At 73.2% G+C, this 57,671-nt stretch carries 46 protein-coding genes (2 of these 46 running past the window's edge); 27 read left to right on the forward strand and 19 right to left on the reverse strand.

The window, feature by feature from the left end; genetic code table 11:
• Together JT721_RS03100 and JT721_RS03105 are read right to left on the reverse strand one after the other, a co-directional pair.
• A protein-coding gene (locus JT721_RS03100; RefSeq protein WP_205471432.1) for a response regulator transcription factor crosses the window boundary here: on the reverse strand, positions 1-642 show its 5' portion. Its footprint begins 12 nt before the window's first position; 642 of the gene's 654 nt are visible here — the first part of the coding sequence; the start codon lies at positions 640-642; the stop codon falls past the left edge of the window.
• Positions 635-1,927 carry an ATP-binding protein gene (locus tag JT721_RS03105; protein ID WP_205471433.1) on the reverse strand — a complete coding sequence of 431 codons (1,293 nt, stop codon included), beginning with the start codon at positions 1,925-1,927 and terminating at the stop codon, positions 635-637. Before JT721_RS03105 ends, JT721_RS03100 begins: the two co-directional genes overlap by 8 nt.
• A 144-nt stretch (positions 1,928-2,071) precedes the next feature.
• On the opposite strand from JT721_RS03105, the gene JT721_RS03110 reads away from it, so the two are divergent.
• Genes JT721_RS03110 through JT721_RS03120 form a run of 3 tightly spaced genes read left to right on the forward strand, consistent with a single transcriptional unit; the run spans position 2,072 to position 4,073 of the window.
• Complete coding sequence (locus JT721_RS03110; protein WP_205471434.1) at positions 2,072-3,412, forward strand: PspC domain-containing protein; 1,341 nt, start codon at positions 2,072-2,074, stop codon at positions 3,410-3,412.
• A complete protein-coding gene (locus tag JT721_RS03115) occupies positions 3,409-3,762 on the forward strand; it encodes a hypothetical protein (RefSeq protein ID WP_205471435.1) in 354 nt (117 codons plus the stop codon). Before JT721_RS03110 ends, JT721_RS03115 begins: the two co-directional genes overlap by 4 nt.
• Entirely contained in the window at positions 3,759-4,073 is a 315-nt protein-coding gene (locus JT721_RS03120) for a PspC domain-containing protein (RefSeq protein ID WP_205471436.1), read from the forward strand. The genes JT721_RS03115 and JT721_RS03120 overlap by 4 nt, the downstream gene beginning before the upstream one ends.
• On the opposite strand, the gene JT721_RS03125 is transcribed toward JT721_RS03120, so the two are convergent.
• Positions 4,070-5,113, reverse strand: coding sequence for a glycerophosphodiester phosphodiesterase family protein (locus JT721_RS03125; protein WP_307827862.1), 1,044 nt, complete (start codon positions 5,111-5,113; stop codon positions 4,070-4,072). The two genes, JT721_RS03120 and JT721_RS03125, sit on opposite strands and share 4 nt — an antisense overlap.
• A gap of 82 nt (positions 5,114-5,195) precedes the next feature.
• Between JT721_RS03125 and JT721_RS03130 the strand changes: the two genes are divergently transcribed.
• The gene (locus JT721_RS03130; protein ID WP_307827863.1) at positions 5,196-5,744 is read left to right on the forward strand and encodes a YbaK/EbsC family protein; all 549 of its coding nucleotides are present in this window, start codon (positions 5,196-5,198) and stop codon (positions 5,742-5,744) included.
• Positions 5,737-6,669, forward strand: coding sequence for a hypothetical protein (locus tag JT721_RS03135; protein WP_205471439.1), 933 nt, complete (start codon positions 5,737-5,739; stop codon positions 6,667-6,669). Before JT721_RS03130 ends, JT721_RS03135 begins: the two co-directional genes overlap by 8 nt.
• Positions 6,670-6,788: 119 nt before the next feature.
• Here JT721_RS03135 and JT721_RS03140 read toward each other — a convergent pair whose 3' ends face one another.
• A complete protein-coding gene (locus JT721_RS03140; protein WP_205471440.1) occupies positions 6,789-8,009 on the reverse strand; it encodes an HNH endonuclease signature motif containing protein in 1,221 nt (406 codons plus the stop codon).
• Positions 8,010-8,833: 824 nt separating this feature from the next.
• Here JT721_RS03140 and JT721_RS03145 point away from each other — a divergent pair.
• Positions 8,834-10,555, forward strand: coding sequence for an ABC transporter ATP-binding protein (locus JT721_RS03145; RefSeq protein WP_205471441.1), 1,722 nt, complete (start codon positions 8,834-8,836; stop codon positions 10,553-10,555).
• Entirely contained in the window at positions 10,552-12,294 is a 1,743-nt protein-coding gene (locus JT721_RS03150; RefSeq protein WP_205471442.1) for an ABC transporter ATP-binding protein, read from the forward strand. The genes JT721_RS03145 and JT721_RS03150 overlap by 4 nt, the downstream gene beginning before the upstream one ends.
• A 21-nt stretch (positions 12,295-12,315) precedes the next feature.
• Here the strand turns inward: JT721_RS03150 and npdG are convergent, their stop codons facing one another.
• Complete coding sequence (gene npdG, locus JT721_RS03155; RefSeq protein WP_205471443.1) at positions 12,316-12,993, reverse strand: NADPH-dependent F420 reductase; 678 nt, start codon at positions 12,991-12,993, stop codon at positions 12,316-12,318.
• 151 nt (positions 12,994-13,144) lie between these two features.
• On the opposite strand from npdG, the gene JT721_RS03160 reads away from it, so the two are divergent.
• The 16 genes from JT721_RS03160 to JT721_RS03235 all read left to right on the forward strand — a co-directional run bounded on the left by JT721_RS03160 (position 13,145) and on the right by JT721_RS03235 (position 35,450).
• Positions 13,145-15,226 carry an acyltransferase family protein gene (locus JT721_RS03160; protein WP_205471444.1) on the forward strand — a complete coding sequence of 694 codons (2,082 nt, stop codon included), beginning with the start codon at positions 13,145-13,147 and terminating at the stop codon, positions 15,224-15,226.
• 131 nt (positions 15,227-15,357) lie between these two features.
• Positions 15,358-16,392 carry an LLM class F420-dependent oxidoreductase gene (locus JT721_RS03165; protein WP_205471445.1) on the forward strand — a complete coding sequence of 345 codons (1,035 nt, stop codon included), beginning with the start codon at positions 15,358-15,360 and terminating at the stop codon, positions 16,390-16,392.
• 85 nt (positions 16,393-16,477) lie between these two features.
• Positions 16,478-17,626, forward strand: coding sequence for an acyl-CoA dehydrogenase family protein (locus JT721_RS03170; RefSeq protein WP_205471446.1), 1,149 nt, complete (start codon positions 16,478-16,480; stop codon positions 17,624-17,626).
• A 64-nt stretch (positions 17,627-17,690) separates the two neighbouring features.
• A complete protein-coding gene (locus tag JT721_RS03175; RefSeq protein ID WP_205471447.1) occupies positions 17,691-19,589 on the forward strand; it encodes a long-chain fatty acid--CoA ligase in 1,899 nt (632 codons plus the stop codon).
• Between the two features lie 308 nt (positions 19,590-19,897).
• On the forward strand, positions 19,898-20,707 hold the full coding sequence (locus JT721_RS03180; protein WP_205471448.1) for an ABC transporter permease: 810 nt from the start codon (positions 19,898-19,900) through the stop codon (positions 20,705-20,707).
• A 32-nt stretch (positions 20,708-20,739) separates the two neighbouring features.
• Complete coding sequence (locus JT721_RS03185; RefSeq protein ID WP_205471449.1) at positions 20,740-21,813, forward strand: ABC transporter substrate-binding protein; 1,074 nt, start codon at positions 20,740-20,742, stop codon at positions 21,811-21,813.
• Positions 21,810-22,619: an ABC transporter ATP-binding protein gene (locus JT721_RS03190; protein ID WP_205471450.1), complete on the forward strand. Its 810-nt coding sequence runs from the start codon at positions 21,810-21,812 to the stop codon at positions 22,617-22,619. Before JT721_RS03185 ends, JT721_RS03190 begins: the two co-directional genes overlap by 4 nt.
• Positions 22,620-23,102: 483 nt before the next feature.
• Positions 23,103-24,323, forward strand: coding sequence for a hypothetical protein (locus JT721_RS03195; RefSeq protein WP_205471451.1), 1,221 nt, complete (start codon positions 23,103-23,105; stop codon positions 24,321-24,323).
• A gap of 2 nt (positions 24,324-24,325) precedes the next feature.
• Complete coding sequence (locus tag JT721_RS21585) at positions 24,326-25,276, forward strand: phosphatase PAP2 family protein (protein WP_205471452.1); 951 nt, start codon at positions 24,326-24,328, stop codon at positions 25,274-25,276.
• 159 nt (positions 25,277-25,435) lie between these two features.
• Positions 25,436-27,607 carry an MMPL family transporter gene (locus JT721_RS03205; RefSeq protein ID WP_205471453.1) on the forward strand — a complete coding sequence of 724 codons (2,172 nt, stop codon included), beginning with the start codon at positions 25,436-25,438 and terminating at the stop codon, positions 27,605-27,607.
• Positions 27,608-27,666: 59 nt separating this feature from the next.
• Positions 27,667-30,177 (forward strand): bifunctional FO biosynthesis protein CofGH, encoded by a 2,511-nt coding sequence (locus tag JT721_RS03210; RefSeq protein WP_205471454.1) that lies wholly within the window; start codon positions 27,667-27,669, stop codon positions 30,175-30,177.
• A gap of 233 nt (positions 30,178-30,410) precedes the next feature.
• Positions 30,411-31,481: a sugar ABC transporter substrate-binding protein gene (locus tag JT721_RS03215; RefSeq protein ID WP_240340009.1), complete on the forward strand. Its 1,071-nt coding sequence runs from the start codon at positions 30,411-30,413 to the stop codon at positions 31,479-31,481.
• 117 nt (positions 31,482-31,598) lie between these two features.
• Positions 31,599-32,372 carry an ATP-binding cassette domain-containing protein gene (locus tag JT721_RS03220; RefSeq protein ID WP_205471456.1) on the forward strand — a complete coding sequence of 258 codons (774 nt, stop codon included), beginning with the start codon at positions 31,599-31,601 and terminating at the stop codon, positions 32,370-32,372.
• Between the two features lie 10 nt (positions 32,373-32,382).
• Positions 32,383-33,684, forward strand: coding sequence for a sugar ABC transporter permease (locus JT721_RS03225; RefSeq protein WP_205471457.1), 1,302 nt, complete (start codon positions 32,383-32,385; stop codon positions 33,682-33,684).
• 13 nt (positions 33,685-33,697) lie between these two features.
• On the forward strand, positions 33,698-34,936 hold the full coding sequence (locus JT721_RS03230; protein ID WP_205471458.1) for an ROK family protein: 1,239 nt from the start codon (positions 33,698-33,700) through the stop codon (positions 34,934-34,936).
• Between the two features lie 67 nt (positions 34,937-35,003).
• A complete protein-coding gene (locus JT721_RS03235; protein WP_205471459.1) occupies positions 35,004-35,450 on the forward strand; it encodes a DUF5709 domain-containing protein in 447 nt (148 codons plus the stop codon).
• A 35-nt stretch (positions 35,451-35,485) separates the two neighbouring features.
• On the opposite strand, the gene JT721_RS03240 is transcribed toward JT721_RS03235, so the two are convergent.
• Positions 35,486-36,142, reverse strand: a complete 657-nt coding sequence (locus JT721_RS03240) for a UdgX family uracil-DNA binding protein (protein WP_205471460.1) — start codon at positions 36,140-36,142, stop codon at positions 35,486-35,488.
• A gap of 94 nt (positions 36,143-36,236) precedes the next feature.
• Between JT721_RS03240 and JT721_RS03245 the strand changes: the two genes are divergently transcribed.
• Positions 36,237-37,112: a TIGR03619 family F420-dependent LLM class oxidoreductase gene (locus tag JT721_RS03245; protein ID WP_205471461.1), complete on the forward strand. Its 876-nt coding sequence runs from the start codon at positions 36,237-36,239 to the stop codon at positions 37,110-37,112.
• Here the strand turns inward: JT721_RS03245 and JT721_RS03250 are convergent.
• Positions 37,099-37,842, reverse strand: a complete 744-nt coding sequence (locus tag JT721_RS03250; protein ID WP_205471462.1) for a calcium-binding protein — start codon at positions 37,840-37,842, stop codon at positions 37,099-37,101. The two genes, JT721_RS03245 and JT721_RS03250, sit on opposite strands and share 14 nt — an antisense overlap.
• Positions 37,843-37,868: 26 nt before the next feature.
• The gene (locus tag JT721_RS03255) at positions 37,869-38,612 is read right to left on the reverse strand and encodes a calcium-binding protein (RefSeq protein ID WP_205471463.1); all 744 of its coding nucleotides are present in this window, start codon (positions 38,610-38,612) and stop codon (positions 37,869-37,871) included.
• 69 nt (positions 38,613-38,681) lie between these two features.
• Here JT721_RS03255 and JT721_RS03260 point away from each other — a divergent pair, with 69 nt between their 5' ends.
• The gene (locus tag JT721_RS03260) at positions 38,682-39,686 is read left to right on the forward strand and encodes a DUF563 domain-containing protein (RefSeq protein ID WP_205471464.1); all 1,005 of its coding nucleotides are present in this window, start codon (positions 38,682-38,684) and stop codon (positions 39,684-39,686) included.
• Positions 39,687-39,688: 2 nt separating this feature from the next.
• Here JT721_RS03260 and JT721_RS03265 read toward each other — a convergent pair whose 3' ends face one another.
• The 10 genes from JT721_RS03265 to JT721_RS03310 form a co-directional block, all read right to left on the reverse strand.
• Positions 39,689-39,886, reverse strand: a complete 198-nt coding sequence (locus tag JT721_RS03265) for a DUF2945 domain-containing protein (RefSeq protein WP_205471465.1) — start codon at positions 39,884-39,886, stop codon at positions 39,689-39,691.
• A 1-nt stretch (position 39,887) separates the two neighbouring features.
• The gene (locus JT721_RS03270) at positions 39,888-40,061 is read right to left on the reverse strand and encodes a hypothetical protein (RefSeq protein WP_205471466.1); all 174 of its coding nucleotides are present in this window, start codon (positions 40,059-40,061) and stop codon (positions 39,888-39,890) included.
• Positions 40,062-40,070: 9 nt separating this feature from the next.
• Positions 40,071-41,219 (reverse strand): glutamate--cysteine ligase, encoded by a 1,149-nt coding sequence (locus JT721_RS03275; protein WP_205471467.1) that lies wholly within the window; start codon positions 41,217-41,219, stop codon positions 40,071-40,073.
• A 28-nt stretch (positions 41,220-41,247) separates the two neighbouring features.
• Complete coding sequence (locus JT721_RS03280; protein WP_205471468.1) at positions 41,248-45,003, reverse strand: SpoIIE family protein phosphatase; 3,756 nt, start codon at positions 45,001-45,003, stop codon at positions 41,248-41,250.
• Between the two features lie 134 nt (positions 45,004-45,137).
• Positions 45,138-46,700 carry a glutamine-hydrolyzing GMP synthase gene (gene guaA, locus JT721_RS03285; protein WP_205471469.1) on the reverse strand — a complete coding sequence of 521 codons (1,563 nt, stop codon included), beginning with the start codon at positions 46,698-46,700 and terminating at the stop codon, positions 45,138-45,140.
• Between the two features lie 372 nt (positions 46,701-47,072).
• Positions 47,073-48,797 (reverse strand): GMC oxidoreductase, encoded by a 1,725-nt coding sequence (locus JT721_RS03290; protein ID WP_205471470.1) that lies wholly within the window; start codon positions 48,795-48,797, stop codon positions 47,073-47,075.
• Positions 48,798-48,799: 2 nt separating this feature from the next.
• Positions 48,800-50,422 (reverse strand): succinic semialdehyde dehydrogenase, encoded by a 1,623-nt coding sequence (locus tag JT721_RS03295; RefSeq protein ID WP_205471471.1) that lies wholly within the window; start codon positions 50,420-50,422, stop codon positions 48,800-48,802.
• Positions 50,423-50,664: 242 nt separating this feature from the next.
• Entirely contained in the window at positions 50,665-52,119 is a 1,455-nt protein-coding gene (locus JT721_RS03300) for an aldehyde dehydrogenase (protein WP_205471472.1), read from the reverse strand.
• Positions 52,120-52,153: 34 nt separating this feature from the next.
• Positions 52,154-53,254: a hypothetical protein gene (locus tag JT721_RS03305; RefSeq protein ID WP_205471473.1), complete on the reverse strand. Its 1,101-nt coding sequence runs from the start codon at positions 53,252-53,254 to the stop codon at positions 52,154-52,156.
• Positions 53,254-54,381 carry a phosphotransferase family protein gene (locus tag JT721_RS03310; RefSeq protein ID WP_205471474.1) on the reverse strand — a complete coding sequence of 376 codons (1,128 nt, stop codon included), beginning with the start codon at positions 54,379-54,381 and terminating at the stop codon, positions 53,254-53,256. Before JT721_RS03310 ends, JT721_RS03305 begins: the two co-directional genes overlap by 1 nt.
• 144 nt (positions 54,382-54,525) lie before the next feature.
• Here JT721_RS03310 and JT721_RS03315 point away from each other — a divergent pair, with 144 nt between their 5' ends.
• Both JT721_RS03315 and JT721_RS03320 read left to right on the forward strand, forming a co-directional pair.
• Positions 54,526-55,134 carry a TetR/AcrR family transcriptional regulator gene (locus JT721_RS03315; RefSeq protein WP_205471475.1) on the forward strand — a complete coding sequence of 203 codons (609 nt, stop codon included), beginning with the start codon at positions 54,526-54,528 and terminating at the stop codon, positions 55,132-55,134.
• The gene (locus JT721_RS03320; RefSeq protein WP_205471476.1) at positions 55,121-56,749 is read left to right on the forward strand and encodes an acyl-CoA dehydrogenase family protein; all 1,629 of its coding nucleotides are present in this window, start codon (positions 55,121-55,123) and stop codon (positions 56,747-56,749) included. The genes JT721_RS03315 and JT721_RS03320 overlap by 14 nt, the downstream gene beginning before the upstream one ends.
• Before the next feature lie 18 nt (positions 56,750-56,767).
• Here JT721_RS03320 and JT721_RS03325 read toward each other — a convergent pair whose 3' ends face one another.
• A protein-coding gene (locus JT721_RS03325) for a glycerol-3-phosphate dehydrogenase/oxidase (protein ID WP_205471477.1) crosses the window boundary here: on the reverse strand, positions 56,768-57,671 show its 3' portion. The gene runs 827 nt beyond the window's last position; 904 of the gene's 1,731 nt are visible here — the last part of the coding sequence; its start codon lies beyond the right edge, outside the window; it ends in the stop codon at positions 56,768-56,770.

Consider the following 57,671-nt stretch of genomic DNA (forward strand, 5'->3'; position numbering starts at 1 on the left):
ACGGTCCGTCGCCCAGCGCGTCAGCTCGTGGCGCGAGGAGAGCTGGAGCTTGCGCAGCACGTTGGACATGTGGGTCTCCACGGTCTTGATGGAGATGAACAGCTCCTTGGCCACCTCCTTGTAGGCGTAGCCGCGGGCGATCAGCCGCATCACCTCGCGCTCGCGCTCGGTGAGCCGGTCGAGGTCCTCGTCGACGGCGGCCACCTCGATCGAGCCGGCGAACGCGTCGAGCACGAAGCCCGCCAACCGCGGCGAGAACACCGCGTCGCCGTCGGCGACCCGCCGGATCGCCGAGACCAGCTCGGGGCCGGTGATGGTCTTGGTGACGTAGCCGCGGGCGCCGCCGCGGATGGTGCCGATGACGTCCTCGGCGGCGTCGCTGACCGACAGCGCCAGGAACCGGGTCTCGGTGGCGGCCAGCCGCCGCATCACCTCGACCCCGCCCCCGCCGGGCAGGTGCACGTCGAGCAGGACGACGTCCGGGCGGTGCGCCTGCACCGCGGCGACCGCCTCGTCGACGTCCGCGGCCTCGGCCAGCACGTCGACGACGCCCGCGCCGGCCGAGGCCAGCTCGGCGCGCACGCCGCTGCGGAACATCGCGTGGTCGTCGACGACCACCACTCGGACCGGTGCGTCAGCCATGGTTCTCCTCCTGGCGTGGGGACTGCTCGGGTCGGGAGAGGTGCAGCCGCACCTCGGTGCCCCCGCCGGGGGCGGAGCGGATCTCGGCGCGGCCGCCGTGGCGGGCCATCCGGTCGATGATCGAGCCGCGGACGCCCAGCCGGTCGACGGGCACGGCGTCGAGGTCGAAGCCGGGCCCGCGGTCGCGCACGAACACGTCGACCGCCCCCGGCGTGATCTCGGCGTAGACGTCGACCCGGCCGGTGCCGGCGTGCTTGGCGGCGTTGGTGACCGCCTCGCGGGTCGCGGCCACGACCGGACGGAGCAGCTCGTCGAAGTCGCAGTCGCCCACGCTCACGACGTCGACGGTGACGCCGTGGGCGTCCTCCACCTCGGCCGCGGCGCCGCGCAGCGCGCTGGCCAGCGTGCGCTCGTCGGTGGCCTCGCCGGAGTAGAGCCAGGCCCGCAGGTCGCGCTCCTGGGCGCGGGCCAGCCGGGCCACGGTGGCGGAGTCGCCGGCGTTGTTCTGGATCAGGGCGAGGGTCTGCAGCACGGAGTCGTGGAGGTGGGCGGCGACGTCGGCGCGCTCCTGGGTGCGCACCCGCTCCTCGCGCTCGGCCGACAGGTCGGCGGCGAGCCGGAACACCCACGGTCCCACCACGAAGGCAATCGCGAGCACCCCGAGCAGCGCAGCCACCAGCACGCCGCGGGCGTCGCCGGCGTTGCCGTTGTCGAAGCCCACGATGAAGGCGGCCGAGATCAGCAGCACGATGCCGCAGGCGATCCGGGCGTACGCCGCCCAGCCGCCGCTGCCCAGCACGATCCGCACCGGGTCGATCCGGCCCGTGGAGTCGACCCAGCGCTCGCGCTGCGCCTCGTCGGCCTGTCGCCACAGCAGGGCGACCCCGGCCAGCGCCACCAGCACCGGCCAGAGCACCGCGCCCCGCCCGAAGAGCGCCTCGACGAAGAGGATCGCGCCCAGGCCGAGCGCGGCGAGGGCGATCGCCGGGCCCACGTCGGAGAGCCGGCGCACCCGCCCTGGCCGGCGACCGCCCCGCGACGCCGACTCGGCGCCCGGGGTGGCGGTCTCGAACCGGCTGTCGGCCGGCAGCACCATCCAGAGCCCGGCGTAGAAGGCGACGCCGAGGCCGCCGAAGGCCGCCGTGACGACGAACGCCGCCCGCACCCAGACCACCGGGAGCGCCAGGTGGCGCGCCAGGCCGGCCGCGACCCCACCGACGACCGGGGCCTCGGTGTCGCGGGTGGCGCGGCGGACGGTCGGCGGTGACAGCGTCGGCGTGCTCATGGCCCCTCAATCGTCACACAGCGCGAGGGTGCGTCCCATGAGGTTCGACCCCGAGGGACCCCTGACCCGCACCCCGCGCCGGCTCCCCGGGATCAGGGGCGTCCCCGATGGTGCGCGATCCCGCGAGCGACCAGTCTGGTGGACATGAACACCACACCCGAGGCCCCCGGTGCCGGGCCCGAGCAGAGCCACCAGCACCCCACGCCTCCGCCCGGCCCGGACTCCGGACCTCGCGCCACCCGCGAGGAGGTCCGTGACCTCGGCCGCCTCCGCCGCAGCCGCGCCGACCGCAAGGTCGCGGGCGTCGCGGGCGGCCTCGGCCGCCACCTCGACATCGACCCCGTCGTGGTGCGGGTCGCCCTCGTCGTCCTCACCTTCTTCGGCGGCGCGGGCCTGATCATCTACGGCGCCTGCTGGCTGCTCGTGCCCGAGGAGGGGGCCGAGCGGGCCCCGTTGGGCCTCGACGAGCGCAACCGCACGATCGCGCTGGCCGTGATCGGCGGCATCGCGGTGCTGGCCCTCCTCGGCGACTCGGTCGGGCAGTTCGACTTCCCCTGGCCGCTCGCGGTGATCGGGGTGGTCGCGCTCGTCGTGCTCACCCAGCTCGACCGCCGCAGCGAGTCGTGGGGCTTCGCGCCGGCCGACCCGACGGCGCCGCCGGCACCGCCGGCCACCGCTGGGTCCGGCGGCACCACCACGGCACCACCCACCGCGCCGATGGCGCCGGCGCCCCCGGCCGCGTGGGGCCGGCCCCCCGCTCCGCCCCGTGAGCCCCGCAACCCGCGCAAGCGCGGCCCGGTGCTGTTCTGGTTCACCCTCGCCCTGTCCGCGGTCGCGGTCGGCCTGCTCGCCACCCTCGACCTGGCCGGCGTCGACGTCGCCGACTCGGCGTACCCCGCCCTGGTGCTGGGGGTCGTGGGCCTGATGCTGCTGGTCGGCTCCGTGTGGGGCCGCCCCGGCGGCCTGATCTTCGTGGGGCTCGTCGCGGCCCTGGCGACCGCCGCCACCACCGCCGCCGGCGAGTGGGACGGCACCACCATGCACCTCCGCCCGGCCACGGCGGCCGACGTCCGCTCCAGCTACGACATCGGCGGCGGTGAGATCCGGCTCGACCTCGGCGACGTCGCCGACCTCGAGGCGCTCGACGGCCGGCTGATCCGGCTCCGGGCCGATGTCGGCCACGTGGAGGTGATCGTGCCCGAGGCGCTCTCGGTCGTCGTCCGCAGCCGGGTGGACGCGATCGGCGGGTCACTGATCTTCGACGAGGAGCACGGCGGTTTCGACATCCGCGAGGAGGGTCGCCACGACGGTGGCCCCGGCGCTCCCGAGCTGACCATCGAGGCCCGGGTCGGCGTCGGCGAGGTCGAGGTGCACACCGTCTCCAGCCTCGACGACGAGGACCGGCCCACCCCCGACCGTGCTCCCCCGGCACCGGTCGCCCCGCCGGCGGCCCGCTCCGTCGCGACCGAGGAGGTCACCCGATGAACGACACCACCGCACCCGCCGACGCCCCCACCTCCGGGTGGCACCCCGTCAACGTCGGCGCCCTGGTCATGGGCCTCGCCTTCGTCGCGCTGGTCGGCGTCTGGGCCCTGGTCGAGGGCGACGTCGTCGACGACGGCGACGTCCGCTGGCTGCTGCCGGTGCCGTGGGTGCTCGCCGGCGCGGTCGGCCTGGCCGTGACCGCGTTCCACAGCACCCGGCGCCGGTCCGGGTCCCCCGAGCCGGTCGCACCTCCCGAGCCGATCGAGCCCATCGCGCCCACCGAGCCCACCGAGCCCATCCACGAGCAGACCACCGAGCCCACCGACGCCACTCCCGAGGAGGAGCGATGACCACCCCGAACCCCCAGCCCCCGTACCAGCCCTACCAGCCGCCCACGGGTCCGCAGATGCCGCGGCGGCTGGTCCGCCGCACCGACGACCGGGTGTTCGGCGGCATCTGCTCCGGGATCGCCGAGTACGTCGGCATGGACGTCACCCTGGTCCGCCTGCTGACCGTGGTGCTGGCCGTCGTCGGGTTCGGCAGCGTGGTGCTGGCCTACCTCGTCGGCTGGGTGCTGATCCCGTCGGTCGACAAGGTGTGGGCCCGGGCCGTGGCCCAGCACCAGGCTGCCGGCCCGGCTGCAGGCGGCCCGGTCGGCTAGACCGCGAGCGCGGCGTCGAGCAGCCAGTCCTCGCGCGCGCTGAGCGCCAGGTCGGGGTGGTCGCTGAAGACACCGTCCACCCCCGCCTCCAGGAACGCCCGGGCCTCGGCCCGGGCGTCGCCGTGCGCACCGGGGGCCGCGCCGTTGCGCAGCTCGGCGGGCAGGTGGCGGTTCTCGGCGCGCAGCGTCCAGACGAGCACCCGGAGCCCGGCCAGGTGGGCGTCGTCGACCAGCGTCGTGGTGTCCGCGGTGCGGCCGGTGGCGGGATCGCGCGGGCGCACCAGGTCGCGGTGCACGCCCACGAGGTCGGCGTAGCCCGCGACCATCCGCAGCCCGCGCGCGCTGGCGAGGTCGGCGTGCGTCGTGGGGTCACCGGTCGCCACGCAGTCGGCGGGCGCGCCCACCGAGTCGATCAGCTGCACCAGGGGCAGGGCGGTGTGCACCCGCAGCGACCGCAGCGCCGCGGTCTCGAAGCTCTGCACCACCGCCCCGGAGCCGGGCCGGTCGAGCCCGTGGTCGCGCAGCGCGGCGAGCACCGCCTCCTCGAGCGGGAGCCCGAGCCCGGCGAAGTACGACGGCGTCTTCAGCTCGACGTGCACGCCCACCGGGCGGCCGCGGCGCCGTCCCTCCTCGGCGACGAGCAGCAGGAGCTCGTCGAAGGTGGCCACCGGCCACCGGCCGTCGTAGCGACGGTTGCCGGGGCGCAGGTCGGGCAGCCGCTCCACGCAGCGCAGCGTCTTGAGCTCGGCGAGGGTGAGGTCCTCGGTGAACCAGCCGGTCACCTCGCGCCCCGCGACCACCTTGGTGGTGCGGCGGTCGGCGAGCTCGGGGTGCAGGGCGACGTCGGTCGTGGCGCTGATCTCGTTCTCGTGGCGCACCACCAGCACGCCGTCGCGCGTGACGACGAGGTCGGGCTCGACGGCGTCGACGCCGAGCGCGAGCGCGAGGCGGTAGGAGGCCAGGGTGTGCTCGGGCCGGTAGCCCGGGGCGCCCCGGTGGCCGATGACGATCGGGGCGGGAGGCCGCGCCAGCGTGGTCACCCCTCGAGTGGAGCCCCACGAGGTGACGGCGCGACCGCCTCGACGTGAACCGCACGCGACGGGCATGGGTCAGGATGGGGCCGTGAGCCTCCCGTCCCTCGGCACCCTGACCTCGGTGCCCGCGCTCGACCACCCCGGGTTGCTCGCGCCGCCCGTGGCCGCCGCGCTGGCCAGGTGGGCGGGCGCGGCCGAGGTGGCGGTGGTCGAGATCGACCCCATGGTCGCCGACACCGCCGCGATGGCCGAGGCCTACGACCTCGGCATGGACACCGGCGCCAACTGCGTCGTCGTCGGCGGCCGGCGCGACGGCGCGGAGCGGATCGCGGCGTGCGTGGTGCGGGCCGACACCCGCGCCGACGTCAACAACCTCGTCAAGCGCACCCTCGAGGTGCGCAAGGCGTCGTTCCTGCAGGTGGAGCGGGCGGTCGAGGAGTCGGGCATGGAGTACGGCGGCATCACGCCGGTCGGCCTGCCGGAGGGCTGGCGGCTGCTGGTCGACGCCCGGGTGGTGGCGATGCCGGTCGCCGTGATCGGCTCCGGCACCCGCCGGTCGAAGCTGCTGCTGCCGGGCCGGCTGGTCGGCGAGCTGCCGGGGGCCGAGGTGGTCGACGGGCTGGCCGTCGGTGCCTAGGCGGCGGACCCACCCGCTCCCCCTGCTGCTCGCCGGGGCGCTGCTGCTGGCCGGCTGCGGAGGCGGGGACGACGACCCGGCCGCCGGGGCGGACGCCGACGCCACCGCGCCCCCGACCGTGCGCACCCTGAGCCCGCTCCCCCGCCCCGAGGACCCCCCACCCACGGGCCGCCAGCTCGCCGACATGCGCCAGTCGTCGATCGACGCCTCGCTGGGCCGGATGCAGGTGTGGATCGACAACGACACCACCGCTCCGGTGACCCCCAGCCGGATCGTCTACCGCGACCCACACTTCCGGCGGCCGATCGACGCCGAGCGGCTGCGCACCAACCCGGCCGGCTCCGAGCGCGGCTTCCCGGTCCCGCTCCCGGCCCGGCCTCGCTGCGACGGCACGGCCCGGCCGGAGAGCGGCGTCGTCGAGATCACCCACGGCGGCCGCACCGAGCGGGTGCGGGTCACCGACCCCACCGACGTGGTGGGCCGCTACACGCGCTCGCGCTGCCAGGAGCTCGCCCTCGCCCGGGTGGCCGACGTCGGCTGGCTCGACGAGGTGACCGACGACGGCTCCGGCGCCGGCGCGGTCGGCACCCTGACGCTCCTCGTCCGCCCCACCGGCGGCGCGGAGGGCCACGACCTCGTCATCGACCGGGTCAGCGGCTCCCACCTGCTGGGCTCGGCCGAGGGACCAGGAGCCTGGGCGCCGGGCCGCCGGATCACCGGCACCGACCCCGTCCGGATCGACCTGCCCCTCAAGCCGGCGCGCTGCGACGACCACGCGTTCCTCGAGGGCGGCAACGCCACGGCGTTCCGCCTGCACTTCACCCTCGACGGCCGTCCCGGCGAGATCCTGCTCCGGATGACCCCGGCGGGCGGCGGCAACGCGGTCGCCTTCGCCCGTCGTTCGTGCGGGCTCGACGCTGGTTGAGGAAGGACGAAGTCCTGTCTCGTCACCCGGGTGAGACGCGCGCCCTCCGTTAGGAACGGGAGGGTTGTCGTCCTCCGGGGTTTCGAGACAGTTGCTAGCGCAACTTCCTCAACCAGCGATCAGTTGCGCCTGTGGAACTGGACTTTCCCGCTCGACAGGTAGGTCGTGTTGTACATCGGGTCGTGTGCCCTGTGGTGGTGCGACGGGCAGAGCAGGACGCCGTCCTTGAGGTCGGTCTTGCCGCCGTCGGTCCAGCGGGTCTTGTGGTGGGCCTCGCAGGTCGACGCGGGTCGGTCGCAGCCCTCGCTGCGGCAGGTCTTCTGCTGGAGACCGAGCGCGATCCGCTGACCGGTCGAGAAGAGACGTCGGGTGCGGCCGAGGTCGAGGACCTGCGACTGCCCGTCGAAGACCGCGGGGATGAGTCCGGCTTCGCAGGCGAGGCGTCGTGCGGCGCCGGGGCTGATCCGGGTGCCGGTGTCGAGCTCGCACGCCGCCAGGCGTCCTTCGAGCACGGCCAGGGGGATGGTCACGACGACGGTGGCGTTGACCCCTCCGCGCTGGGGCAGGCTGTCTGCGGGGTAACGGAGGATGTAGTCGCAGAACGCCTGGCCCAGCGACTGCGCGGTCACCTTCCCGTGGGTGAGCGCCGCGTGGGCGAACAACGCCTTCTTCAAAGCTTCGGCGTGCATGGTCGGGATGACGAACCTGCCGTGGGTCCGGCCCTCGCCGTCGTCGAGCATGGTGAGCTTGCAGGCCTTCTCGGCCTCCCGCTCCTCGCGAGCCAGCGCCTCGGCTTCTGCTGCTTCCCCGACCTCGGGGCAGACGATGTCGAGGATCCGGTTGCCGAAGATCGTGAGGTCCCTGGCGTCGTGGTGCCGGGCCAGCTCGACCAGCTTGGCCTGCGCCTGCTCGCGGACCGCGGCGTCGACGTCGTCGGGGAGCTTGTCGATCGCGCGGGCGATGACCTCGGCCTGCTCCAGCAGCAGGTCACCGCGGGCCAGCGCCTGCGCGACGATCGGCATGGTGTCGAGCTGCTCGGCCAGCCGCATCGTCCTGGCGGTCTCGCGGCGGGTGGCGTGGGTGGCGACGGCGAGCCACGCTGCGGTCGAGGTGGCACCGGATGCGGCCTCGACCTTCTGGGTCTGGGCGTGCTTGGCGACCCTCAGCTTCAGCGCCGCCACCTGGGACTCGAGCTTGGCGATCTCGGTCAGGGTCTCGGCTGTCTCGGGTGCCTGCATGCTCCACAGCGGCAGCTCGCCTACGTCGTCCAGCGTGGCGCGCACCTCGCCGACGGCCCGCGAGATGCGGTGCCGTCCGTGGGGTGTGGCCTTCGCTGTCATGCCTCTACCCAAGCACCGACCACCGACAGTCCCCGGCCGGTTTTCGCGTTGTCCACAACGGGGATTCGACGTTGTGACCCGATCGTTACCTGGGTCGCCGGTGGTTGAGGAAGTCGCGCTAGCGACTGTCTCGAAACCCCCGCCTGCCGAACACCCTCCGTCCCCAACGGATGCGGACTCGGGTATCGCCGAGCCGTCGTTAATTAACGACGGCTCGGCGAAACCTGGGCTGCCCGCAGGTGGTTGCGGGAGGGCGTTCGTCTCGCCGGGTTTCGAGACAGGCGTTGCACGCCTTCCTCAACCAGCGGTGGGTACGAGCGCCCGCGCACTGCTGGCGGCGCGAGCTTGCGAGTGCCGGCAGTGCGCCGTACAAGCAGGCCGACCGAGGCTCGCGGTCAAGGACGCCGAAGGCGCCGCAGGGAATCCTTGACGGCGAGCGTCGGCCTGCTAGCCGCGCGGGCGCCCCGAGTCAGCACCGGAGCAGCCCGAGTCCCGGAGGGCATCCGGCTCACCGGGTAACGAGTGAAGGACTTCGTCCTTCCTCAACCAGCGGTGGCCCCGTTGGTTGAGGAAGTCGCGCTAGCGACTGTCTCGAAACCCCCGCCGGCCGAACGCCCTCCCTTCCCCACCGGATGCGGACGCGGATATCGCCGACCCGGCGTCAATCAACGACGGCTCGGCGAAACCTGGGCCGCCCGAGGTGGTTGCGGGAGGGCGTTCGGCTCACCGGGTAACGAGTGAAGGACTTCGTCCTTCCTCAACCAGCGCACGCCGCGGGGTAATTCGCTGGCGAAGCATCGGCGCCGCGACCTAGCGTGGGGTCGGTGCGCCGCCTGCCCCTCGACCACCCCGGCACCGCCGACCACCGGTCGGCGGGGCGGTTGCTGTGGTGGCTCGCGCGGGGGCAGTGGCCGACGCTGGTGATGGGGATGTGCTTCGGCATCGTCTGGATGAGCTCGCAGGCGGTGATGCCGGCGGTGATCGGCCTGGCCATCGACCACGGGGTCGCCGACCGCGACGGCGGGGCGCTGCTCCGGCTGGCCGGACTGCTGCTGCTGGTCGGCCTGGTGCAGGCGGCCAGCGGGATCATGCGGCACCGGTTCGCGGTCACCAACTGGCTGGTCGCGGCCTTCCGCGTCGTCCAGCTCGCGGGCCGGCAGACGGTGCGGCTGGGCGGCAGCCTGCGCCGGCGTACCTCGACCGGTGAGGTGGTCGCGATCGGCAGCAGCGACCTGTCCCACATCGGGCAGGTCATGGACGTCACCGCCCGGTTCGCCGGTGCGGTGGTGAGCTTCGTGCTCGTGGCAGTGATCCTGCTCCAGACCTCGGTGACCCTCGGCTTGGTGGTGCTGCTCGGGGTGCCGCTGCTGATGGGCCTGATCGCGCCCGTGCTGCGGCCGCTCGACCGGCGCAGCCGCCACCAGCGGCACCTGATGGGCGGGCTCGCCAACACCGCGAGCGACATCGTCAGCGGGCTGCGGGTGCTGCGTGGCGTCGGCGGCGAGAGGGTCTTCCTCGACCGCTACCGCCGGGAGTCGCAGGCCGCGCGCCGGGCCGGCGTGGAGGTCGCCCGGCTGCAGTCGGTGCTCGACGCGCTGCAGGTGTTCCTGCCCGGCGTGTTCGTGGTGGTCGTGGTCTGGCTCGGCGCCCGCTCGGCGGTCGCCGGCCAGATCTCCACCGGCGAGCTGGTGGCGTTCTACGGCTACTCCGCGTTCCTGATGATCCCGCTGCGCACCGCCACCGAGTACGCCAACAAGCTGATCAAGGGGCGGGTGTCGGCGGCCCGGGTGTGCCGCTTCCTCGCCCTCGACCCCGACCACGCCGAGACCACGGTACCGCTGGCCGGACCACCGGCCGGGGGCGACCTCCGCGACGCCCGCAGCGGCCTCCACGTGCGCGGCGGCCGGCTGGTCGCGGTCGTCTCCGACCAGCCCGACGACGCGGCGGCGCTGGCCGACCGGCTGGGGCTGTGCGCGGCCGAGGTGGACGACGACGTCACCCTGGGCGGGGTCCCCCTGGCCCGGCTGGCGCGCGAGGAGGTACGCCGCCGGGTGGTGGTCTCCGACACCGGCTCGGCGCTCTTCTCGGGCCGGCTCGGCGACGTCCTCGACGTGACCGGCCGCGGCGACCTCGACCGCGCGCTCGACGTCGCCGCGGCCGCCGACGTGCTCGACGCGGTGCCGGGCGGTCTCGACGGGGTGGTGGCCGAGCGCGGCCGGACCTTCTCCGGCGGCCAACGCCAGCGGCTGGTGCTGGCGCGCGTGCTCGCGCTCGACCCCGAGGTGCTCGTGCTGGTCGAGCCGACGTCGGCGGTCGACGCCCACACCGAGGCCCGGATCGCCTCCCGGCTGCGGGCCGCGCGCGCCGGCCGCACCACCGTGGTCACGACCGGCAGCCCGCTGGTGCTCGACGTCGTCGACGAGGTCGCCTGGCTGCGCGGCGACCGGGTGGTCGCCCAGGGGCGGCACGTCGACCTGATGGAGGGCGAGCCCGACTACCGCGCCCTCGTCACCCGCGAGTCCGAGCCCGCGGAGGCCGGCCGATGACCGCGCTGCCGGTGGCCGACGGCCGGGCGGTACGCCGCTACGCGGCCCGGCTCGCGCGCCGCCACCCCCGCCAGCTCTGGGGCGCGGTGGCCCTGCACCTGCTGGCCGCCCTGGCCGCCCTGGCCGCACCGCGGCTCCTCGGCAGCCTGGTCGAGTCGGTCGAGCACGGCACCACCACCCGCCACGTCGACACGATCGTCCTGCTGCTGGGCGGGTTCCTGCTCGCCCAGACCCTGCTGACCCGCTGGGCGCGACTGCTCAGCCAGGTGCTCGGAGAGCAGGTGCTGGCCGCACTGCGCGAGGACTTCGTCGACCACGCGCTGGCCCTCCCCGTGGGCGTGGTCGAGTCGGCCGGCTCCGGCGACCTGCTCACCCGCACCAACAACGACGTCGACCGGCTGGGCTGGTCGGTGCGGTTCGCGGTGCCCGAGTGGACGATCGCCGTGATCACCGCGGTCGTCACCTTCGCCGCCGCGGTCAGCGTGGGCTGGTGGGTCGCGCTGCCGTGCCTGCTCGGCCTGCCCCCGCTGGTGATCGGGCTGCGGTGGTACCTCGCACGCGCCAAGGACGGCTACCTGCGCGAGAGCGCGTCGTACTCCGCCATCAACGCGACGCTCACCGAGACCGTGGAGGGTGCGCGCACGGTCGAGGCGCTGGGGCTGCGCGAGGCGCGGGTGCGGGCCCTCGACGACGACATCCGCGAGTCCTACGAGGCCGAGCGCTACACGCTGCGCCTGCGCACCGTGTTCTTCCCGAGCATGGAGCTCTCCTACCTGGTGCCGACCGTGGCCACCCTGCTGTTCGGTGGCTGGCTCTACACGCAGGGCTCGGTGTCCCTCGGCGAGGTCACGGCTGCGGTGCTCTACGTGCAGATGCTCATCGACCCGGTCGACCGGATCGTCAGCATCCTCGACGAGCTCCAGATGGGCGCGGCCTCGCTGGCCCGGCTGCTCGGCGTCGCCGACGTGCCCGACGACCGCGAGGTGACCGGCCGCCGCCCCGACGGCGAGCGGCTCACCGCCCACGACGTCCGGTTCTCCTACGTCGACGGGCGCGACGTGCTGCACGGGGTCGACCTCGACGTAGGCGTCGGGGAGCGGATCGCGGTGGTCGGCCCGTCGGGAGCCGGCAAGTCGACGCTCGGACGGCTGCTGGCCGGGATCCACCCGCCGCGCACCGGGGAGGTGACCGTCGGCGGGGTCGGGCTGGTCGAGCTCCCCCTCGACGAGCTGCGCGGCCACGTCGCGCTGGTGACCCAGGAGCACCACGTCTTCGTCGGCACCCTGCGCGACAACCTCGCCCTGGCCGCGCCCGCCGGCGCCACCGACGACGACGTCCGGGCGGCGCTCGCGGCCGTCGACGCGCTGCCCTGGGTCGACGCGCTGCCCGACGGCCTCGACACGGTGGTCGGCTCCGGCGGCCGGGCGCTCACGGCAGCGCAGGCCCAGCAGGTCGCGGTGGCGCGCCTGGTGCTGGCCGACCCCCACACGCTGGTGCTCGACGAGGCGACGTCGCTCATCGACCCCCGCGCCGCGCGCCACCTCGAGCGCTCGCTGGCGGCGGTGCTCGAGGGTCGCACCGTGGTCGCGATCGCGCACCGGCTGTTCTCGGCCCACGACGCCGACCGGGTGGCGGTCGTCGAGGACGGCCGGGTCAGCGAGCTCGGCACGCACGACGAGCTGGTCGCCGCGGGCGGCTCCTATGCCGCGCTGTGGGAGAGCTGGAACGGCGGTCGCTGAGCCGCTCCCCCGCCGACGGCGTCAGTGGGCGTCGAGCCCGCTGATCCGCACCCCGGAGTGGACCTTGTACTTGCGGTTGATCGAGATCAGCACGGCGGTGAACGGCTCGAGCTGGCGCGCCAGGCGGAGCTTGCCGGCGTCGATGCCGGGCCGGCCGGTCACCGCGGCCGCGAGCTCGATGGCGACCTCCTTGGCCTCCACGACGTCGCCCACGACCAGCACGTCCTCGTCGAGGTACTCCTCGTCGCCCCACAGGCCGACGGCCGAGACGTTGTGGAAGGCGCCGACCACGGTCGCCTCGGGAGCGATCGCCTGGGCCGACTCGGCCGCCGAGCCCTCGCCGCCGTTGATCACCAGGCCGTGCGCGCCGCGCTTGTCGAAGGCCAGCGGGTTGACGCAGGAGATGACGGTCTTGCCGGCCAGCGGCAGGGTCGCGACCAGCTCGTCGTGACCGTCCCACGGCACCGCGAGCAGCACCACGTCGGCGGCGGCGACGGCATCGGCGTTGGCGGCTCCGGTCACCCGACCGGCGCCCTCGACCCCGCTCAGCCGCTCGCCGACCTCGTCGGCGACGGGCAGCGCGCGCTCCTCCGAGCGGGAGCCGAGGACCACGGTGTGGCCGTGCCGGGCGAACCGGTAGCCCAGGCCCTTGCCCTGGGGGCCGGTACCGCCGATGACCGCGATGGTGTGGCTCGTCACGTGGGGCTCCTGCGCTCGGTCCCGGGGAGAGGTCTCGGCGCCGGGAGGGGGTCGACTCCCGCGGATGATGCCACCTGGTGCGCGCAATCGCCGCTGGGGGGTGCCAGAATCGATATCCTGCCCAGGGGCGAGAGAGGAATCATTGCCGGCCGTGGCACGCGAGATCCGAGGGGACATCCAGGGGCTGCGAGCCGTCGCGGTCCTGGTCGTCATCGGCTCCCACGCCGGCATCGCCGCCCTCCCGGGCGGGTTCGTCGGCGTCGACGTGTTCTTCGTCGTCTCGGGCTACCTCATCTCGCTGCTGCTCTACCGCGAGCTCCAGGCCGGCGGCCGGATCTCGGTGGGCTCGTTCTGGGCCCGGCGGGCGCGGCGGATCCTGCCGGCCGCGACCGTCGTCACCCTCGCCACCGTCGCGGTCTCGGTGCTGTGGCTGAGCCTCCTCGACGCCCGCCAGGTCGTGGTCGACGCGCTGTGGGCCGGCGCGTTCGCCGCCAACGTCCACTTCGCCCAGCAGGGCGTCTACTACTTCGCCCAGGACACGGGCCCCTCGCCGCTCCAGCACTACTGGTCGCTGGCGGTGGAGGAGCAGTTCTACCTCGTCTGGCCGCTGCTGCTCCTGGTCTGCGTGGGGGTCACCCGCGTGCTGGGGGGCACGCGCGAGCAGCGGCTGCCGCGCGGCCCGGTGTTCATGGTGCTGCTCACCGTCACCGGACTCTCGCTGGCCTGGTCGATACAGCAGACCGGGGCCGAGCCCACCGCGGCGTACTTCTCCACGCTGACCCGGGCCTGGGAGCTCGGCGTCGGCGCGATGGTCGCCCTGGTGCCATCGCGGGTCAGCGCCCGGCTCACCCGGCGCGCCGTCACCTCGATGGGGCTGCTCGGGCTCGCGGCGATCGCGGCGTCGTGCGCGGTGCTCACCGCCGACACCGCCTTCCCGGGCTACGCCGCGCTGCTGCCGGTCACCGGCACCGCCCTGCTGCTGCTCGCCGGCGCCTCCGGCACGACGTCGCTGGTGGGCCGGGCACTGTCGGTGCGTCCCCTGCGCCTGGTGGGTGACTGGTCCTACTCGCTCTACCTGTGGCACTGGCCGGTGCTGGTGCTGGCCGAGGCCCGCCTCGGCCGCGGGCTCGGCGGCTGGGAGGCAGCCGCCGCGGTGGCCGTCACCTTCGCGCTCTCGGCGCTGACCTTCCGCTTCGTCGAGACGCCGTTCCGCAGCGGCCGGGTCTCGGTGCGGCTGCGCGCCCGGCGTGCGCTCGTGCTCTACCCCACCAGCCTCGCCATGGTCGCGGCCACCGCGTGGGGCGCCTGGACCTGGACGGCCTGGCAGGGCGGCGAGCGGGGCGACAACCCCGCGATCACCGTCAGCGGCACCGGCCACGACGACACCGTCGAGCTGGTGCGCGCCTCGGTGGCCGCCGCCCGCGAGCGGATGGCGGTGCCGAGCGACCTCGACCCGAACCTGATGCGGCTGCGCGACTCCATCGCCGACGTCGGCGGCTGCGACTACGCCGAGAACGTGCGCCGGCTCTGCCAGCGGGGCGAGGACGGCGGCGACCGCACCCTGGTGCTGATCGGCGACTCCCACGCCCGGGCCTGGATCCCGGCGTTCGACAAGATCACCCGGGCCGGCAACTGGCAGGCCTTCTACCTCGTCAAGCCGCAGTGCACCGCGGCCCACATCACCGTCGCCACCGCCGACGGCTCGCAGCCGTTCACCGACTGCACCGACTTCCAGGAGTGGGTGGTCGAGCAGGTGGAGGCCCTCGACCCCGACCTGGTCGTGGTGGCCTCGTCGCCCCCGGTCAACGGCGTCTACGACGGCGACACCCGGGTCAACAGCATCGAGCGGGTCGTGCCGGTGCTTCGGGCCGGCTACGACGAGCTGTTCATCGAGCTGGAGCAGGCGGCTCGCGAGGTCGTGCTGATGCGCGACGTGCCGAAGTCCGACGACGACCCGGCCACCTGCCTGACCACCGGCGAGCCCGACCTCTACGACTGCATGTTCCGACCCGTCGAGCGCTCGCAGATCCTCGGCGACGTCGCGGTGCAGTCGGCCCGGCTCGCCGGCACCCGGGTGGTCGACCCGACGCCGTGGCTGTGCTGGCAGGGCGAGTGCCCGGTGGTGATCGGCGGCACCCTGTCCTACCGCGACACCGACCACATCACCACCGAGTACGCCGCCAGCCTGTGGCTCGCGCTCGGCGACGAGCTGGGCATGATCCCGACCACCTGACCGCGCCTCCCAGCCGAAGTCTCCAGCCGGCGTCCCCAGCCGGCGTCCCCAGCCGGCGTCCCCAGGCGGCGTCCCCGGCCGGCGTCCACGGCCGTCGCGCGCGCGACTGTGACACTGTTACTGTCACGGTCATGAAGCTCTCGATGATGCTGATGTACGACGGCAACCCGCGCCAGGCGGCCGACCAGGTCACCGACCTCGAGCGGGCCGGGCTCGACCTGGTCTGGGTGGCCGAGGCCTACGGGTTCGACTCCCCCACGCTGATGGGCTACCTCGCCGCGAAGACCGAGACCATCGAGATCGGCGCCGGCATCCTCAACGTCTACTCCCGCACGCCCGGGGCGCTGCTGCAGACCGCGGCCGGCCTCGACAACGTCTCCGCCGGCCGTGCGGTCATCGGGCTGGGCGCCTCCGGTCCGCAGGTGATCGAGGGCTTCCACGGGCTGCCGTACGACAAGCCGCTGGGCCGCACCCGCGAGGTCATCGACATCATCCGGCGCGGTCTTCGGCGCGAGCCGCTCACCAACGACGGCATCGTGAAGCTGCCGCTGCCCGAGGGGCAGGGCCTGGGGCTCGGCAAGCCGCTGAAGCTGCTCACCAAGCCGGAGCGGCCGTCGGTGCCGCTGTGGGTGGCCGCGCTGGGCGACAAGAACGTGCGGATGACCGCCGAGGTCGCCGACGGCTGGATGCCGCACCTGTTCTACCCCGAGAAGGCGCAGGAGGTGTGGGGCGAGGCGCTGGCCGCCGGCGCCGCGAAGCGCTCCACCGAGCTCGGGCCGCTCCAGGTCACCGCCGGGGGCATGGTCGCGATCGGCGAGGGCCCGGAGGTCAAGGCGATGCTCGACTTCGCCCGCCCGGTCTACGCCCTCTACGTCGGCGGCATGGGCGCGCGCGGCAAGAACTTCTACAACGACCTCGCCTGCCAGTACGGCTACGAGAAGGAGGCCGCCGAGATCCAGGACCTCTACCTCTCGGGCAAGAAGCGCGAGGCCGAGGCGCTGGTGCCCGAGGAGTGGCTGGAGGCGGGCAACCTCGTGGGTCCGCGGTCGTACGTCGAGGAGCGGGTCGCGGCGTTCCGCGAGGCCGGCGTGACCCACCTGAACGTGATGCCCGCGAGCGAGGACCCGGCGGCGACCGTGCGCGAGCTCAAGGAGATCGTCTCCTGACCTTGAAACCGTGACAGTTCCGGTGTCACAGTAGGTCCAGCGCTTTCTGACAGCGCATCCTTCCCGAATCTGCCAGGAGACCGCGATGCCCGAGACCCCCTCCATCTACGAGCAGGAGCACGAGGACTTCCGCAGCACCGTCCGCGCCTTCCTGGAGAAGGAGGTCGTCCCCCACCACGACCAGTGGGAGAAGGACGGTCAGGTCAGCCGCGAGGTCTGGACCAAGGCGGGCGAGACCGGGCTGCTCTGCTTCGACGTCGAGGAGCAGTACGGCGGCGCGGGGATCAAGGACTTCCGCTACAACGCGATCGTCAGCGAGGAGATCTCCAAGGTCGGGGCCAGCGGGCTGGGCTTCCCCGTGCACAGCGACATCATCGTGCCCTACATCAGCGAGCTCGGGACGCCGGAGCAGAAGCAGCGGTGGCTGCCGGGGCTCGTGAGCGGCGAGCTGATCTCCTCGATCGCCATGACCGAGCCGGGCGCGGGCTCCGACCTCCAGGGCATCCGCACCAGCGCCGTCGACAAGGGCGACCACTACGTCCTCAACGGCTCGAAGACCTTCATCAGCAACGGCATCCTCAGCGACGTCGTGATCGTGGTGGCGCGCACCGACCCCGAGGCCGGGCACCAGGGCATCAGCCTGCTGGTCGTCGAGCGCGGGATGGCCGGCTTCGAGCGCGGCCGCAACCTCGACAAGGTCGGCCTCAAGGCCCAGGACACCGCCGAGCTCTTCTTCGACAACGTCGAGGTGCCCAAGGAGAACCTGCTGGGCGAGGAGGGCTCCGGCTTCGTCTCGCTGATGCTGAACCTGCCGCAGGAGCGGGTCTCGATCGCGGCGATCGCCGTCGCCGCCGTCGAGCGGGTGCTCGAGCTCTCGCTCGACTACGCCAAGACCCGCCAGGCGTTCGGCAAGCCGATCGGCGCCTTCCAGAACACCCGGTTCGCCCTGGCCGAGATGGCCACCGAGGCCTACATCGCGCGCTTGTTCGTCAACGACTGCATCCTCAAGCTCAACGAGGGACAGGTCGACACCGCGCTGGCCTCGATGGCGAAGTGGTGGACCACCGAGCTGCAGAAGAAGGTCACCGACATGGGCCTGCAGATCCACGGCGGGTACGGCTACATGACGGAGTACCCGATCGCGAAGGCGTTCACCGACGGTCGGATCCAGACCATCTACGGCGGCACCACCGAGATCCAGAAGGAGATCATCGGCCGCTTCCTCGGCGTCTGAGCCTTGTGTGACGGGGGTCACCCCGCCAGACTTTGCCCATCCTGGCGCCGAGAGGGAGCGACCCATGACCACGACGACGAACCCCACCAGCAGCAGCACCACCAGCCAGGAGGCCGACGTCCTGGCCGAGCGGGCCCGGATCCAGGCTCAGGTCGAGGGGCGCACGCTCATCGACATGCTCGCCGACACCGCGCGCGACAAGGCCGACCAGCCGGCGTACTCCGACCGGCACCACCCGGCCGAGGGCGAGTCGTGGCGGACGCTGACCTGGGCCGAGACCCGCGAGCGGGCGCTCGACGTCGCCGCGGCGCTGGTGGAGCGCGGGGTCGCCCCCGACGACACGGTCGCGATCATGGCCAGCAACCGGGTGGAGCACTACGTCGCCGACATCGGCGCCGTGCACGCCGATGCCACCCCGATGTCGATCTACAACACGCTGTCGGCCACCCAGGTGGCCTACGTCGCCGGCGAGGCGCGGCCCAGCGCGGTGGTGCTCGAGAACGCCGACCACCTGGCCCGCTGGAGCAAGGCGCTCGAGGAGGTCGACAGCATCCGCACGGTGGTCGTGATCGAGGCGGCCGACGTGCCCGAGGGCGGGACGTACCTGTCGTGGGACGGCCTGGTCGCGCTCGGAGCCGCAGCGCGGGAGCGGCTGGCCGGCGAGCTCGAGACCCGGGCGCGCGCGGTCACCCCGCACACGCCGGCGACGATCCTCTACACCTCCGGCACCACCGGCAACCCCAAGGGGGTGGTGCTCACCCACCACAACGTGCTCTACGAGGCGATCAGCACCCTCGAGGCCGCGGGCCTCCACGAGCCGCAGGTGGCGGTCAGCTACCTGCCGCTGGCCCACATCGCCGAGCGGGTGCTGGGCCTCTACGGCCCCCAGATCCAGGGCAGCCACATGCACGCGATCGGCGACCCCGCCGAGCTGCTCGGGGCGCTGGGGGAGGTCCACCCCACGGCGTTCTTCGGCGTGCCGCGGGTCTGGGAGAAGATCAAGACCGGCATCTCCGCCCGACTCGCCGCCGACCCCGACCCCGACAACGTGAAGATGGTCCAGGACGCCATGGCCGCGGGCCTCGCCTGGGTGGAGGCGCAGGAGGTCGGCGGCACCATGACGCCGGAGATCGAGCAGGCCTACCAGGAGGCCGAGGAGAAGATCCTCGGCTTCCTCAAGCTGCTCCTCGGCCTCGACCAGGTCACCTGGGCCGGCTCGGCCGCGGCGCCGATGCCGCTCGAGGTCGCGAAGTTCATGGCCGGCCTCGGGCTCAAGGTCTACGACGTCTACGGCATGACCGAGACCTGCGGCGCGATCACCGCCAACGGCCCGGGCGGCTTCAAGCTCGGCACCGTGGGCCGCGCCACGCCCGGCATGGAGGTCAAGCTCGGCGACGACGGCGAGGTGCTGGTGCGCGGCCCCGTCGTGACGCCCGGCTACCACCGCCAGGAGGCGGCCACCCGCGCCCTCATCGAGGAGGACGGCTGGCTGCACACCGGCGACATCGGCACGCTCGACGACGACGGCTTCTTCGCGATCGTCGATCGCAAGAAGGAGCTGATCATCACCAGCGCCGGCAAGAACATCGCGCCGTCGAACATCGAGAACTACCTCAAGGAGTCGCCGATCGTCGGCCACGCGATGGCGATCGGCGACGGCCGCCCCTACGTCGTCGCCGTGCTCACGCTCGACGCCGAGATCGCCCCGCTGGTCGCGGAGAAGATGGGCATCACCTTCGCCGACCTCGCCGACCTCGCCGCCAAGCCGGAGATCATGGCGATGGCCCAGGACGCCGTCGACAAGGCCAACGAGCGCCTCTCCCGCCCCGAGCAGGTCAAGGCATTCGAGCTGCTCCCGGTCGAGTGGACCGCCGAGTCCGACGAGCTCACCCCGACCCTCAAGCTCAAGCGCCGCGTCGTGAACACCAAGTACGCCGATGTGGTGGACCGCCTCTACGGCTGAGCCGGTCGCCGCCGGGCGGCGGTGAGCCAGCCTCCGTCTCCGCGTCACGAACGGCGGCCTACTCACCCCTGCCCGCGCCGCACCCCGGGTCGCGGTGAGCCAGCCTCCGTTCTCACGTCGCGAAAGGGGGCTCAGTCACCGCTGCCTGGGCGTCACCGCTGCCTGGGCGCGCCCCCGGGCGGCGGTGAGCCAGCCTCCGTCTCCGCGTCACGAACGGCGGCCCACTCACCCCTGCCCGCGCCGCACCCTGACCAGTCCACCCACCGAACTCATGTAAGTCCACTTGTTCAGTGTGTTTAGATACGCACATGCTGAACCAGGGTGCACGGCGGGCGGTGCTGCACGCCACCTCGCTGCTGGGGTTCCTGCTGCTGTGGTGGCTGGTGACCCACTTCGAGCTGGTCCGACCGCTGTTCCTGCGCGGGCCGGGTGAGGTCTGGGACGCGTTCGTGCGCGCCAACACCGACCACCCGATCAGCGCCGGCTCCGACCGGATGGTGCGCGGCGAGCAGAACTACTACCTGTGGGAGCACCTGCTCGCCAGCCTGCAGCGGATCGCGATCGGGGTCGGCGGCGGGATCGTGGTCGGCGTCCCGCTCGGCCTAGTGATGGGTACGACGTGGCTCGGCACGCTGCTCGAGCCGTACCTCAACTTCCTGCGCTCGCTGCCCCCGCTGGCCTACATCGGCCTGCTCATCGTCTGGTTCGGCATCGGCGACACCTCCAAGATCTGGCTGCTGTTCCTGGCGGCGTTCCCGCCGATCACGATGGCCACGATCAGCGGGGTCCGCGGCGTGCGCGACGACCAGGTCAACGCCGTCCTGTCGCTCGGCGCGAGCCGCCGCCAGGCGCTCACGACCGTGATGCTGCCGGCCACGCTGCCGGAGGTGCTCACCGGCATCCGGGTGGCGGTCGGCTTCGCGTGGACCACGGTGGTCGCGGCCGAGATCGCCAACGGCATCCCCGGGATCGGCGGGCTCGCCTACCTCGCCGGCCAGCAGCTCCAGACGGCCCTCGTCCTCGCCTGCATCCTCGTGATCGGCCTCTCGGCCATCGCCCTCGATCTCGGGCTCAAGTCCCTGGAAAAGGCTCTTGTCCCCTGGCGGGGCAAGGCGTAGCAGCGCTCCGGCGCACGAAGGAGAACCACCTCATGAAGACCCAGCTGACCCGTGGCGCAGCGGCACTCGCCGCCGGCACCCTGGCCCTGACCCTGGCCGGCTGCGTCGAGTCCGGGCGCGACGACTCCAGCGCCGCCCCCGACTCCGACTGCCCCTGGGAGCCCGACGAGTCGATCGAGACCACCGCCCGGATCGCGTGGCAGGCCATCCCGAACGGCGACGCGGTCGTCAAGGACCGCAAGGTCCTCGAGTCCTGCATGCCCAACGCGAAGATCTCCTGGGTGCAGGCCGCCTCGGGCGGCGACGTCGTGCAGTACTACGGCTCCGGCGACGTCGACCTCGGCCTGATGGGCTCCTCCCCCGCCACCATCGCGTCGTCCAAGCCGGTGGTCGACGACGTCGACATCGCGGTGGTCTGGATCCACGACGTGATCGGCGACGCCGAGTCGCTGGTGGTCAAGGACCCCGCCGTCACCGACATCGCCGGCCTCGAGGGCAAGAGGGTCGCGGTGCCGTTCAGCAGCACCGCCCACTACTCGCTGCTGCAGGCCCTCACCGAGGCCGGCCTCGACCCCGCCGAGGACGTCGAGGTGATCAACCTCGACCCCGACGACATGCCGGGTGCCTGGCAGGGTGACCAGATCGACGCCGCCTGGGTCTGGGACCCGGTGCAGAGCCAGCTGCTCGACGACGGCGGCACCCGGATCCTCTCCAGCGCCGACACCGCCGAGGCCGGCCGTCCGACGTTCGACGTCGGCACCGCCGACCGCACCTTCGCCGCCGAGAACGAGGAGTTCATGACCCAGTGGGCCAAGGCCCAGGACTGGGCGGTGAAGCTGATCACCGAGGAGCCGGCCGAGGCCGCGGAGTCGGTCGCCGTGGTGCTCGGCATCGAGCCGGACGCCGCGGAGGCGCAGTTCGCCGGGCTGCAGTACCTCACCGCCGAGGAGCAGGCGGGCCCGGACTACCTCGGGGGCGGCTTCGCCACCGACCTGTTCAACACCGCCGGCTTCCTGCTCGAGCAGGGCGGTATCGAGGCGGTCGGCACCGAGGCGGAGTACGCCGAGCACGTCGACGCCGGTCCCGCGGAGCGGGCGGCCGGGTGAGCAGCACGCACGAGCACGAGGTCGAGGTCGCCGGGGTCCGCCACTCCTTCCGCGTGCAGGGGCGGCAGGTCCCGGCGCTCGACCGGATCGACCTGACGATCCAGCCCGGCGAGCTGGTCACGCTCGCCGGGCCCTCGGGGTGCGGCAAGACCACGCTGCTGCGCCTGGTCGCAGGGTTCATGCAGCCGAGTGAAGGTGCGGTGCGGGTCGGCACCCGCCCGGTCCGCGGGCCGGGGATCGAGCGCGGCGTGGTCTTCCAGCAGCCGACGCTCTTCCCGTGGCTCTCGGTGCAGCGCAACGTGGAGCTGGGGCCGCGGCTGCGCGGGCGGTCGAAGCAGGAGCGCGCCGAGACCGCGCACCGCTACCTCGAGCTGGTCGGCCTCTCCGACGTGGCCGGCCACCGACCCTACGAGCTGTCGGGCGGCATGCAGCAGCGGGCGCAGATCGCGCGGGTGCTGGCCAACGACCCCGAGATCGTGCTGATGGACGAGCCGTTCGGCGCGCTCGACGCGCTCACCCGCGAGCGGCTGCAGAACGAGCTCCTGGAGATCTGGCGGGCCACCGGCAAGACCATCCTGTTCATCACCCACAGCGTCGACGAGGCGGTGTTCCTGGGCTCGCGGGTGCTGGTGATGAGCCCCCGCCCCGGGCGGATCGTGCTCGACGAGCCGGCGGTGTTCGGCACCCCCGGGCACCTGGTGCCGCCGGAGGAGATCCGGGCCCTGCCGGACTACGTCGACCTGCGCGAACGGGTGCGGGTGGCGATCCAGCAGCGCGAGCCGGCCGCGGGTGGCGCCCCCGCCTGAGAGCGCTCCTTGGTAGCGTCCCGTGCGACGCCGGGGGTGCGACACCCGGCCCGGGGCCCGAGGCGGTGAAGGTGAGCACGACCCGCACCGACGCCTCGCCGACCCGCGAGAGCCCCCGCCCGGCCGTCCTGGGGTGGTCCACCCGCACCGTCGTGCTCGTGCTCGTCGGGCTCACCTCGCTGGGGTGGGCGCCGTTCGCCGGCCGCGCGCTGAGCCCCGACGAGGGCGGCTACCTCATGGTGGCCGCCCAGTGGGGTCCGGGCGCCTCTCTCTACGGCGACTACTGGGTCGACCGGCCGCCCGGCCTGATCGCGATCTTCGCACTGGCCGACGCCCTGGGCGGCGGCCCCGCGCTACGGGTGCTGGGGCTCCTCGCCGCGACCGGCAGCGTGGCGCTCGCCGCGGTGGTGGGTCGCGCGGCCGCCGGGCCTGATCGCGTTCTCCCCCGGGGCCGCCGCCGGGGGGGGCGCCCCCGCGCTACGGGTGCTGGGGCTCCTCGCCGCGACCGGCAGCGTGGCGCTCGCCGCGGTGGTGGGTCGCGCGGCCGCGCCCGCCGCGCGGCTCGCGCCGGTCGCCGCGGCCGCGACCTGCGCCGCCCTGGTCGCCAGCCCGCTGTTCGGCGGCAGCGTCGTCAACGGCGAGGTGCTCGGCCTGCCGTTCGTGCTGGCCGGTGCGGCCGCCGCGCTGCGCGCGGTCTCGCGCTCGTCGGTCGGCTGGGCCGTCGCGGCGGGCGCCGCGGCGGTCTCGGCGGCGCTGGTCAAGCAGAGCCTGGTCGACGTGTTCCTGCTCGGGCTGGTGCTGCTGGCGGTGCACCGGCGGCGCCTCGGCGGGCGGGCCGTCGTCCGGCTGCTCGGCGCGGCGCTCGGCGGCGTGCTGCTCGTGCTGGTGCCGGTGGCCGCGGCGACCGCGGCGCTCGGCACCGACCTGGTCGACCTGTTCCGCGCGGTCGTGGTCTTCCGCGGCGAGGCGGCGGAGGTGATCTCGCGCTCGGCACCCGCGACCACCACCGACCGGCTCGGCGGCGTGCTGCTCGCCCTGCTCGGCAGCCTGGCCCCGCTGGTGGCCGTGGTGCTAGCCCTGGTCGTGCGCCGCCCCGCCCGGCTGCGGGCGTCGGTGCCGGACCTGCGCTGGCCGGCCGCCGCCCTGGTGGCCTGGGAGCTCCTCGTGGTCCACCTCGGCGGGAGCTACTGGCTGCACTACCTGATGGGACTGGTGCCGGGGATGGTGCTGCTCGCCGCGGCCGCCGCCCAGCGCGCCGACGTCGTCGGCGCCCGGCTGCGCCGGGCCGTGCTCGTCTCCTACGCCGGCCTCGGCCTCTCGACCGTGGTGGCCCTCGGCTGGATCGTCGTCGACCCCTACGAGCGACCGGAGGAGCCGGCGATCGCCTACCTCACCGAGCACGTGCGGCCCGGCGACACCGGACTGGTGGCCTTCGGCGCCGCCAACATCGCGCGGGAGGCCGGGCTCGACAGCGACTACCCCCACCTGTGGAGCCTGCCGGTGCGGGTCCTCGACCCCCGGCTGCGCGAGCTCGCGCACCTGCTGGCCTCCGACGACCGGCCGACCTGGGTCGTCACCGTCGGCCGCTCGCTCGGCACCTGGGGCGTCGACCCGGCGGCCGCGGCGCCGTACCTCCGCGAGCACTACGAGGAGCGCGCGACCACCGGCCGCTTCACCATCTACCACGTGCTGGAGGAGTCGTGAGCGTGGTCGCCGAGCCCCCGGCCACCGCGCCGGGGACCACGCGCAGCCAACGGGTGCGGGCGACGACGGCCTGGGCCGTCGCGCTGGTCGCCTGGAGCCTGGTGATCGGCATCCCCAACGACACGATCGGGGTCACGGCGTGGCTCTGGCTCGGCACGGTGGCGTGGAACGCCGGGGCCGGCCGCGACGAGCACCTGCAGTTCTGGCGCGACTGGTGGCCCTACCTCCTCGCGCTGGTCGTCTACTGGTTCCTGCGCGGCCTGGCCGACCACACCTTCGTGCCGGTGCACTACACGTTCCCCATCCGCTTCGACGAGTGGCTGTTCGGCGGCACCACCCCCACGGAGCTGGCCCAGCAGCACTGGTGCGCCGCCGACCCGTGCCTCAAGACCACCCCGCCACGGTGGTGGGACACCGCGTTCACCACCGTCTACGCCTCCCACTTCCTGGTGGCGCTGAGCATCGCCGCCGTGCTGTGGGTGCGGGCGCGCGAGGAGTGGCGGCGCTGGATGCGCCGGTTCGTCGCGATCAACCTGATCGGCCTGAGCATCTACTTCGTCTACCCCATGGCCCCGCCGTGGATGGCGGCTCGCGACGGCTACCTCGGCGACGTCCGCCGGATCACCAGTCGGGGCTGGTCGGAGATCGACCTGGGCCGGCAGAACCTGGTCCTCCACGGGATGGGCAACAAGGTCGCCGCGATGCCGTCCCTGCACGCGGGCATCGCGTTCCTCGTCGCCTTCTACGCCGTCTGGCGGCTGCACAGCGCCTGGCGGTTCCTGGTGCTGCTCTACCCCATCGCCATGTCGACGGCGCTGGTCTACTTCGCCGAGCACTACGTCGTCGACGCGATCGCGGGCTCGCTCGTCGCGATCCTCGCGATCGCCGGCTGCGGCTGGTGGGAGCGACGCCGCGGACGAGCACAGGTGCCGGACGGCTCGCCGCCCTCCTGAGACAGATCCCTAACGGTCACCGCCCCGCGCGAAAGCGGTCACCGGTCCAGCCCAGGTGCGGTTTTCCCTTGGACAGCGATGAATCCGGCCCGCCACCATGGTCCGGCTCAGGGACATCCCCGATGTCCTCTGTCCCCTGCCCTTGATGGAGTTCACCCCATGCACCGTCAGATCGCCGGCACCCTCACCGGCCGCGTCACCAAGTGGATCGTCCTCGCCTTCTGGGTGGTCCTGTTCGTCGTCATGGCCGGCTTCAACGCCAAGCTCGTGGACGTCCAGAACAACGAGGCCTCCTCGTGGCTCCCGGGCTCCGCCGAGTCGACCAAGGTCCTCGAGCAGCTGTCCAGCACCGTCGACCCCAACGACATCCCTACCCTCGTGGTCTACAACCGCGACGAGGGCCTCACCGACGACGATCTCGCCGCCATGGACGAGCAGGCCGCCGAGATGGCCGACATCAAGGGCGTCACCGACGCCGGCGCGGTCTCGCCCAACGAGGTCGAGGAACTGCGCGCCCAGGGGGTGCCGGTGCCGTCGGCGACCTCCGAGGACGGCGAGGTCGCCTACACCTACCTGGTCTTCAACTTCGGGGAGAACGGCTGGAACGACATCCCGGAAGCCGTCGACGAGATCCGCGACATCGCCGAGATCGACGGCGTCACCGTCCACCTCGCCGGCTTCGGCGGCCAGGCGGCCGACGCCTCCGAGTCCTTCGAGGGCATCGACTCGCGGCTGATCCTCATCACGCTCGCCGTGGTCGTGGTGATCCTGCTCTTCACCTACCGCAGCCCGATCCTGTGGCTGCTGCCGATCATCAGCGCCGTGGTGTCCTACTGGGTCTCCGGCGGCGTGGTCTACCTGCTCGCCAGGTACGCCGACCTCACCGTCAACGGGCAGAGCCAGGCCATCCTCGGCATCCTGGTGATCGGCGCCGGCACCGACTACGCATTGCTGCTCGTGGCCCGCTACCGCGAGGAGCTGCGCCGCCACGAGGACCGCCACGAGGCGATGGCGTTCGCGCTCCACCGAGCCACCCCGGCGATCATCGCGAGCGCCTCGACCGTCGCGGTCGGCATGCTGTGCCTGCTCTTCGCCGACCTCAACTCCACCGCCGGCCTGGGTCCGGTCAACGCGGTCGGCATCGGCGTGACCATGCTGGTGATGGTCACGCTGCTGCCGGCGCTGCTGGTGATCTTCGGCCGCTGGATGTTCTGGCCCAAGCGCCCGACGTTCGGCTCCGACGAGCCCAACAACCGCGGCCTGTGGGCCCGCGTGGGCAACGCCATCGCGCCGCGCCCGCGCCGGGTGTGGGTGGTCACCGCCGGGCTGCTCGCGGTGGCCTGCCTGGGCCTCTTCAAGCTCGACCCGTCGGGCCTGTCGACCGAGGACACCTACACCAAGGAGTTCGACTCCATCAAGGGCCAGAAGATCCTGGAGGGCCACGGCCTGGCCGACACCTCCAACACCGTGCAGGTCGTCACGGCGACCGGGCAGGTCGAGGCGGTCGTCTCCGCGCTCGGCGAGGTCGAGGGTCTCGGCGACGCCACGCCCCCGCAGGACCTGGGCGGCGACCGCAGCTACGTCGAGGCCACGATCGACGCCGACATCTCCTCGCCCGCCGCGTTCGACATCGTGCAGGCGACCCGCGACGCGGTGCACGACATCGACGGCGCCGACGCGCTGGTCGGCGGCGGGGCGGCGTTCTACCTCGACACCAAGGAGGCCTCCGACCGCGACAACCGGGTGATCATCCCGATCGTCCTGCTCGTGGTGCTGCTCATCCTGGTGATGCTGCTCCGGGCCCTGGTGGCGCCGCTGATCCTGCTCGGCACGGTGGTGCTGTCGTTCGGTGCCGCGCTCGGGCTCTCGGCGCTGCTGTTCGACTACGTGCTGCCGCTGGTCACCGAGACCTGGCCGTCCGGCGCGCAGACCGATCCCGGCTTCCCGCTGTTCGCGTTCGTGTTCCTCGTGGCACTCGGCATCGACTACAACATCTTCCTGATGACCCGGGTGCGCGAGGAGGCGGCCCAGCACGGCACCCGCCAGGGCTCGCTGATCGCGCTGTCCTCGACGGGCGGGGTGATCACCTCGGCGGGCGTGGTGCTGGCGGCGACGTTCCTCGTGCTCGGCTCGCTGCCGCTGGTGTTCCTGGCCGAGCTGGGCGTGGCCGTGGCGCTGGGCGTGCTGCTCGACACGATGATCGTCCGGTCGGTGCTGGTGACCGCGATCAACCTCGACGCGGGCAGCCGGATCTGGTGGCCGAGCAAGCTCGACCGGGGAGGCGACCAGGCGACGCCCCCAGCGACGGAGCCGGAGAAGGTCCCCGTCTGAGCGGTGTCAACGGGTGGGCCGGGGCAGCGCCCCGGCCCGCCCGTGGCTAGCCTCGACGTGTGGGCGACCCGACTCCGCAGCAGGTACGACGTGCGCTCGCGCGCGCGGAGCGGGGCGCGGCGCTCGACGTGGCCGAGGCCGAGGTGCTGCTGGCCGCCCGGGGCGAGGACCTCGACCGGCTGACCGCCGTGGCCGCACGGGTGCGCGACGCGGGCCTCGTCGCCGCCGGCCGGCCGGGCGTGGTGACCTACTCGCCCAAGGTGTTCATCCCGGTCACCCGGCTGTGCCGCGACCGGTGCCACTACTGCACGTTCGTCGAGACCCCGGGCCAGGCCCGGCGCGAGGGCCGTGAGCCCTACCTCTCCCCCGACGAGATCCTGGCGGTCGCGCGCGACGGGGCGGCCCTGGGCTGCCTCGAGGCGCTGTTCACCCTCGGCGACCGGCCCGAGGACCGCTGGCCCGAGGCCCGGCAGTGGCTCGACGAGAAGGGCTACGACTCCACGCTCGCCTACGTGCGGGCGATGGCGGTGCGGGTGCTGGAGGAGACCGGCCTGCTGCCCCACCTCAACCCCGGCGTCATGTCGTGGGAGGAGATGAACCGGCTCAAGCCGGTATCGCCCTCGATGGGGATGATGCTCGAGACCACCTCGCGCCGGCTCTTCGAGACCCGCGGCGAGGCCCACCACGGCTCGCCCGACAAGGACCCCGACGTCCGGCTCCGGGTGCTCGAGGACGCGGGCCGGCTGTCGATCCCGTTCACGACCGGGTTGCTGGTGGGCATCGGCGAGACCCTTGCCGAGCGCGCCGAGACGATCTTCGCGCTCCGCCGGGTCTCCCGCGCCTACGGCTCGGTGCAGGAGGTCATCGTCCAGAACTTCCGGGCCAAGCCCGACACCGCGATGCGCCACACCGACGACCTCGGGCTCGACGAGTACCGCGCGACGATCGCGGTCACCCGGGTGGTGCTCGGGCCGCGCGCCCGGGTGCAGGCCCCGCCCAACCTCGTCGACCTGGCCGAGTGCCGGGCGCTGCTGGCCGCCGGGGTCGACGACTGGGGCGGGGTCTCGCCGCTCACGCCCGACCACGTCAACCCCGAGCGGCCCTGGCCGTCGCTGGAGCGGCTGCGCGAGACCACCTCCGCGTGCGGCTTCGAGCTGGCCCCCCGGCTGACCGTGCACCCCGAGTACGTGCGGCAGGGCGAGCCGTGGCTCGACCCCCGCGTCTCGGCACACGTGGCCGCGCTGGCCACCGACGACGGGCTCGCCCGACCCGGCGCACGGCCGGTCGGGCTGCCGTGGCAGGAGCCCGACGGCGGCTTCGAGTCGGTCGGCCGCACCGACCTGTTCGCCGCCGTCGACACCGAGGGCCGCACCGACGACCGGCGCTCCGACTTCGCCGACGTCTACGGCGACTGGGGCTCGGTGCAGGACGCCGCGGCCACCACCGGCGCCCCGGCCGTGCTGCACGCCGAGGGCGGCGACGCCCTGCGCGCCGCCGAGGCCGACCCCGGCGGCCTCTCCGACGAGCACGCGCTGACCCTGATGACCGCCGAGGGGCCGCTGCTCGAGCAGGTGGTCCGGCTGGCCGACGACCTGCGCCGCGAGGTCGTCGGCGACGAGGTCACCTACGTCGTCAACCGGAACATCAACTTCACCAACGTCTGCTACGTCGGCTGCCGGTTCTGCGCCTTCGCCCAGCGACGCACCGACGCCGACGCCTACTCGCTCTCGCTCGACGAGGTCGCCGACCGCGCCGAGGAGGCGTGGGCGCTGGGCGCGACGGAGGTCTGCATGCAGGGCGGCATCGACCCCGAGCTCCCCGCGTCGTCGTACTTCGACCTGGTCTCGGCGGTCCGGCAGCGGGTGCCCGACATGCACGTGCATGCCTTCAGCCCGATGGAGGTCGTCAACGGCACCGCGCGCACCGGCCTGAGCATCGAGGACTTCCTCATCAAGGCCCGCGAGGCCGGCCTCGGCTCGCTGCCCGGCACCGCCGCGGAGATCCTCGACGACGAGGTCCGCTGGGTGCTGACCAAGGGCAAGCTGCCGGCCCGCACCTGGGTTGAGGTGGTCACGACCGCCCACCGGCTCGGCATCCCCACCACCTCGACGATGATGTACGGCCACGTCGACAACCCTCGCCACTGGGTCGGCCACCTCCGGGTGCTCACCGGCATCCAGGACGCCGCCCGGGAGGCCGGGGTGGGCGGGTTCACCGAGTTCGTGCCGCTGCCGTTCGTCCACACCAGCGCGCCCATCTACCTCGCCGGCGTCGCCCGCCCCGGCCCCACCGCCCGCGACAACCTCGCGGTGCACGCGCTGGCGCGGATCCTGCTGCACGGGCGGGTCGACAACATCCAGACGTCGTGGGTCAAGCTCGGCGTCGACGGCACCCGCGCGATGCTCCGCGCCGGTGCCAACGACCTGGGCGGCACCCTGATGGAGGAGACCATCTCGCGGATGGCCGGCTCCGAGCACGGCTCGGCCAAGACCGTCGCCGAGCTGGTCGAGATCGGCGCCGGCATCGACCGGCCGGTCCGCGAGCGCACCACCCTCTACGACGCCCGCTGAGGCTCGCTGACGCTCGCTGACGCCCCGCCCGGGCGACACCGCTCGGTAACGGCTCGGAAACAAAATCGCCCTCCCCTCTGGACGTGACCGCAGTCACTCCATATGTTGTGCCGAACAACAAACGTCGCGGGGTCCTCGGGCAGCGCGGCACCACCACCACACGAAGTTCGATCGAGCAGATCAAGGAGGCGGTTCGCTTGAAGCGCATGCAGAGCATGGTTCTCGTGGGCCTGATGAGCGCAACCTTCGCGCTGGCCGGGTGCGGCAGCGACGACGGGGGCGACGACGGGAACAACGCCGGCGACGGCGGTAGCAGCAACGGCGGCGAGACCGGCAAGGTCGGCGTGATCCTTCCCGACACCGAGTCCTCGGTGCGCTGGGAGTCGGCGGACCGTCCGGCGCTCGAGGCGGCCTTCGAGGAGGCCGGCGTCGAGGCCGACATCCAGAACGCCGAGGGCGACGCGGAGCGGATGACCCAGATCGCCGACACCATGATCGGCGACGGCGTGACCGTCCTCGCCATCGTCAACCTCGACTCCGAGTCGGGCGCGGCCATCCAGGAGAAGGCCGCCACGGCGGGCGTCGCCACCATCGACTACGACCGCCTCACCCTCGGCGGCTCGGCGGACTACTACGTCTCGTTCGACAACACCGTCGTCGGCGAGCTGCAGGGCCAGGGTCTCGCCGACTGCCTCGGCGAGAAGGACGCCAACATCGTCTACCTCAACGGCTCGCCCACCGACAACAACGCCACCCTCTTCGCGGAGGGCGCGCACAGCGTCCTCGACGCCATCGACAGCTACAAGGTCGTCGGCGAGCAGGCCGTCCCCGACTGGGACAACGAGGAGGCCGCCACGATCTTCCAGCAGCTCTACACCGCTGCCGACGGCAAGGTCGACGGCGTGCTGGCCGCGAACGACGGTCTGGGTGGCGCCGCGATCGGCGTGCTCGAGGCCAACGGCCAGGCCGGCAAGGTCCCGGTCACGGGTCAGGACGCCACCGTCGAGGGCCTGCAGAACGTCCTCGCCGGCACCCAGTGCATGACGGTCTACAAGTCCGCCAAGCTCGAGGCGGCTGCGCTCGCCGAGGCCGCGATCGCCCTGGCGACCGGCGGCGAGGCCGAGACCACCGGCACCACCGAGGACGCCGAGGGCGGGCGCGACGTGCCCTCGATCCTGCTCGACCCGGTGTCGATCACCAAGGACAACGTGGGCGACGTGATCGCCGACGGTGGCCAGAGCTACGCCGACGTCTGCTCCGGTGAGTACGCCGACCTCTGCACCGAGGCCGGCATCACCGAGTGACCTAGGCACGAGGGGCGCCCGGGTCGGACCACCCGGCCCGGGCGTCTTTCGTTTGTCCGAACAACAATTCACCGGCCCGCGCGTGCTCCCCCCGCCCGGGCCTCCGAGGGAGTCCAGATGAGCCAGCCCCTGCTCGAGCTGCGCGGCGTCAACAAGAGCTTCGGTGTCGTCCACGTCCTCCACGACGTCGACTTCGCCGTCCACCCCGGCCAGGTCACCGCCCTCGTGGGCGACAACGGCGCCGGCAAGTCCACCCTGGTCAAGATCATCGCCGGCATCTACGGCCGCGACTCCGGGGACTACGTCTTCGACGGCCAGCCCGTCACCGTGCACGGGCCGCGCGACGTCGCCGCGCTCGGCGTCGAGGTCGTCTACCAGGACCTCGCGCTGTGCGACAACCTCGACATCGTCGAGAACATGTTCCTCGGCCGCGAGGAGACCAAGGGTCTCGCCCTCGACGAGGTCACCATGGAGTCGCGCGCCCGCGAGACCCTCGCATCGCTGTCGGTGCGCACCGTGAAGTCGGTGCGCCAGGGCGTCGCGAGCCTCTCCGGCGGCCAGCGCCAGACCGTGGCCATCGCGAAGGCGGTGCTCTGGAACTCCAAGATCGTGCTGCTCGACGAGCCCACCGCCGCCCTGGGCGTGGCCCAGACCCGCCAGGTCCTCGACCTGGTCCGGCGGCTGGCCGACCGCGGCCTCGGCGTCGTGCTGATCTCGCACAACATGTCCGACGTCTTCGAGGTCGCCGACCGGATCACCGCGCTCTACCTCGGCCGGGTGGCCGCCGACGTGGCTACCAAGGACGTGACGCACAGCCAGGTGGTCGAGCTGATCACCGCGGGTCGCTCCGGCGACCTCGGCATCGCCAACAGCGCCACCGCGACGATCTGAGGACGACGACATGACTGACTTCGACACGCCGCACGGCGACCTGACCGGCCCGGCCGCGGCGCCGCAGGCGCCCGGCTCCGGCTTCGACAACGACAACCGCCAGGCCGCCACCATCGGCGACTCGGCCCGCGACTACCTCAACCGCCTGCGCGGCGGCGACATGGGCTCGCTGCCCGCCATCCTGGGCCTGATCGTGCTCTTCGTCGTGTTCAGCTCGCTGCACGACCGCTTCCTCACGACCTACAACATGGCCAACCTGGTCATCCAGGCCGGCTCGATCTGCGTGCTGGCCATGGGCCTGGTCTTCGTGCTGCTGCTCGGCGAGATCGACCTCTCCGCCGGCGTCACCGGCGGTGCGGCCGCGACCATCACCGCGCTCGCCATGATCGACTACGGCCACCCGTGGTGGCTGGCGACCCTGGCCGGCATCGCGTTCGGCGCCGTGATCGGCCTGGCCATCGGCTCGCTGGTGGCGCTGCTCGGCATCCCGTCGTTCGTGGTGTCCTTGGCCTTCTTCCTGGCGCTGCAGGCCGTGCCGCTGCGGCTGATCGGCTCCGGCGGCTCGCTGCGCTTCAACGACGAGGTGCTGCGCGGGCTCTCGATCAAGAACGTCCCCGTCACCGCCGGCTGGATCGCCGCCGTCGCCATCGTGGTCGCGTTCGCGGCGCTCGCCCTGTGGCGCTACCGCTCCCGCTCGGCGCGCGGGCTGGTGCACCAGCCGCTGGCGCTGGTGCTCCTGCAGATCGGCGTGCTCGCGGTGATCGTGCTGGGACTCACCGCCCTGCTGAGCTCCAACCGGGCGCCCAACCCGGCCGTGTTCAACATCAGCGGCATCCCGTGGGTCGCGCCGGTGGTGATCGCGCTGCTGCTGTTCTGGACCTTCGTGCTCAAGCGCACCCGCTTCGGCCGCCACCTCTACGCCGTCGGCGGCAACGCCGAGGCCGCCCGGCGGGCCGGCATCAACGTCACCCGGGTCAAGATCGCGGCGTTCGTGATCGGCTCCTCGATGGCAGCGGTCAGCGGCCTGCTCGCGGCGTCGTACACCGGCAAGGTCTCCCCCGGCTCGGGCGGCGGCAACGTGCTGCTCTACGCCGTGGGCGCGGCCGTCATCGGCGGGACCAGCCTCTTCGGCGGCCGCGGCCGGGCGATGGACGCGGTGGTCGGCGGGCTCGTGATCGCGACCATCCCCAACGGCCTGGGCCTGCTCAACCAGGCGAGCTACATCAACTACCTGGTCACCGGCGGCGTCCTGCTGCTCGCCGCGAGCGTCGACGCGGTCTCGCGCCGCCGCCGCTCCGCGGCCGGCGTCTAGGCGCCGGGGTGCGATGACGCGCACCGGCCGGCCGGGCACGGGCTCCAACCAGGAGTCCGTGCGCCGGCACAACCTCGGGACCCTGCTCCGCCACGTGCACCGGGTGGGACAGACCTCGCGCGCCGACCTGACCGGGCTGATGGGGCTCAACCGGAGCACGATCGCCGGCCTGGTCGGCGAGCTGGAGTCGATGCGGGTGATCGAGCACGTCACCCCCTCCAGCACGCGGTCCCCGGCCCGGCAGGGGGCGGGCCGGCCGTCCGCGGGCGTGCGGCTCGCCGCCGACGGCCCCTACGTGATCGCGGTCGACCTCGGCGTCGACCGGGCCACGGTGGCCCGGGTCGGCCTGGGCGGCCGGGTGCTGGAGCGGGCCTCGGCGCCCGTCGAGAGCCGCCCCGAGGCCTGGCAGGTCGGCGCGTCGGTGGCCGCGCTGATCCGCGCCGTGGTCGCCGGGGCCCCCACCACCTCGCCGCTGGTCGGCATCGGCGTCAGCGTCCCGGGCCTGGTCCGGCGCAGCGACGGGCTGATCCGGCTGGCGCCCAACCTGGAGTGGGTCGACGTCTCGTTCGGCTCGATCGTGCTCGCGGCGCTCGGCGTCGAGATCCCCGTCTCGCTGGCCAACGATGCCGACCTCGGCGCGCTCGCCGAGCACCACCGCGGAGCCGGCGTCGGCGTCGACGACCTGGTCTACGTCGCCGGCAACGTCGGCGTCGGCGCGGGGGTGGTCGTGGGCGGCGTCCGGCTGACCGGGTCGGGCGGCTACGCCGGCGAGATCGGCCACCTGCCGCTCAACCCCGAGGGCGCGATGTGCCACTGCGGCAACGCCGGCTGCTGGGAGACCGAGGTCGGCGGCACCGCCGTCGCCGCCGCGATCCGCTGCCCGGCCGACCGGGTGCCGCAGCTCGACGAGGAGCTGGCCGCACTGTCGGCGCCGACCCCCGAGCTGCGGCGGATCGGCCGCCACCTCGGCAACGGGCTGGCCGCGATCGTCAACGCCTTCAACCCGCGCCTGGTCGTGCTCGGCGGCTACTTCAGCGGCCTGTTCACCCTGGTCGGCGGTGAGGTGCAGGCGGCGCTGTCGACCCGCGCGCTCCCGGCTCCGCTGGAGTCGGTCACGCTCTCGCACCCGGCCCTCGGCGCCGACTCCTCGCTGCTCGGCGCGGCCGAGATCGCCTTCGAGCCGCTGCTCGCCGACCCCGAGTCGGCACTGGGCGCCAGCCTCCTCGACGTCGGGTCGCGGCTGGCGGGGTGAGCCCCGGCGTATCGCGGGGGCGCACGGGGTACCGAGCGACCCGAGCCACGACGAGCAGGAGGAACGGATGACCAACGGCGACCCCGCCGACGGCGAGACCTACGGCGACTACAGCGTCGACGACGAGGACCAGCCGGGGGCCGAGGACTTCGGCGACTCCGACCTCGACGACGAGGCCGACCGCGGCTACTCACCGCCGGAGAAGTACTCCGCCGCCCAGGGGTTCGGCAACACCCCCTACGAGGAGGCGCTCGGCGAGACCCTCGACCAGCGGGTGGCCCAGGAGGAGCCCGAGCCCGACCCCTACGCCGCGGCCGAGGCCGCCGACGGCGAGGAGGACCTCGACGACGGCGAGGTGGGCGACGAGCGCGCGGGCCGCCTGGTCGCCCCCGACGAGGGGTCCGGCGAGGACACCGAGAAGGACCTGGTCGGCGAGGACGTCGGCATCGACGGCGCGGCCGCCTCCGCCGAGGAGGCCGCCGTGCACGTCGTCCCCGACGACCCCCAGGCGTAGCGGGACCGCGCCGCGCGGTGAGGGCGGTCCGGGCCTCAGCCGGACCCGCCCAGCAGGTCGGCGGCGACCCGGAGGTCGGCCACGAGAGCGGCCCGCGCCGCGTCGCGGTCGTCGGCGCGCAGCACCGCCGAGGGGTGCGCGGTCGGCACCACCCACTCCGGCGGGCGGGCCGTCTCGAAGGAGGTCGGCCAGTCCAGCACCCGGCCACGGCTCTCCCCCACCCGGAACGACGTGCCGTAGAGCGACGTTCCTGCGGTGCCGCCCAGCAGCACCACGCCCACGGGACGGACGACGGCGAGCTCGGCCACCAGCCACGGGCCGCACGCGGCGACGTGCACCCGGCTAGGACCGCGGTGGATGCGTTGCTTGCCGCGGGTCCCGCGCCACCGGAAGTGCTTGACCACGTTGGTGCGGAAGGTGTCGCCGGGGTCGATCCCGGCCTCGGCCAGCGCCCGGTCGAGCACCGCCCCGGCCGGGCCGACGAAGGGCTCGCCCTCCCGGTCCTCGCGGTCACCGGGCTGCTCGCCGAGCAGGAGCACCCGGGCAGCGCGGGGGCCGCGTCCCATCACCCCGTGGGTGGCGTCCGCCCAGAGCTCGCACCCCCGGCACTCCTGCACCGCGGCCCGCAGCGACCGCAGGGACGGGCGCTGCGGCACCCACGCTTGGGCGCCCGGGCGCTCGACGTCGGCCATGCGGCCCCGGTACCCATGCCTGCCGCCCCGAGCAGCCGTCCCGGCGCCGACCGGAACGAGAACACGTTCTAGTCCGGCCCACTAGGGTGGTCGGGTGCGCTTCTCCATCAGCTCGGCGTTCCTGCCCGTCGACCAGCTCCTCGACATCGCCCGGGCGGCCGACCGGCTCGGCTACCACGCGATCGCCGTGCCCGACCACGTCCTCGACCTGGAGACGTTGGACACGCCGTACCCCTACACGCCCGACGGGTCGCGCCGCTGGGACACCGACGCCGACTGGCCCGACCCCTGGGTGCTGGCCGGGGCGATGGCAGCGGTGACGTCGCGGCTGCGGTTCTTCACCTCCGTCTACGTGCCGGCGATGCGCAGCCCGTTCCAGGTCGCGAAGTCGGTCGGCACGGCGGCCGTGCTCTCGGGCAACCGGGTCTCCCTCGGCGTCGGGATCGGCTGGTGCCGCGAGGAGTTCGACCTGCTCGGCGCCGACTTCCGCACCCGCGGCCGGCGCACCGACGAGGGCCTGGCGCTGCTCGAGGCGCTCTGGCAGCCGGGCTGGACGGAGTTCGAGGGCGAGTTCTACAGCGCGCCCCGGATGACGATGAACCCCACACCGACCGCACCGGTGCCGGTCTACGTCGGCGGGCTGTCCGAGATCGCCTTCGCGCGCGCGGTGCGCCACGACGGCTGGATCGGCGACATCTACTCCACCGACGAGGCGGCCGGGCACGCCGCCCGGCTGCGCGAGCTGCGCGAGGAGCACGGCCTCGAGGGCGACTTCGAGGTGATCGTCGCACTCACCGACGCGTTCACCCCCGAGCAGTTCGCGGTCGCGGGCGAACGCGGCGTCACCGAGGTGATGACGATGCCGTGGGCCTACTACTTCGGCCTCGACGCCACCCCGGAGCAGAAGCTCGAGGGCATGGAGCGCTTCGCCGCCGACGTCATCGAGCCCCTGCGGGTCAGCGGACGATGATGTCGTCGCAGTAGCCGATCTTGTCGAGCGGGTCGCGGCCGCCGACGTAGTAGACGACACCGGTGCGGGTCTGGCTGGCGTTGCCGCAGTAGATCTCGTCGGCGACGCCGTCGTTGGTGAGGTAGATCCGGTCGAAGCCCTCCTCGCCGAAGACGATGTCGCGGCCGGGGCCGACCTGGACGGTGTCGTCACCGGCGTCGGCGGAGACCACGTCGTCGCCGGGGCCGTCGCGCAGGGTGTCGTTGCCGTCGCCGCCGTCGAGGTTGTCGTGGCCGTCGCCGCCGTCGATCAGGTCGTTGCCCTGGCCGCCCTGCAGGCCGAGCGAGTAGCGCCGCGGACCGGTGCCGGCGCGCCAGGTCACGTCGTTGCCGGTGCCGCCGTAGATGCGGTCGTTGCCGCCGATGCCCTGGATGTTGTCGTTGCCGGCGTCACCGAAGGCGGTGTCGTTGCCGCCGCCCAGCCCGACCTTGTCGTGGCCGCCGCCGGCCCAGACGGTGTCTCGGCCGCCGCCGGACTCCACCTTGTCGCTGCCGCCCTTGGCGCGGATCTTGTCGTTGCCGGCACCGGTCTTGATCCGGTCGGCCTTGTTGGTGCCGGTGACCTTCTTGGCCGAGGCTGCGCTCGGCGCGAGGGCCAGCGCCAGCACGGTCACGACGAGCGCGAGCAGGCGCACGGGGCCGGGGCGGGAACGGCGGGGGCGGGGCGTGGTGGGGGAAGTCGTGGGGGGCATGCCCGCCAGCCTAGGTCAGCGCGGACTCAGGAGACAGGCGTTGCGGGCCACGGCGTGAAGTGGGTGACGGGGACGCCGCAGTTGGTGACCCGGTCGAGCGGGTCCTGGCGGCCCTGGTAGCGCAGGACCCGGGTGCCGCTCTCCCCGCAGTAGATGATGTCGCGGACGCCGTCGGCGTAGGCGTAGACGACCGAGCCGCCCTCCTCGCCGTAGACGATGTCGCGGCCGGGGCCGAGGTAGATCGTGTCGACGCCGTAGCCGCCCTTGACCACGTCATCGCCCGGCCCGTCGACGAGACGGTCGGCCCCGTCGGACGTGCCGTCGCCGCCGATGAGGTAGTCGTTGCCCGCGCCGCCGTCGACGAAGTCGGCGCCGGCCCCGCCCTGGAGACCGTTGGTGTAGTAGTTCGCTCCGGGGCGGCCGTTCTTGCGGTCGACCTTCGCGTCGTTGCCCGGCCCGCCGTAGACCCGGTCGCTGCCGCCGAGGCCGCGGAGGTAGTCCGAACCCGTCTCGCCGTGGAGCACGTCGTTGCCCTCGCCACCGCCGACGGTGTCGTTGCCGGTGCCGCCGTAGACGGTGTCGTTGCCCTGGCCCGCCTCGACCGAGTCGCTGCCGGCCCAGCCCCGGATCAGGTCGTGACCGGTGCCACCACGCAGGTTGTCGGCCCGGCTGGTACCGATGACGGTGGCGCCGAGGGCGGCAGGCACGGCCGCGGCGAGGAGGGCGGCGGCGGCCAGCGGGCCGGCGATGAGAGCGGTTCGGCGGGACATGTCTTTACCCTAGGTGAGCCTCGCGTGCGTCGCAGGGGTTCGGACGATCCAGGGCGTTAGGTTCGGCACATGCAGCCGCACGAGGCCTGGGCGGTGCCCGACTTCCCCAGCCCGCCCCTCGACGAGCCCACGCTCGAGGTCGTCGACGGCGCCTTCCTCAGCCGCCTCGCCCACGGCTCGCTGCGCACCTTCGGGCAGCCGAGCCGCTGGATCCGAGGGGCGGTGCACGACGCCGAGGGCGCGCTGGTGGTGGCGTCGCAGAAGATCGGCGGCACCAACGGGCACGCCTGGGTGCCGGCCGACCCCGGGTCGGTCCGGGTGTCCCCGGACGCGCGGCTGCTGCCGGGACGCTGGCTCTACGGCGGCCACTGGATCCAGCACTTCGGGCACTTCGTCGTCGAGACGCTCACGACGCTGTGGCCCGACGAGCCGGACGTCCAGGGGCTGGTCTTCCACAAGTACCTGCGCCGACCGGTGGTGCAGGAGCCCTGGATGCTGCGACTGCTCGAGCTCGCCGGCCGGGGTGGGCTGCCGATCGAGGTGGTGGGAAAGGCCAAGCCGCTACGCGTGGAGCGGCTGGTGGTGCCGAGCCGGGCGGTGGTGGCCAACGGCTGGGCGCACCCGCAGGCCCGCCAGGTCTGGGAGCGCATCGCGGCGCCGTTCCGCAGCCCGACGCCACCCACCCGGCGGGTGTGGCTCTCGCGCACCGAGTTCAACCGCCACAAGCGCCGCACCGGGCGCGAGGTGCGCACCAGCCCGGAGCGCGACCGCGAGCTCGACGCGGCGTTCGCCGCGGTCGGCTACGAGGTGGTGGCACCGGAGTCGCTGCACGTCGACGACCAGGTGCGGCTGGCCGCCGGCGCGGCGGTGCTCGCCGGCACGTCGGGGTCGGCCCTGCACCTCAGCGCCTTCGCACCGGCCGGCAGCGCCGTCGTGGAGGTCGGCGACCAACGCAACCCCCACGCGCCGCTCGGGCTGCAGCGCGTGATCGACCACCTCTGCGAGCACCCGCACGCGTTCCTGCCGGCCGCGGCGACGCCCGACGACGTCGGGCGGCTGTTGGCCGGCACCTGAGGTCACACCTTCTTCAGGCTCGACTCCTTGTGGGCCGCGCGCGCCCCGGTCTTGCCCGACTCGACGATCCAGTACGGCTCGTCCTCGCTGGCGTTGAACTGCTGCTTCTCGAACTGGAACGGCTTGGTGCGCCGCTCCACCGTCCTACCGGTCGTGGTGCCCTGCGAGGTCTCCCAGCGCACGCTCTCTCCCTTGCGCACCTCAGGCCTCCTCGGCCGTGCCGGGCTGGACGTCGGGTTGCGGCTCACCGTCCGGCTCGATCTGCGGGTGGACGGCCGGCTCCGGCTCGCCGGGCCGGTGCGGCGGCTCCTCCCCCGGCTGCACGAGGGGCTTGGTCTGCGGGTCGTCGTCCGGTCGCACGGGCGTCGTCGTCATGGTGCTGCGTTACCCGGGTCCGGACTCCTCGATCCGCTCCCAGGTCTGCTCGGTGCGGGCCACGAGGTCGTCGACGACGTGCTCGAGGGTGCCGCTGCGCTCGTACGCCGCACGCTGCCGGGCGGCGCCGCCACCGCCGGCGAGCAGCCGGTCGACGCCCGACCTCACCAGGTCGAGGTCGCCGGCCTCGACCAGGGCCGGCTCGACGTGCGCCACCAGCGCGGCGACCACCTCGGCGGCCGGCGCCGGCCGGCGGGTGACCGGGTGGGCCAGGGTCGAGGCGAGGCCGTGCCGCGAGGCCCGCCAGTGCGCGGCCCGCAGCAGCTCGGGACGCCAGCCCTCGACGCGCGGGTCCGGCGCGGCGGCCGCCCGCTCGACCAGGCCGCGCACCAGGGCCGCGACCAGGCAGGCGTGCTCGACGTCGGTGGCCACGTCGCAGACCCGCACCTCGACCGTCGGGTGCGCCTCCGACAGCCGGGCGTCGAAGTAGAGCATCCCCGTGTCGAGGGCCGCACCGAGGCCGATCAGCTCGTCGGCGAGCTCGCGGTAGGCCGCGACCGAGCCGACCGGCGACAGTGGCCCGGCGCTCGGCCACCGGCCCCAGAGCTGGGCGCGCCACGACGCGTGGCCGGTGTCGAGGCCGTCGGCGTACGGCGAGTTCGACGACATCGCCAGCAGCACGGGGAGCCAGGGACCGATCCGGTCGAGCACGACCACGCCCTCGTCGTCGGACTCCACCGCGACGTGCACGTGCATGCCGCACGTGCCACCGCTGCTGGCCACCGCGCCGAAGGTGTCGCTCATGGTCTGGTAGCGCTGGTCGCGGCTGACCCGCACCGCGGTCGTCGCCAGCGGCGAGGTGCCGGAGGCCACCGCGGCCAGGCCGGCGCGCCGGGCGGCGGTGCCGGCGGTGCGGCGCGCGGCGACGAGCTGGGTGCGGATGTCGGCCAGGTCGGTGGCCGGGTCGGTGCGGGTCTCGAGCTGGTGGCGGAACAGCTCGCGGTCGACGTCGTCGGCCGCCGTGCCCCGGCCGGACGTGCCACCCGACGCCTCGTCGCGCAGGATTTTGAGCACCTCGGCCGCCCGGTGGGCCGGCTCCCGGGTGTCGGGATCGACGAGGAGCAGCTCCTCCTCGACACCCACCGTGCGGACCGTCATGGGCAGCAGTACCCCGGTCGGGGGCCGGTCACGCCGGGTGCTGGTCGCGCTCGCGCACCGAGGCCAGCGAGCACCACACGGTCTTGCCGCTCTCGGCGGCGTGGGTGCCCCAGTCGTCGGCAAGCGCCTCGACGATGTTCAGGCCGCGGCCGTGCTCGTCGTCGTCGTCGGGACGACGCCGCCGCGGCCGCAGCACCGCACGGTCGCGCACCTCGACCTGCACCCGGCCGTCGTTGGCCCGCACGGCCAGGTCGATCGGCGGGCGCGCGTGCACCAGCGCGTTGGTCACCAGCTCGCTGGTGACCAGCACGACGTCGTCGACGACCGACGGCCCGATCCCCCACTCCCGCAGCTGCCGGCCCACCGCCTGGCGGGCCGTCCCGGGCGCCGTTCCGGCGTGGTTGAGCCGCAGCTCCATCACCCGGTCGCGGTCGGGCCGCACCCGCAGCAGCACCAGCGCGATGTCGTCGTCCGCGTCGTCGCCCACCAGCGCGCCCACCAGCTCCTCGGGCAGCCCCGCGAACGGCCGGTCGCGCCGTGCACCCAGCTCGCGGGAGAGCGCGTCGATGCCGTCCATCAGGTCGGTGCCGCGCCGCTCGACCAACCCGTCGGTGTAGAGGGCCACGGTGTCGCCGACCGACAGCTCCACGGTCGCGGCCTCGACGCCGTAGAAACCCGCGCCGAGCGGCGGGCCGGTCACGTCGGTGCTGAACGCCAGCGGCGAGCCGGCGCGGGGCACGACCAGGGGCGGCAGGTGGCCGGCGTTGGCGTAGGTGAGGGTGCGGGTGGCGGCGTCGAAGATGGCGTAGACGCAGGTGACGATCTCGTCGCGAGCGACGTCCTGCACCAGGTGGTCGAGGTGCTCGAGGACCTCGGCGGGCGGCAGGTCGAGCGTCGCGTAGGCGCGGACGGCGGCCTTGAGTTGGCCCATCACCGCGGCGGCCCGGATCCCCCGCCCCATCACGTCGCCGATCACGAACGCCGTGCGCCCGGCGCCGAGGTCGATGACGTCGTACCAGTCGCCGCCGACCTGGGTGCCCTCGACGCCGGCGCGGTAGGTGGCGGCGACGTCGAGCGGGTCGACGACGAAGTCACTGGCCGGCAGCAGGCTCGCCTGGAGGCCGTGGGCCACCTGGCGCTCGGTCTCGGCCGCGACCAACCGTTCCTGGGTGGCCCGCTGCTCGGTGACGTCCTGGAACGAGCCGCGCAGCACGCGGGCCTCGTCGGCGTCGGTGCGCACCTCGCCGCGCACGTGGAAGATGCGCTGGTCGCCCGAGGGCAGCACGATCCGGGTCTCGTACTCGAGGACCTGCCCGGGCACGGCGCGGGCCAGCTCGCCGCGTACCCGGTCGAGGTCGTCGGGGTGCACCCGCGACTCCACCACCTCGGTGGCGCCGAGCCGCTCGATCTCCTCGACGGTCAGCTCGAGCATCTCCAGGAAGGTGCGCGACGCGACCAGGGTGTCGTCGTCGGCGTTGATCTCCCAGCTGCCGACCCGGGCCAGGCGCTGCGCCTGGTCGAGCAGCTCCTGCGACTGCTCCACGGCCTCGCGGGCGCGCTGCTCGCGGTCGAGGGCGAGCGTGACCCGCACCCGGGCGAGCAGCTCGCGGCCCGAGAACGGCTTGACGAGGTAGTCGTCCGCGCCGGCCTCGAGGCCCTCGATCATGCCCTCCTCGCCCGCGCGGGCCGAGAGCATGATCACGGGGACAGCGGCCAGCCCCGGGTCGCGCCGCATCCGCTGGAGCAGGCCGAACCCGTCGAGCCGGGGCATCATCACGTCGGTGACGACCAGGTCGGGCTGCTCGCGGGCCATCTGCTCGAGCGCCGCGACGCCGTCCTCGGCGACGACGACATCGACCTCGCGGTCGAGGGTGTCGGCGATGTAGCGACGCATGTCACCGTTGTCGTCGACCACCAGCACCCGCGGCCGGCCGTCGCGCTCCGGCGGCGGCTCGGCCAGCGCGGGGTCGTCGTCGAGCCAGCTCAGCGACTGGGCGACCAGCTGGCGGGTCTGGCCGTCCTGGGTGACCGGGGTCAGCGGTGCGTCGTCCTCGACGAGCTGGTCGGCCGGCAGGTGCCCGGGGCCGACCGGCACGCGCACGACGAACGTCGTACCCTCCTCGACCCGGCTCGTCACGTCGATGGTGCCGCCGTGGGCCTGGACCAGCTCGGCGACCAGCGCCAGCCCGATGCCCGAGCCCTCGTGGGTGCGGCTCCGGGTGCCGGCGACCCGGTGGAAGCGTTCGAAGAGGTGGGGCAGCTCGGCCTCGGGGATGCCTGCGCCGGTGTCGGAGACGGTCAGCACGACCTGGTCGTCCTCGGCTCCCACCCCCACCTCGATCCGGCCCTCGAAGGTGAACTTGAAGGCGTTGGAGAGCAGGTTGAGCACGATCTTGGCCCACTGGTCGCGGTCGACCCAGGCCCAGGCGTCGGAGCACTGGACGTCGAACGCGAGCCCGGACCCCTGGGCCGCGGAGTCGAACATCGCCGCGAGCTCGTTGGTGAGCGCGCACAGGTCGGTGTGGCGGTACTCCGCCCGGGCCTGCCCCGACTCGAGCCGGGAGAAGTCGAGCAGGGTGTTGACCAGCTGGAGCATCCGCTGGCCGTTGCGCACGATCGTCGAGACCCGCTCGTGCTGGCGGGGCGGCAGCGGGTCGTCGCCGCTGGCCAGCGCGTCCTCGGCCGGGGCCAGGAGGAGGGTCAGCGGGGTGCGCAGCTCGTGGCTGACGTTGGCGAAGAAGTCCGACTTGGCCCGGTCGAGCTCGGCCAGCCGCTCGGCGCGCTGCTTCTCCTCCTCGATCGCGAGCGCGTCGGAGATGGCGGCCGAGATGTGGCTGGCGACCAGGCCGACGAAGTCGGTGTAGGTGGGCTCGAACGGCCGGTAGCGGTTGACCGCCACCATCAGGAAGCCGTGCGGGTGGTCGTGGGTGGGCTGCAGCAGCGGGACGAGGTAGAGCTCCTCGGGCTCGCCCGGCCAGGCCCCCTTGGGCAGCGCGCCGAACCGCCCCTCCGGGCGGTCGCGCAGGCTCTCCCCGGCCCAGAGCGGCTCCAGGGGCCAGGCGGCGCCCGGGTCGCCACGCCGTACGGCGCGGGGCGCGGCGGGGTGGCCGGCCTCGATGCCCGCGGTGCCGGTGAGCGTGGCGACCTCGCCGTCGTCGTCGAAGAGGTAGACCGCGGCGAACGGCACCGACCAGGGGTTGGCGGCGATGGTGGCGCAGGCCGACCGCACCGCCGCCACCTCGTCCTCGGCGGCGCCCGACCGGATGCCGAGGTCGCGCAGGGTCGCGATCCGGCGCGACGCGACGATCTGGTCGGTCTCCTCGATGACCACGCACAGGAACCCGTTGACCCGGGCGTCGTCGTCGGCGAGCGGGCTGTAGGAGAAGGTGTGGTAGGTCTCCTCGACGTAGCCGGAGCGCTCGAGGAACAGCAGCAGCCGCTCGTCGAAGGTCGCCTCACCGGTCGCCATCACCCGCTCGATGCGCGGGCCGATGTCGTCCCAGATCTCCGACCAGACCTCGCTCGCCGGCCGGCCGAGCGCCCACGGGTACTTGGTGCCGAGCGTGTCGCGCCGGTAGGCGTCGTTGCAGAAGAACGTCAGCTCGGGGCCCCACGCCATCCACATCGAGAACTTCGAGGTGACCAGGATCCGCACCGCGTTGCGCAGGCTCAGCGACCACGACTCCGGCGGCCCGAGAGGGGTGGCGTCCCAGTCGACCGCCAGCAGGTCCTGGCCCACCTGCCCGCCCGCGGCCAGTGCTCGGCGGATCGAGGTGCCGTCCACGTCGTGCGTCTCCTCGGCCGGGCCGTCGGGGGGTCAGGGTGTCAGCGGGGGCTTTACCCGGTTAGTGGAAGGTACAACGACCGGGACGAGGAGTGGTGCCTCACCCGCGCGGGCGGTGCGCCGGCAGCGCCGGGCTACTCCCACTCGATCGTGCCCGGCGGCTTGCTGGTGATGTCGAGGGTGACCCGGTTGATCTCGGCGCACTCGTTGGTGATCCGGGTCGAGATCCGCTCCATGACGTCGTAGGGCAGCCGGGCCCAGTCGGCGGTCATGGCGTCCTCGGAGGTGACCGGGCGGAGGACGACGGGGTGGCCGTAGGTGCGGCCGTCGCCCTGCACGCCGACCGAGCGGACGTCGGCGAGCAGCACCACCGGGAACTGCCAGATCTCGCGGTCGAGGCCGGCCGCGGTGAGCTCCTCGCGGGCGATCGCGTCGGCTTGGCGCAGGATGTCGAGGCGCTCGCGGGTGACCTCGCCGATGATCCGGATGCCGAGGCCGGGACCCGGGAACGGCTGGCGCCACACCATCGTGGCGGGCAGGCCGAGCTGCTCGCCGACCTGGCGGACCTCGTCCTTGAACAGCGTGCGCAGCGGCTCGACGAGCTCGAACTCGAGGTCCTCCGGCAGGCCGCCGACGTTGTGGTGGGACTTGATGTTGGAGGTGCCGGCACCGCCGCCGGACTCGACGACGTCGGGGTAGAGCGTGCCCTGCACCAGGTAGGCCGTCTCGCCCTCCGCGCCGCCGAACACCCGCACCTCGGCGGCCTCGAAGGTGCGGATGAACTCGCGGCCGATGATCTTGCGCTTCTCCTCGGGGTCGGTGACCCCCTCCAGCGCGCCGAGGAACTGGTCCTCGGCGTCGACCACGTCGAGGGCGTCGAAGACCTCCTCGAAGTCGCGCCGCACCTGCTCGGTCTCGCCGAGGCGCATCATCCCGTGATCGACGTAGACACAGGTGAGGCGGTCGCCGATGGCTCGCTGCACCAGGGCCGCGGCCACGGCGGAGTCGACGCCGCCCGACAGCGCGCAGATCGCCCGGCCGCCACCGATCTGCTCGCGGATCCGCTCGACCTGCTCCTCGACGATGTTGAGCATCGTCCAGGTCTGCCGACAGCCGGCGATGTCGTGGAGGAAGTGCTCGAGGATCTCCTGCCCGTGCTCGCTGTGCAGCACCTCGGGGTGCCACTGCACCCCCGCGAGCCCGCGGCCGACGTCCTCGAACGCCGCCACCGGCGTCACGTCGGTCGAGGCCAGCACGGTGAAGCCCTCGGGCGCGCCGGTGACCGAGTCGCCGTGGGACATCCAGACCCGGTGCTCGACCGGCAGCCCGGCCAGCAGGGTGCCGGACTCGCTCACCCGGACGCCGGTGCGGCCGTACTCCCGGGCGCCGGTCGCGGCTACCTCGCCGCCGAGCCCCTTGGCCATCAGCTGGAAGCCGTAGCACATGCCGAACACCGGGGTGCCGGAGGTGAACAGGTGGTCGTCGATCCCGGGCGCGCCCTCGGCGTAGACCGAGGACGGCCCGCCGGACAGGATGATCGCCTTCGGCTCGCGGGCGAGCATCTCCTCGACGGGCATGGTGTGCGGCACGATCTCGGAGTAGACCCGTGCCTCGCGCACGCGGCGGGCGATCAGCTGGGCGTACTGCGCCCCGAAGTCGACCACCAGGACCAGATCGTGCTCGCCAGCCGCCGTCATGGGCCGAGCCTATCGAGGCGGCTCGTGCCGTGGCGCGTCGACCTGTCGCTGCAACTGTTCCCCGAACGACGCCCGCAGGTTGCCCGGGGTGTGCCATCAACCGCCCCCGTTTCGAGACGCGTCGCCCGTCCCTCGCAGGCTCGCTCGAGGGCTCGGAAATGCACCAGGGCCCGGCCGGGGAGGGAGGGTGGCCGGGCCCTGATCGTCCATGCGGCTCACGAAGAGCGCTTGGACTGCGGGAGCCGGCAAAAGGGAGGGAGCATGACTGCCGACTCTCATGCCTCTCAACGAGGGCTCCGGAGACGGGTTACGCCCCGATGGCAGAAGTGACGAAACTTCCGAGCCGGTCTAGACCATCACCTGGTGAGGGCCTCAGGAGACGCCCACGATGGGCAGTCGCAGGGCCCCCGGAGCGCTCTCCGGGACGGCCGGCGAGCGGGGCGCGACCGGCTCGATCCGGCGGTAGTCCTCGCCCAGCGGAGGCCGGTGGTCGGCCTCCCCCTTGTTGGGCCACAGCGCCATCGCCCGCTCGGCCTGGGCGGTGATCGTCAGCGACGGGTTGACGCCCAGGTTCGCGGTCACGGCCGAGCCGTCGGCGACGTGCAGGCCGGGGTGGCCGTAGACCCGCTGGTAGGGGTCGATGACGCCGGTGCGGGGCGAGTCGCCGATCGCGCAGCCGCCGATGAAGTGGGCGGTCAGCGGCATGCCGAACGGCTCGCCGATGTTGCCGCCTGCGGTGCCGCCGAGCCGGGCCGCGATCCGGCGTACGGCCTCGTTGGCGACCGGGATCCAGGTCGGGTTCGGCGCGCCGTGGCCCTGCCGGGACGTCATCCGCCAGCGACCGGTGAGCCGGTTGCGCTTGCCGAAGGTCGTGATCGAGTTGTCGAGGCTCTGCATCACCAGGGCGATGACGGTGCGCTCCGACCAGTGCTTGAAGTCGTAGAGCTCCTTGACGTTGCGCCGCTGCACCCACATCTCCTTGGCCCAGGTGAGCCAGCGCGGCTCGGCGCCGTCGCCGTCGGTGAGGACGGTCTGGAGCATCGCCATCGTGTTGAAGCCCTTGCCGTAGCGCACCGGCTCGATGTGGGTGTCGGGGTCGGGGTGGAAGCTCGAGGTGATGGCGACGCCGTAGCTGTAGTCGGTGGCGTCGTCGGCGGGGGCGATGGCGCCCAGGATCGACTCGGAGTTGGTCCGCGAGAGGTAGCCCAGCCGGTCGGAGAGGTGGGGCAGGTGCCCCTCGTCCTTCATCCGGTGCAGCAGCTTCTGGGTGCCGAGCGAGGCGGCCGCCATCACCACCTGCTCGGCCCGGATCACCCGGGTGACGTTGGGCAGCCACGGCTTGGCCTTGGTCCAGCGGACGTGCACGTCGTAGCCGCCGCCGGCCCTCGGGGCGATCCGGGTGACGGTCGTGAGCGGCAGCACCTCGGCGCCGTTCTGCTCGGCGAGGTAGAGGTAGTTCTTGACCAGGGTGTTCTTGGCGTTGTGGCGGCAGCCGCTCATGCACTCGCCGCAGTTCTTGCAGGTGTTGCGGGCCGGGCCGGCGCCGCCGAAGAACGGGTCGTCGACGAGCTCGCCCTCCTCCTGGCCGGGGCCGCCGAAGAAGACGCCCACCGGGGTGGGGTGGAAGGTGTCCTCGACCCCCATCTCCTTGGCCACCGACTCCATGACGTCGTCGGCCGGGGTGCGCACGGGGTTGTCGACGACGCCCAGCATCCGCTTGGCCTGGTCGTAGAACGGCGCCAGCTCGCTCTTCCAGTCGGTGATCGACGACCACTGCGGGTCGGTGTAGAACGCCGGCAGCGGCTCGTAGAGCGTGTTGGCGTAGACCAGCGACCCGCCACCGACGCCCGCACCGGCCACGATCATGGTGTCGCGGACGGCGTCGATGCGCTGGATGCCGTACATGCCCAGCTGGGGCGCCCACAGGTAGCGCTTGAGGTCGAAGGTGCCGGACGCGAAGTCGCCGTCCTCGAAGCGGGCGCCCGCCTCGACGACGCCGACCCGGTAGCCCTTCTCGGTCAGGCGCAGCGCGCTCACCGAGCCACCGAAGCCCGAGCCGATGACCAGGACGTCGAAGTCGAACTCCTGCTCGCTCATCGTCACGCCCTGCCGAGCTTCTTCATCAGCTTCAGGTTGGCCGTCATCAACCGCGCGTAGGCCTGGTCGGACATACCGAACATCGGCGCGAACCGGATGCCTCGCTGGGTGGCGACCGATTGCGACTCGGTGTAGCGGTGGATGCCCTCGGCGCCCTGGCGCCGGCCCATGCCGGACTGGCGCATGCCGCCCATCGGGGAGTCGATGCTGGCGAACGTCGCCCCGAACGCCTCGTTGATGTTGACGGTCCCGCACTTGATCACGCGGGCCATCGCCCGGGCGCGGGGGCCGTCCTGGCTGTAGATGGAGGCGTTGAGGCCGTACTCCCCGGCGTTGGCCCGCGCGACGGCGTCGGCCTCGTCGTGGAAGCGGTAGATCGCGATCACGGGGCCGAAGGTCTCGTCGCCGAAGCAGGTCATCTCGGGCGTGACGCCCTCGAGGACGGTCGGCTCGAAGAAGTAGGGCCCGAGGTCGGGGCGGGCCCGGCCGCCGGTCAGCACCCGCGCCCCCTTGGCGACGGCGTCCTCGACGTGGGCGACCACGGTGTCGAGCTGGGCCTGCGAGATCAGCGAGCCCATGTCGTTGCCCCAGTCGAGGGTGGCGCCCAGCGTCATCGCCTCGGTGCGGGCCACGAACTTCTCGACGAACCGGTCGTAGACCTGGTCGGCCACGAACATCCGCTCCATCGACACGCAGAGCTGCCCGGCGTTCGAGAACGCCGCGCGCACCGCGCCCTCGGCGGCCTTGTCGAGGTCGGCGTCGCGGAGCACCAGGATGGGGTTCTTGCCGCCGAGCTCGAGCGAGCAGCCGATCAGCCGCTCGGCGCAGCCCTGGGCCACGAGCTTGCCGGTGGCGGTGGAACCGGTGAAGCAGATGTAGTCGGCGCGGCCGATGATCTCGGTGCCGACCACGCTGCCGGGCCCGGCCACGACCTGCCACAGGTCGGCCGGGAAGCCGGCCTCCTCGAGCAGCTGGGCGGCGAGCAGCGCCGACAGCATGGTCTGCGCGTCGGGCTTCGCGACCACGGCGTTGCCGGCCAGCAGGGCCGGCAGGCCGTCGCAGAGCGCCATCGTGAAGGGGTAGTTCCACGGCGAGATGATCCCGACGACGCCCTTCGGCACCCGGTTGACCTCGACCCGGGTGAGCCCCGGCACGACGCCCAGCTTTCGCTCGGTGTCGAGGTGCTGGTGGGCGGTGCGCGCGTAGTAGCGGGCCGTCAGCGCGATGTGCAGCGGCTCGTCGAAGGCGTGCTTGCGGGCCTTGCCGGACTCCAGCACGATCAGGTCGATGATCTCGTCCTGTCGCTCCAGCACCAGGTCGTGCAGGCGGATCAGCAGCTCGGCACGGTGGTCGAGGCTGGTGCGCGCCCAGGCCTCCTGCGCCTTGCGGGCCCGCGCGAAGGCGTCGTGCACGTCGGCGGTGCTCGACTGCGGGATGTGCGCCAACGGCGCCCCGTCGAGCGGCGAGTCGACCGCCACGCTCTCGCCGCTGGTGGCGCGGATCCGCCGGGTCAGCGCGGCGACGTAGTCGGGCTCGAGCGCGTACGCCGCCCGGGGGTCGTGCTCGGGATCGTGCGGACCCTCGACGACCGGACCACCGGACGGAGTGGGGTTGGAGGCGCTCATATACCCACAGTATGTGACGGCCGTCTCCGGGGACAGCCATCCGGCCCGGGTGTGCGGTTTTACACATCTTCTTGCTTTGTCAAGCAGATCGCGGGCGGGTTCGCCGACCCGGCGCTTGTTGTCACCGCGGCGCGCCGACCCGGCGTCAATTAACGCCGGCTCGGCGAAAGCTGGGCTGCCCGCCGTGGACCAGGGAGGGCGGTCGGCCACCGCGTTTCGCGGCAGGCGTTGCACGCCCTTCCTCAACCGGCGGCGGGAGCCTCCGTGTAGATCGACTTCAGCTCGGTGAACGACGCCAGCCCCTCCGGGCCGAACTCGCGGCCGATGCCGGAGGACTTGAAGCCGCCGAAGGGCGCGGCGAAGTCCATCGTGTAGGTGTTGACGCCGTAGGTGCCGGCGCGGACCCGACGGGCGACCTCGAGGCCGGCGTCGGGGTCGCCGGTCCAGACGGTGCCGGCGAGTCCGTACTCGGAGTCGTTGGCGATCCGGACCGCGTCGTCGACGTCGTCGAAGGGGATGACCGAGAGCACCGGGCCGAAGATCTCCTCCTGGGCGATCCGCATCCGGTTGTCGACGTCGGCGAAGACGGTGGGCCGCACGTACCAGCCCCGGTCGAGGCCCTCGGGCATGCCGAGGCCGCCCACGACCACGCGGGCACCCTCCTCCTGGCCCAGGGCGATGTACTTCTCGACCCGCTCCTGCTGGCGCTGGGCGACCATCGGGCCGATCTCGGTGGCGGGGTCCATCGGGTCGCCGACCTTCATGCCCGCGACCGCCTCGGCCAGCGCGTCGACGACGGTGTCGTAGTTGGCGCGGCTGGCCAGGATCCGGGTCTGGGCGACGCAGGCCTGGCCGGAGTTCATCAGCGCGGTGAACTTCAGGCCCTCCACGGTGGCGGCGAGGTCGGCGTCGTCGAGGACGATCGCGGCCGACTTGCCGCCGAGCTCGAGGCTGACCCGCTTGAGCTGCTCGCCGCAGACGGCGGCGATCCGGCGGCCTGCAGCGGTCGAGCCGGTGAAGGCGACCTTGTCGACGCCGGGGTGGGCCACGAGGTGCTCGCCGACCTCGCGGCCTGCGGCCACGATGTTGACGACGCCGTCGGGCACGCCGGCGTCCTGGAGCAGCTCGGCCAACAGGTAGGCGTCGAGCGGAGTCTCGGGGGCCGGCTTGACCACGACCGTGCAGCCGGCCAGCAGCGCCGGCACCAGCTTGGACATGATCGTGAACTGCGGGACGTTCCACGGCGGGATGGCGGCGACCACGCCCACCGGCTCGTGCCGGACGACGACGGGCGCTCCCAGCGCGCCCGGTCGCTCCGACTCCCACGGGAACTCGCGGGCGATGGCGAGGAACGCCTCGATCTGCATCCACGGCGCCGGCGACTGCGCGAGGTTGGCGAACGACGTGGGCGACCCCATCTCGAGGCTGATCACCTCCGCCATGTCGCCCAGCCGGGCGGCGTAGAGGCCGGAGAGGTTCGCGATGACGTCGATCCGCTCCGAGGGCGACATCCGCGGCCACGGCCCGTCGTCGAAGGCCCGGCGGGCGGCGGCGACCGCCCGGTCGACGTCGGCGGTGGTGCCCTCGGGGACGGTGGCGACCACCTCCTCGGTGTGGGGCGAGACCACCTGGAGGGTGTCGCCGGAGGCCGGCGCGGTCCAGCCGTCGATGAACAGGGTGTCGCGGTCGAGGCTCATGGGGTTCCTCCGGTGGGTGCGGGTGGTCGGCGGGTCAGGGGGCGAGGTCGAACCAGTCGGTGAAGCCGCTGGGGTCGTGGCGGCCGAGGGCGCCGTGCTCGAAGAGCCCCCAGCCCTCGTCGCCGTCGCAGACGCCGCGGCCGACGTGGTCGATCACGCCGAACATCACCCGGCCGGCGACGTCGGGGGCGGTGACGTCGTAGGTGAGTCGCTCGGTGAAGCCGGGGCCCTTCCACATCCCGTGGGTCCAGTCGGAGTCGCCGCCGTAGCCGCCGCCGACGTGGATCGGCACCGCCAGCCGCGACTCGACCTCGAGCTGCACGGGCTTGCCCTCGGGCGTGGTGCAGGTGATGGAGGCGCCGGTCGGCACCCGGGTGCCCGAGGCGTAGTGGATGGTCACCTGCGGCCAACCGAGCTGCTCGCGCCGGCCGTCGCGCCAGATCCGGGTGCAGTCGTTGAGGGTGCGGAAGCCGCTGGGGTCCTCCTGGATGATCAGGACGATCGCGAACTCCTCGAACCGCATGGGGACGTAGAGCCACCACATCCCCTCGAACGGCGGGTCGGCGGGCCGCCCGGCGGGCTCGGCCTCGCCGACCGGGCGGATGCCCCACGAGCGGTCGCGGGTGCCGACCCAGCGGTCGCGGCCCACGGCGATCTCCTCGCCGTCGACGACCAGCGTCCCCTCCCAGGTGCCGACCTGGGCGAACCGCTGGGCGTCGAGGGTGACCCGGCTGCCCTGCCGCATCACGTGGGGCTGCTCCTGGAGCACGTCGAAGGAGCCCTCCCACGACAGGTCGCAGGCGATCCCCTCGGTCTCCTCGAGCACCACCCGCAGACGCTTCAGCGGCTCGGTGACCTCGATCCGGTAGTTGCCGACGCGCTGGTTGAGCCGGTCGCCGTCGATCGCGTCGCCGAGGTGGACGGCGGTCTGCACGTCGCCGCGGCGCACCAGCACGAAGGCGTCCTTGGTGCCGAGGTTGGGGTAGTAGCCCAGCCCGGTGATGAGGAAGATGTCGCCGCTGCGGTCGTGGGCGTTGAGGTAGCAGCGGTCGTAGAAGTTCCGGTCGCTGCTGCCGGCCCACTCGACCGGCAGCGGGACCTGGTGGAGCGGGAACTCGTCGAGCGGACCGACCATCAGGCGCCAGCCTCCTGGAGGAGCCGCTCCAGGAGCGGCTTGTGGTGGAAGAGCGACTCGATGTCGTCGGGTCGCACGATCTCGCCGAAGTGGATCTGCCGGGCGCCGGTGCGCATGAAGACGATGCACCACTGCACGCCGTTGTAGACGTGGTACCAGAGCAGGTCGCCCAGGGTCGCCCCGGTGAGCCGCTCGTAGGTCGCGACCACGTCGTCCTCGCGCAGGAAGCCGGGCATGCCCGGCAGCTCGAGCATGCCGGTGATGGTCTCGAAGACCTGGTGGGCGAAGAGCAGCCACGACACGTCGAGCTCGCGGGGGCCGACGGTGGCCATCTCCCAGTCGAGCACCGCGACCGGGGTGAACTCCTGGAACATCATGTTGCCGATCCGTGCGTCGCCCCAGCACAGCACGGTCTCGTCGTCCTGCGGCAGGTTCGCCTCGAGCCAGGCCAGCGACCGCTCGACCAGGGGGCTGCGGCCGATGTCAGGCACCGCGAAGTCGTACCAGGCGCGGGTGCGGGACAGGTTGCGGGCCAGCGGGGTCGCGCCGGGCTGGTCGGGGTCGAGGAAGGCGAACGTCGACGCGGCGTCCGGGATCGCGTGCAGCCGGGCCAGCACGTCGACGCTGCCGTCCTGGAGCCGGCGCTGCTCCTCCGGCGTCGCGTCGTGGAGCCAGTTGTCGCCGAAGTTGTAGGGCAGCACGTCGCGGGGCACCACGCCCTCGAGCCGGTCCATGAGGAAGAACGGCGTGCCGAGCACCTCACCGGTCGGCTCCATCCACCGCACCTCCGGCACGGGCACGTCGCTGAGCTCGCCCACCAGACGGATCGCGTCGTACTGGTCCTGGAGGGCGTAGCTGGGGAAGACCGGCACGTCGGCCGCGGCCGGCGCCACCCGGGCGACGTACTCGCCGGAGACCTCCCGGCCGTCCTCGGTCCAGGTGACGTCGAGGATCAGGGTCTCCGACGACATCCCGTTGGCGTCGACCCCGCTGTGCAGGGTGACGGTCGGGTCGGCCCCCGGCGGGAGGATCGTCGCGAGCCAGGCGGCCAGCTGCCCCGGCACGGTGGCGGCGTCGCGGCTCGAGCGCTGGAGCTTCATGTCTGCCGGTGGCGGGGCCTGGGTCACCGCGGTGCCTCCTGGTCGTGGCTGAGGTGTGACCTGCGTCTCTGTTTGACGCGTGTCAGCATTGATGGAACGTGTTCTAGTTGTCAACGGTCGCCCGGACGGGCCGGGGTTGCGCGAAGGAATGAACCACGGTTCACTGGTTCGGTGGCCTACCGACGCACGCCCGCGGTGCAGGAGCGGCTGGCCGCGACCCGCGCGCGGATCGTCGCCGCCGCGCACGCCCGGGTGGCCGAGGCGGGGTACGCCGGCTGCTCGGTCGCCGGGGTCGCTTCCGCCGCCGGGGTGGCGACCGGCAGCGTCTACCGCCACTTCCCCGACAAGGGCGCGCTCTTCGCCGAGGTGTTCCGCACCGCCACCCAGCGCGAGGTCGACGCGGTCGCGGCGGCGGCCGCCGGCGCCGACAGCACGGCCGAGCGGATCACCCGCAGCGTCGAGACGTTCGCCTCCCGCGCGTTCCGGGCGCCGCGGCTGGCCTACGCGCTGATCGCCGAGCCGGTCGACCCACGGGTGGAGGCCGAGCGGCTGGCCTACCGCCGCGCCTACCGCGACATCTTCGCCGCCCTCGTCGCCGACGCCGTCGCCGCCGGGGAGCTGCCCCCGCAGGACCCCGAGGTCTCCGCCGCCGCCGTGGTCGGCGCGATGGCCGAGGCCCTGGTGGTGCCGCTGCACGCCGGCGACCCGCCCACCCGCACCGTCCCCGAGCTCGCCGCCCTCGTCTGCCGATCGCTAGGAGCACGCCATGCCCACGCATGAGGTCACCAACCAGGTCCCGCCGCTCGTCGGTCACGACACCGCCGACGACGCCGCGCTGCTGGCCGCCGTCGAGCGCGAGGGCGCCGGGTGGGCGCTGCCGGAGCTGCACGACCTCGGCCGGCTGGCCGGCACCGCCGAGGCCCAGGAGTGGGGCCGGCTGGCCGAGCAGCACCCGCCGGTGCTGCACACCCACGACCGCTACGGCCACCGCATCGACGAGGTGGAGTACGCGCCGGCGTACCACTCCCTGATGGCGACCGCGGTCGGCCACGGGCTGCACGCGGCGCCGTGGGCCGAGGACCGGCCCGGCGCCCACGTCGCCCGGGCGGCGAAGTTCCTGGCCTGGAACGTCGACGCGGGGCACGGCTGCCCGATCTCGATGACCTACGCCGTGGTGCCGGCGCTCCGCGCGGCGCCCGACCTCGCGGCGGCGTACGAGCCGCTGCTGACCTCGCGCACCTACGAGCCGGGCCTGCGGGTGCCCACCGGCAAGGCCGGGCTGGTCGCCGGCATGTCGATGACCGAGAAGCAGGGCGGCTCCGACGTCCGGGCCAACACCACCCGGGCGCTGCCGCAGCCCGACGGCAGCTACCTGCTCACCGGTCACAAGTGGTTCACCTCGGCGCCGATGTCGGACCTGTTCCTCGCGCTCGCCCAGGCGCCGGGCGGCCTCACCTGCTTCCTGGTGCCGCGGGTGCTGCCCGACGGCTCGCGCAACGCCATGCACCTCGTGCGTCTCAAGGACAAGCTCGGCAACCGCTCCAACGCCTCCTCCGAGATCGAGTACGACGGCGCGGTGGCCTGGCCGGTCGGCGAGGAGGGCCGCGGGGTGCGCACGATCGTCGAGATGGTGAACATGACCCGCCTCGACTGCACCCTCGGCACCGCCGCCGGGATGCGCAGCGCGGTGGTCGCGGCCACCCACCACGCCCGCCACCGCTCGGCGTTCGGCCACCTGCTCGCCGACCAACCACTGATGCGCAACGTGCTGGCCGACCTGGTCGTGGAGTCGGAGGCCGCCACCACGGTCGCGATGCGGCTCGCCGGCGCCACCGACCGCGCCGCCCGCGGCGACGAGGACGAGGCGTCGTTCCGCAGGCTGGCGCTGGCGGTGAGCAAGTACTGGGTCTGCAAGCGCGGCCCGGCCGTCGCCGGCGAGGCGATGGAGTGCCTGGGCGGCAACGGCTACGTCGAGGACTCCGGGATGCCGCGCATCTACCGCGAGCTGCCGCTGCTCTCGATCTGGGAGGGCTCGGGCAACGTCGCCGCCCTCGACGCGCTGCGGGCGATGGGCCGCGAGCCGGCCTCGGTGGAGCACTTCTTCTCCGAGGTCGAGCTGGCCGCCGGTGCCGACCACCGCCTCGACGACGCGATCGCCACGGTGAAGAAGGAGCTCTCGGACCTCGACGAGCTCGAGGTGCGGGCCCGCCGGGTGGTCGAGCAGCTCGCGCTGGTGCTCCAGGGCTCGCTGCTGGTGCGCCACGCGCCGCCCGCGGTCGCCGACGCGTTCTGCGCCAGCCGTCTGGGGCGCGACTGGGGCGGCGCGTTCGGCACGCTGCCGGCCGGGCTGGAGCTGGGGTCGGTGGTGGAGCGGGCGGTCGTGGCCGTCGGGTGACGCCACGGGGTCCGCTGCTCAGACGATGTCGGGGACCTTCACCCGGGCTTCGTCGGCCTCCTGGTCGGTGAGCTGGAGCTGGCTCTGCCGCTCCGCCTCGACCCGTCGGAGGTAGTGGTCGACCTCCTCGGCGGTGCGGGCGTCGTCCCAGCCGAGCTCGGCGGCCATCAGCCGGGCGACCGTCGGGGCCGCGGCGATGCCTCGGTCGAACGTCTCGATCGAGATCCGGGTGCGGCGGGTGAGCACGTCGTCGAGGTGGCGGGCGGCCTCGTGGGTCACCGCGTGCACGACCTCGGCCGCCAGGTAGTCGTCGGCGCCCTCGAGGGGCTCGGCCAGCTCCGGGCGCTCGGCGACCAGGTCGAGCAGGTCGTCGACCAGCCCGCCGTGGCGGCCCAGCAGGTGGTCGATCCGGGAGACGTGGAGGCCGGAGCGGCGGGCGAGCAGCACCCGCTGGTTGGCGCGGGTCTCCCACCCGTCGGCACCGAGCAGCGGCACCCGGTCGGTGATCGAGCCGCGCAGCGTGAGGCCGGTGGTGGTGCGCAGGGAGTGGGCGGCGGCGTCGATGGCGTCGCGCCCCATCACCCGGTAGGTCGTGAGCTTGCCGCCGGCGATCATGACCAGCCCCGGCACGGGGGTGACCACCGTGTGCTCGCGGCTGATCTTCGACGTCGGCTCCGACTCCCCCGACAGCAGCGGCCGGAGACCGGCGTAGACGCCCTCCACGTCGTCGTGGTCGAGCGGCTCGCGCAGGATCGCGTTGACGTGGTCGAGCACGTAGTCGATGTCGGCGCGGCTCGCGGCGGGGTGGGCCTTGTCGAGGTCCCACGGGGTGTCGGTGGTGCCGATGATCCAGTGCCGGCCCCAAGGAATCACGAACAGCACCGAGGTTTCGGTGCGCACGATGAAGCCGGCCTCGGAGCGG

Source organism: Nocardioides sp. SYSU D00038, assembly GCF_016924665.1.
Classification (GTDB): domain Bacteria; phylum Actinomycetota; class Actinomycetes; order Propionibacteriales; family Nocardioidaceae; genus Nocardioides.

Bases quoted from the DNA above. Each gene is read 5' to 3' on its own strand.
- JT721_RS03105 (WP_205471433.1), bottom strand. From the start codon at position 1,927: ATGAGCACGCCGACGCTGTCACCGCCGACCGTCCGCCGCGCCACCCGC.
- JT721_RS03110 (WP_205471434.1), top strand. From the start codon at position 2,072: ATGAACACCACACCCGAGGCCCCCGGTGCCGGGCCCGAGCAGAGCCAC.
- JT721_RS03115 (WP_205471435.1), top strand. From the start codon at position 3,409: ATGAACGACACCACCGCACCCGCCGACGCCCCCACCTCCGGGTGGCAC.
- JT721_RS03120 (WP_205471436.1), top strand. From the start codon at position 3,759: ATGACCACCCCGAACCCCCAGCCCCCGTACCAGCCCTACCAGCCGCCC.
- JT721_RS03140 (WP_205471440.1), bottom strand. From the start codon at position 8,009: ATGACAGCGAAGGCCACACCCCACGGACGGCACCGCATCTCGCGGGCC.
- JT721_RS03150 (WP_205471442.1), top strand. From the start codon at position 10,552: ATGACCGCGCTGCCGGTGGCCGACGGCCGGGCGGTACGCCGCTACGCG.
- JT721_RS03165 (WP_205471445.1), top strand. From the start codon at position 15,358: ATGAAGCTCTCGATGATGCTGATGTACGACGGCAACCCGCGCCAGGCG.
- JT721_RS03170 (WP_205471446.1), top strand. From the start codon at position 16,478: ATGCCCGAGACCCCCTCCATCTACGAGCAGGAGCACGAGGACTTCCGC.
- JT721_RS03175 (WP_205471447.1), top strand. From the start codon at position 17,691: ATGACCACGACGACGAACCCCACCAGCAGCAGCACCACCAGCCAGGAG.
- JT721_RS03180 (WP_205471448.1), top strand. From the start codon at position 19,898: ATGCTGAACCAGGGTGCACGGCGGGCGGTGCTGCACGCCACCTCGCTG.
- JT721_RS03185 (WP_205471449.1), top strand. From the start codon at position 20,740: ATGAAGACCCAGCTGACCCGTGGCGCAGCGGCACTCGCCGCCGGCACC.
- JT721_RS03205 (WP_205471453.1), top strand. From the start codon at position 25,436: ATGCACCGTCAGATCGCCGGCACCCTCACCGGCCGCGTCACCAAGTGG.
- JT721_RS03215 (WP_240340009.1), top strand. From the start codon at position 30,411: ATGAGCGCAACCTTCGCGCTGGCCGGGTGCGGCAGCGACGACGGGGGC.
- JT721_RS03220 (WP_205471456.1), top strand. From the start codon at position 31,599: ATGAGCCAGCCCCTGCTCGAGCTGCGCGGCGTCAACAAGAGCTTCGGT.
- JT721_RS03225 (WP_205471457.1), top strand. From the start codon at position 32,383: ATGACTGACTTCGACACGCCGCACGGCGACCTGACCGGCCCGGCCGCG.
- JT721_RS03230 (WP_205471458.1), top strand. From the start codon at position 33,698: ATGACGCGCACCGGCCGGCCGGGCACGGGCTCCAACCAGGAGTCCGTG.
- JT721_RS03235 (WP_205471459.1), top strand. From the start codon at position 35,004: ATGACCAACGGCGACCCCGCCGACGGCGAGACCTACGGCGACTACAGC.
- JT721_RS03240 (WP_205471460.1), bottom strand. From the start codon at position 36,142: ATGGCCGACGTCGAGCGCCCGGGCGCCCAAGCGTGGGTGCCGCAGCGC.
- JT721_RS03250 (WP_205471462.1), bottom strand. From the start codon at position 37,842: ATGCCCCCCACGACTTCCCCCACCACGCCCCGCCCCCGCCGTTCCCGC.
- JT721_RS03255 (WP_205471463.1), bottom strand. From the start codon at position 38,612: ATGTCCCGCCGAACCGCTCTCATCGCCGGCCCGCTGGCCGCCGCCGCC.
- JT721_RS03260 (WP_205471464.1), top strand. From the start codon at position 38,682: ATGCAGCCGCACGAGGCCTGGGCGGTGCCCGACTTCCCCAGCCCGCCC.
- JT721_RS03270 (WP_205471466.1), bottom strand. From the start codon at position 40,061: ATGACGACGACGCCCGTGCGACCGGACGACGACCCGCAGACCAAGCCC.
- JT721_RS03275 (WP_205471467.1), bottom strand. From the start codon at position 41,219: ATGACGGTCCGCACGGTGGGTGTCGAGGAGGAGCTGCTCCTCGTCGAT.
- guaA (WP_205471469.1), bottom strand. From the start codon at position 46,700: ATGACGGCGGCTGGCGAGCACGATCTGGTCCTGGTGGTCGACTTCGGG.
- JT721_RS03290 (WP_205471470.1), bottom strand. From the start codon at position 48,797: ATGAGCGAGCAGGAGTTCGACTTCGACGTCCTGGTCATCGGCTCGGGC.
- JT721_RS03295 (WP_205471471.1), bottom strand. From the start codon at position 50,422: ATGAGCGCCTCCAACCCCACTCCGTCCGGTGGTCCGGTCGTCGAGGGT.
- JT721_RS03300 (WP_205471472.1), bottom strand. From the start codon at position 52,119: ATGAGCCTCGACCGCGACACCCTGTTCATCGACGGCTGGACCGCGCCG.
- JT721_RS03305 (WP_205471473.1), bottom strand. From the start codon at position 53,254: ATGGTCGGTCCGCTCGACGAGTTCCCGCTCCACCAGGTCCCGCTGCCG.
- JT721_RS03320 (WP_205471476.1), top strand. From the start codon at position 55,121: ATGCCCACGCATGAGGTCACCAACCAGGTCCCGCCGCTCGTCGGTCAC.